This is a genomic window from Allobosea sp. 10N428 (assembly GCF_056394545.1).
Window position 1 is genome coordinate 1 of record NZ_JBFTIC010000016.1, and the last position, 45,584, is coordinate 45,584.

The 45,584-nt window shown below is 66.3% G+C and carries 38 protein-coding genes and 1 tRNA gene; 16 read left to right on the top strand and 23 right to left on the bottom strand.

Annotated features, from left to right (window positions below; genetic code table 11):
* The 10 genes from AC1DDA_RS25860 to AC1DDA_RS25905 form a co-directional block, all read right to left on the bottom strand.
* A partial coding sequence (locus tag AC1DDA_RS25860) for a DNA translocase FtsK (RefSeq protein ID WP_476797909.1) occupies positions 1-1,653 on the bottom strand: 1,653 nt, incomplete at its 3' end.
* A 262-nt stretch (positions 1,654-1,915) separates the two neighbouring features.
* Positions 1,916-2,065 (bottom strand): cbb3-type cytochrome oxidase assembly protein CcoS, encoded by a 150-nt coding sequence (ccoS, locus tag AC1DDA_RS25865; RefSeq protein WP_149130936.1) that lies wholly within the window; start codon positions 2,063-2,065, stop codon positions 1,916-1,918.
* Positions 2,062-4,260, bottom strand: a complete 2,199-nt coding sequence (locus tag AC1DDA_RS25870; RefSeq protein ID WP_476797910.1) for a heavy metal translocating P-type ATPase — start codon at positions 4,258-4,260, stop codon at positions 2,062-2,064. Before AC1DDA_RS25870 ends, ccoS begins: the two co-directional genes overlap by 4 nt.
* Position 4,261: 1 nt before the next feature.
* Positions 4,262-4,807 (bottom strand): FixH family protein, encoded by a 546-nt coding sequence (locus AC1DDA_RS25875; protein WP_476797911.1) that lies wholly within the window; start codon positions 4,805-4,807, stop codon positions 4,262-4,264.
* A complete protein-coding gene (ccoG, locus tag AC1DDA_RS25880; protein WP_441513560.1) occupies positions 4,804-6,258 on the bottom strand; it encodes a cytochrome c oxidase accessory protein CcoG in 1,455 nt (484 codons plus the stop codon). The genes AC1DDA_RS25875 and ccoG overlap by 4 nt, the downstream gene beginning before the upstream one ends.
* A gap of 1 nt (position 6,259) precedes the next feature.
* Complete coding sequence (gene ccoP, locus AC1DDA_RS25885) at positions 6,260-7,147, bottom strand: cytochrome-c oxidase, cbb3-type subunit III (RefSeq protein WP_476797912.1); 888 nt, start codon at positions 7,145-7,147, stop codon at positions 6,260-6,262.
* Positions 7,148-7,149: 2 nt separating this feature from the next.
* The gene (locus tag AC1DDA_RS25890; RefSeq protein WP_441513558.1) at positions 7,150-7,305 is read right to left on the bottom strand and encodes a cbb3-type cytochrome c oxidase subunit 3; all 156 of its coding nucleotides are present in this window, start codon (positions 7,303-7,305) and stop codon (positions 7,150-7,152) included.
* Between the two features lie 11 nt (positions 7,306-7,316).
* The gene (ccoO, locus tag AC1DDA_RS25895) at positions 7,317-8,081 is read right to left on the bottom strand and encodes a cytochrome-c oxidase, cbb3-type subunit II (RefSeq protein WP_476781172.1); all 765 of its coding nucleotides are present in this window, start codon (positions 8,079-8,081) and stop codon (positions 7,317-7,319) included.
* Positions 8,082-8,093: 12 nt separating this feature from the next.
* Positions 8,094-9,707 carry a cytochrome-c oxidase, cbb3-type subunit I gene (ccoN, locus tag AC1DDA_RS25900; protein ID WP_476797935.1) on the bottom strand — a complete coding sequence of 538 codons (1,614 nt, stop codon included), beginning with the start codon at positions 9,705-9,707 and terminating at the stop codon, positions 8,094-8,096.
* A 183-nt stretch (positions 9,708-9,890) separates the two neighbouring features.
* Positions 9,891-10,547, bottom strand: a complete 657-nt coding sequence (locus tag AC1DDA_RS25905; RefSeq protein WP_441513556.1) for a helix-turn-helix domain-containing protein — start codon at positions 10,545-10,547, stop codon at positions 9,891-9,893.
* Positions 10,548-10,764: 217 nt separating this feature from the next.
* On the opposite strand from AC1DDA_RS25905, the gene AC1DDA_RS25910 reads away from it, so the two are divergent.
* The gene (locus tag AC1DDA_RS25910) at positions 10,765-11,238 is read left to right on the top strand and encodes a hypothetical protein (protein ID WP_476781173.1); all 474 of its coding nucleotides are present in this window, start codon (positions 10,765-10,767) and stop codon (positions 11,236-11,238) included.
* Positions 11,239-11,288: 50 nt separating this feature from the next.
* Here the strand turns inward: AC1DDA_RS25910 and pcaF are convergent, their stop codons facing one another.
* From pcaF to AC1DDA_RS25940, 6 genes are all read right to left on the bottom strand, one after another.
* The gene (gene pcaF / locus AC1DDA_RS25915) at positions 11,289-12,497 is read right to left on the bottom strand and encodes a 3-oxoadipyl-CoA thiolase (RefSeq protein WP_441513554.1); all 1,209 of its coding nucleotides are present in this window, start codon (positions 12,495-12,497) and stop codon (positions 11,289-11,291) included.
* Positions 12,498-12,620: 123 nt separating this feature from the next.
* Positions 12,621-13,538 (bottom strand): dihydrodipicolinate synthase family protein, encoded by a 918-nt coding sequence (locus AC1DDA_RS25920; RefSeq protein ID WP_476797913.1) that lies wholly within the window; start codon positions 13,536-13,538, stop codon positions 12,621-12,623.
* A 54-nt stretch (positions 13,539-13,592) separates the two neighbouring features.
* A complete protein-coding gene (locus AC1DDA_RS25925) occupies positions 13,593-15,104 on the bottom strand; it encodes a tripartite tricarboxylate transporter permease (protein ID WP_476797914.1) in 1,512 nt (503 codons plus the stop codon).
* Between the two features lie 19 nt (positions 15,105-15,123).
* Positions 15,124-15,612: a tripartite tricarboxylate transporter TctB family protein gene (locus tag AC1DDA_RS25930; RefSeq protein WP_441513551.1), complete on the bottom strand. Its 489-nt coding sequence runs from the start codon at positions 15,610-15,612 to the stop codon at positions 15,124-15,126.
* A gap of 129 nt (positions 15,613-15,741) precedes the next feature.
* Positions 15,742-16,737 (bottom strand): Bug family tripartite tricarboxylate transporter substrate binding protein, encoded by a 996-nt coding sequence (locus AC1DDA_RS25935; RefSeq protein ID WP_441513550.1) that lies wholly within the window; start codon positions 16,735-16,737, stop codon positions 15,742-15,744.
* Between the two features lie 75 nt (positions 16,738-16,812).
* Entirely contained in the window at positions 16,813-17,847 is a 1,035-nt protein-coding gene (locus AC1DDA_RS25940) for a 4-hydroxythreonine-4-phosphate dehydrogenase PdxA (protein WP_476797915.1), read from the bottom strand.
* Positions 17,848-18,001: 154 nt separating this feature from the next.
* Between AC1DDA_RS25940 and AC1DDA_RS25945 the strand changes: the two genes are divergently transcribed.
* The 11 genes from AC1DDA_RS25945 (at position 18,002) to AC1DDA_RS25995 (ending at position 31,688) form a co-directional block, all read left to right on the top strand.
* Complete coding sequence (locus AC1DDA_RS25945; RefSeq protein ID WP_476797916.1) at positions 18,002-19,393, top strand: flagellar biosynthesis protein FlgA; 1,392 nt, start codon at positions 18,002-18,004, stop codon at positions 19,391-19,393.
* Between the two features lie 52 nt (positions 19,394-19,445).
* Positions 19,446-20,111, top strand: a complete 666-nt coding sequence (locus tag AC1DDA_RS25950; RefSeq protein WP_476797917.1) for a GntR family transcriptional regulator — start codon at positions 19,446-19,448, stop codon at positions 20,109-20,111.
* Positions 20,112-20,354: 243 nt separating this feature from the next.
* Positions 20,355-21,947: an ABC transporter substrate-binding protein gene (locus tag AC1DDA_RS25955; protein WP_441513546.1), complete on the top strand. Its 1,593-nt coding sequence runs from the start codon at positions 20,355-20,357 to the stop codon at positions 21,945-21,947.
* 148 nt (positions 21,948-22,095) lie between these two features.
* Complete coding sequence (locus AC1DDA_RS25960) at positions 22,096-23,712, top strand: ABC transporter substrate-binding protein (protein WP_476797918.1); 1,617 nt, start codon at positions 22,096-22,098, stop codon at positions 23,710-23,712.
* A 286-nt stretch (positions 23,713-23,998) separates the two neighbouring features.
* Positions 23,999-25,009, top strand: a complete 1,011-nt coding sequence (locus AC1DDA_RS25965; protein WP_476797919.1) for an ABC transporter permease subunit — start codon at positions 23,999-24,001, stop codon at positions 25,007-25,009.
* A gap of 40 nt (positions 25,010-25,049) precedes the next feature.
* Complete coding sequence (locus tag AC1DDA_RS25970) at positions 25,050-25,961, top strand: ABC transporter permease subunit (RefSeq protein ID WP_476797920.1); 912 nt, start codon at positions 25,050-25,052, stop codon at positions 25,959-25,961.
* A gap of 3 nt (positions 25,962-25,964) precedes the next feature.
* On the top strand, positions 25,965-26,987 hold the full coding sequence (locus AC1DDA_RS25975; protein WP_476797921.1) for an ABC transporter ATP-binding protein: 1,023 nt from the start codon (positions 25,965-25,967) through the stop codon (positions 26,985-26,987).
* On the top strand, positions 26,984-27,964 hold the full coding sequence (locus AC1DDA_RS25980) for a peptide ABC transporter ATP-binding protein (RefSeq protein ID WP_476797922.1): 981 nt from the start codon (positions 26,984-26,986) through the stop codon (positions 27,962-27,964). The genes AC1DDA_RS25975 and AC1DDA_RS25980 overlap by 4 nt, the downstream gene beginning before the upstream one ends.
* Positions 27,965-28,165: 201 nt before the next feature.
* A complete protein-coding gene (gene pepT, locus AC1DDA_RS25985; protein ID WP_476797923.1) occupies positions 28,166-29,395 on the top strand; it encodes a peptidase T in 1,230 nt (409 codons plus the stop codon).
* 137 nt (positions 29,396-29,532) lie between these two features.
* Entirely contained in the window at positions 29,533-30,528 is a 996-nt protein-coding gene (locus tag AC1DDA_RS25990; protein ID WP_476797924.1) for a sterol desaturase family protein, read from the top strand.
* The gene (locus AC1DDA_RS25995; protein WP_476797925.1) at positions 30,525-31,688 is read left to right on the top strand and encodes a GNAT family N-acetyltransferase; all 1,164 of its coding nucleotides are present in this window, start codon (positions 30,525-30,527) and stop codon (positions 31,686-31,688) included. Before AC1DDA_RS25990 ends, AC1DDA_RS25995 begins: the two co-directional genes overlap by 4 nt.
* On the opposite strand, the gene AC1DDA_RS26000 is transcribed toward AC1DDA_RS25995, so the two are convergent.
* Positions 31,612-33,108 carry a glucosamine inositolphosphorylceramide transferase family protein gene (locus tag AC1DDA_RS26000; RefSeq protein ID WP_476797926.1) on the bottom strand — a complete coding sequence of 499 codons (1,497 nt, stop codon included), beginning with the start codon at positions 33,106-33,108 and terminating at the stop codon, positions 31,612-31,614. The two genes, AC1DDA_RS25995 and AC1DDA_RS26000, sit on opposite strands and share 77 nt — an antisense overlap.
* A gap of 233 nt (positions 33,109-33,341) precedes the next feature.
* On the opposite strand from AC1DDA_RS26000, the gene AC1DDA_RS26005 reads away from it, so the two are divergent.
* Together AC1DDA_RS26005 and AC1DDA_RS26010 are read left to right on the top strand one after the other, a co-directional pair.
* Complete coding sequence (locus tag AC1DDA_RS26005) at positions 33,342-35,480, top strand: GumC family protein (protein WP_476797927.1); 2,139 nt, start codon at positions 33,342-33,344, stop codon at positions 35,478-35,480.
* Positions 35,480-36,823, top strand: coding sequence for a VpsF family polysaccharide biosynthesis protein (locus AC1DDA_RS26010; protein WP_476797928.1), 1,344 nt, complete (start codon positions 35,480-35,482; stop codon positions 36,821-36,823). Before AC1DDA_RS26005 ends, AC1DDA_RS26010 begins: the two co-directional genes overlap by 1 nt.
* On the opposite strand, the gene AC1DDA_RS26015 is transcribed toward AC1DDA_RS26010, so the two are convergent.
* Both AC1DDA_RS26015 and AC1DDA_RS26020 read right to left on the bottom strand, forming a co-directional pair.
* Positions 36,765-38,006: a glycoside hydrolase family 5 protein gene (locus AC1DDA_RS26015; RefSeq protein ID WP_476797929.1), complete on the bottom strand. Its 1,242-nt coding sequence runs from the start codon at positions 38,004-38,006 to the stop codon at positions 36,765-36,767. The genes AC1DDA_RS26010 and AC1DDA_RS26015 overlap by 59 nt on opposite strands.
* Entirely contained in the window at positions 38,003-39,175 is a 1,173-nt protein-coding gene (locus AC1DDA_RS26020) for a DUF1972 domain-containing protein (protein WP_476797930.1), read from the bottom strand. Before AC1DDA_RS26020 ends, AC1DDA_RS26015 begins: the two co-directional genes overlap by 4 nt.
* Before the next feature lie 396 nt (positions 39,176-39,571).
* Here AC1DDA_RS26020 and AC1DDA_RS26025 point away from each other — a divergent pair, with 396 nt between their 5' ends.
* Positions 39,572-40,483 (top strand): glycosyltransferase family 4 protein, encoded by a 912-nt coding sequence (locus AC1DDA_RS26025; protein WP_476797931.1) that lies wholly within the window; start codon positions 39,572-39,574, stop codon positions 40,481-40,483.
* Complete coding sequence (locus AC1DDA_RS26030) at positions 40,480-41,745, top strand: MATE family efflux transporter (RefSeq protein WP_476797932.1); 1,266 nt, start codon at positions 40,480-40,482, stop codon at positions 41,743-41,745. Before AC1DDA_RS26025 ends, AC1DDA_RS26030 begins: the two co-directional genes overlap by 4 nt.
* A gap of 13 nt (positions 41,746-41,758) precedes the next feature.
* Here AC1DDA_RS26030 and AC1DDA_RS26035 read toward each other — a convergent pair whose 3' ends face one another.
* From AC1DDA_RS26035 to AC1DDA_RS26050, 4 genes are all read right to left on the bottom strand, one after another.
* Positions 41,759-42,619: an HTD2 family dehydratase gene (locus AC1DDA_RS26035; RefSeq protein WP_476797933.1), complete on the bottom strand. Its 861-nt coding sequence runs from the start codon at positions 42,617-42,619 to the stop codon at positions 41,759-41,761.
* Entirely contained in the window at positions 42,619-43,776 is a 1,158-nt protein-coding gene (locus AC1DDA_RS26040; RefSeq protein WP_476797934.1) for an acyl-CoA dehydrogenase family protein, read from the bottom strand. Before AC1DDA_RS26040 ends, AC1DDA_RS26035 begins: the two co-directional genes overlap by 1 nt.
* A gap of 143 nt (positions 43,777-43,919) precedes the next feature.
* Positions 43,920-45,212 carry an alpha/beta hydrolase gene (locus AC1DDA_RS26045; protein WP_441513528.1) on the bottom strand — a complete coding sequence of 431 codons (1,293 nt, stop codon included), beginning with the start codon at positions 45,210-45,212 and terminating at the stop codon, positions 43,920-43,922.
* A gap of 273 nt (positions 45,213-45,485) precedes the next feature.
* A tRNA-Met gene (locus AC1DDA_RS26050) sits at positions 45,486-45,562 on the bottom strand.
* Positions 45,563-45,584: the final 22 nt, after the last annotated feature.

The window sequence follows — 45,584 nt, forward strand, 5'->3', positions numbered from 1 at the left end:
GGTCTGGACCGTGCGGGTGATGATCTCGCCGGCGGCCTTGGCCTCGCCGACCCTGGCATTGAAGCCGTCGATGTTGCGCACCGCGAGCTTCGACATCTTCTTGTAGCGCTCCTCCATCTCGCGCACCGCCCATTTGAGGGCGACGACCGCCTTCTTGGGATCGGTCACGACCGGAGTGAGCAGATGCGGGATGCCGTCATAGACGGAGAGCTCCAGCATCTTGGGATCGACCATGATCAGCCGGCATTCCTCGGGCTTCAGCCGGTAGAGGATCGACAGGATCATGGTGTTGATGGCGACCGACTTGCCCGAGCCGGTGGTGCCGGCGACGAGAAGGTGCGGCATGCGCGCCAAATCCGCGATCACCGGCTCGCCGCCGATGGTCTTGCCGAGGCAGAGCGCCAACTTGTGCTTGGTCGCCTCGAAATCCTGGCTGGCGAGGAGCTCGCGCAGGAAGACGGTCTCGCGCTTGCTGTTGGGCAATTCGATGCCGATGGCGTTCTTGCCCTGCACCACCGCGACACGGGCCGAGACCGCACTCATCGAACGCGCGATGTCGTCAGCCAGCGAGATCACCCGCGAGCTTTTGATGCCGGGGGCAGGTTCGAGCTCATAGAGCGTCACCACCGGGCCGGGGCAGGCCTGGACGATCTCGCCCCTGATATTGAAATCCTCGAGCACGCCTTCGAGCAGGCCGGCATTCTGCTGGAGGACCTCGACCGGCATCGCCTCGGCCTGCGCCACAGGCGGCTCGGTCAAAAACTCGATCGGCGGGAGCTGGAAGCCGGCATCCTGCATCACCGGCAGCTCGACGAGGCGATGCTTGGCCTTGAAGGGGGCGGCCTTGGTCGGCTGAACCATGACGGGCTCGGGCACAACGACCGGCTCGGGCGCGGGCTCGACCACAGGGCGCGTGCTGCGTGCCAGCGGCACTCCGGGCTTCACGGCGATCACGGGGTCGACCGGGACGGGAACGTCATTCTCGACCGGCTCGATCTCGGCGGCCGGCGCACACCAGGACGGCACGGAGATCTGGAAGCTCACCTGATAGCTCTGACCCCAGTTCAGACCCGACCAGGCGGGAACGATGAGCGGGGCCGAAACGGCGAGCGGCGCAGCCTCGGGCCGCTTGGCCTCGGGCTGTGGCCGCGCCTTGCCCTGAGCCCGTGGCGGCTCTTCGGAAACGGTGTCGGCCGCAGCCGGGGTGGTGGCGGCGGACCATCTCGCAGGGGGCGTGACGGTCTCGAACGAAAACTCGGCGTCGTCGCGCTCGGCCTCGGGCACGCATTCCCAGAAGGCGTGGTCGGAAATGAAGGCGAGCGGCGTCGTGGCCTCCTCGGCCTCGGCAACCGTCTCCGGCCAGACGACCTCGCCGGTCACCTCGAAGGGCTCCTCGATGATCGGGGCCATCGCCTCGTCAGGCGCGTCCAGCGGCTCGGCAAGCGATGCATCTTCGCTCTCCGGAGTGCCCCAGACCTTCTTGATGAGATGGTCCGGCGTCCGCCAGAAACGGACGCGATTCGTGCTGGCCGGCGGCTCGGCCGGCCGCGCTGGAACGGCTATCGCCCTGGATTCGGTCGAAGCGGGAACAGCCTGCTCTCGCTCGACTTGCGCCGCCTTGCGTAGCTTGTCGGGCGTGCGGCTGAAACGCACGTTCTCAGGCCGGACGCAAGGCTTCTCCTGCGGCTCCTCCACCGGGCGCCGGACAGCTCGCGGCGACACCGGAGCCTGGAAGGATTCGTCGGCTTGGTCGGCGCTATAAGCCTCGGAAACGATGACGTTCGCGCGGCGGTGACGGTCAAGTTTGTGCATGGGCTTGGGCGAACACGATAACTCGTTAACCAGTCACCCAGTGCTAGCCCGGCAGGGTTAAGGCCCCATGAATCCGAGCCGTTGTTAACAGGCGAGGCAGAACTCAGTCCCGCGTGTCGTCATCCTGCAGGACGCGCCAGGCCGCCCCCTCCAGATCGGCGAACTGGCCTGATCGCATGCACCAGAAGAAGGCGCCGAGCCCGATCAGACCGAGTCCGAGGGCGAGGGGAAACAGGATCACGATGATGTTCATGCATCTGCCTCCGAGGAAGCCCCGCGGCCGCGTGCGCGCAGGGCATTGAGCGTCACCACCAGCGACGAGCCGGACATGGCGACGGCGGCGACGAGCGGCGTCGCCAGCCCGGCAATCGCGATCGGCACCGCCACCGCGTTGTAGAGCACGGCGAACCAAAGGTTCTGCAGCATCAGCCCGCGCGCCTTCCGCGCGATCTCGATCGCTGCGGAGACCGGGGCAAGGCTGTCGCCGAGGAAAACGACATCGGCCGCCGCCTGCGCGAGATGAGTCGCGCTCACCGGCGAGATCGAGACATGGGCACCCGCGAGCGCCGGCGCATCGTTGAGGCCATCGCCGACCATCAGCACCTTGCGGCCATTCGCCGCCATGCTGTCGAGCAGGTTGAGCTTGTCGCCCGGAAGCAGGCCGGCCTGCACATGCGCGATGGCAAGCTCGGCCGCGATCGGCGCGACGGCCTCCGGGCGGTCGCCGGATAGGATCGCGATCTCCAGCCCCGCCGCGCGCAGCGCGTCGATCGTCGCGCGCGCCTCGGGACGCAGGCTCTGGCCGAGCGCCAGAACAGTGCAGCAGGAGCCGTGGCGATAGGCGATCAGTGAGGCGCCGGGATGAAGCGCCTTCACCGACTCAGCTTCGGCTTCAGCCCCGCAGAAGGCGATGCTGCCGAGCCGCTGTTCGTCGTTGCCTTCGCCTGCCGTCAGGCCTTGACCGCGTTCCTCGCGGACATCGGACCTTGCGGACGCGCCTCCGAGCGCCCGCGCCAGAGCCTGCGCCAGCGGGTGGTTGCTCGCCGCGGCGAGCGCGCCGATCTCGACGCGGCGCTCAAGCGGCAAAGCCTCGGGATTGAGGATGTCCGGCTCGGGCAGGGTCAGCGTTCCCGTCTTGTCGAAGACGACGATATCCGCTTCCGCGAGGCGCTCCAGCGCATCGCCCTCCTTCAGCATGATCTTGCGCTTGAACATGGCGGAAGCCGCGACGACCTGCACCGCCGGGATCGCCAAGCCGAGCGCGCAGGGGCAGGTGATGATCAGCACGGTGACGGCGATCATCAGCGCCTCGGGCCAGGCCAGCCCCCAGGCCAGCCAGCCGAGGAAGGTCGCGGCCGCCAGCGTGTGGACCACCGGCGCGTAGAGCCGCGCAGCCCGGTCCGAGAGGCGGACATAGCGCGAGCGGCTGCCGACGGCCTGGCTCATCAGCCGGTCGATCTCGTCGAGCAGCGTGCCCTGCCCGGCAGCCTCGACCCGCACCGTCAGCGCGCCGGTGAGGTTGAGCGTGCCGGCATGGACGCGCTCGCCATGGCCGATCGCAACAGGGGCAGTCTCCCCGGTAACGAGGCTCTGGTCGAGCTCGGAGCGGCCGGTCTCGACGATACCGTCGACCGAGACGCGCTCGCCTGGACGCACGAGAACGCGGTCGCCCGCCGCGATCGCCGCGATCGGCGTGATCGTCCAGCTGCCGTCATCGGCCAGCCGCGTCGCGGTTTCGGCCTTGAGCGCGGCGAGATTGCCGGCGAGGTCGCGGGTGCGCCGCCGCATCAGCTGGTCGAGATAGCGCCCGATCAGCAGGAAGAAGAGCAGCATCACCACGCCGTCGAAATAGGCGTGGCGACCATGGGTCCATGTCTCCGCCACCGACATAGCGAGCGCCAGCACGACGCCGATGGTGATCGGTACGTCCATGTTGACCGCGCCGGCCTTCAGCGCCCTGAGCGCGCTCTCGAAGAACGGCCGGCCGGCATAGGCCGCCGTCGGCAGGGCGATGAGTGCCGAAAGCCAATGGAAGAAGTCCCGCGTCGTCGGGTCGATGTCGCCACTGTTGCCGGACCAGACCGCGACCGAGAGCAGCATGATGTTCATCGATGCGAAACCGGCGACGCCCAGCCGGCGCAGCAGGCTGCGCTCCTCGGTGGCGGCGCCATCCTCCTGCCGCTCGGGCACGAAGGGATAGGCCTTGAAGCCGAGCGCCGCGAGCTTGTCGACGACCGCTTCCGGCCGCAGCAGCGCTTCGCGCCATTCGACCGAGACGCGCTTCAGGGCGAGATTGACGCGGGCGCCGAGAATGGCGGGCTCGCGGCCGAGGCCGCTCTCGATCGCCTGCATGCAGCCGGCGCAGCGGATGCCGTCGACCGCGAGCTCCATGCTGGCGACGCCGCCATCGCGATGGCGCACGAAGACGGAAAGATCCTGCGCCGCCATCTCACTTCTCCGGCAGGGTGATGCGGCTGCGCGAGACGAAGACGACCTCCTCGCCGCGACGTGCCTTCAGCTCGAGGATCCAGGCACCGGCGTCGATACGGTCGAAGCACGCCTCGTAGCGCCCCGGCTGGCGTTCGCTCAGCGCGACGCTGTGGTCGCGCGCGGAGGTAGCGGGGTGGCGAAGCCGCGCCGTCGCCGTGAAGCCGGAGAGCGGCTGGCCGAGCCGGTCGGCCAGCGTCACGTCGAGCGCCGCGCCCTCGCCCTGCCTTGCGAGCGTGGCCGCGGCATTCCAGCCGCGCGCGTCGCGCTCGTGCTGGCGCGCGATCTCCTGGTTGAAGTGCTGGCTGTCCTCATAGGCGCTGCGGGTCTCGACCCCCGGCATGGTCCGCAGCGCCACCGTCATGATCGTCGCATTGACCGAGATGATGACACCGAAGAACAGCACCAGCATCGCTGCAACCATGCGCCCGGTGAGCCGGAAAGGGCGGCGCGGGCGCGGGACGGCGGGGGTGTCGCAGGACATCAGGAAAACTCCGCAGCAGCTCATGGTTTGCCTCCGGGCGCCATGAAGTGGTCGGTTGCGCGCACGGTTTCCCCGGCGAAGAGATCCGAGGCGGTGATGGTGATGGGCTGAGACGCATCGAGCGGCACGCCTGCCGGCACGGTGACGAGGACACGCACTTCTCGCGAGGTGTCCGGATCGACGTTCACGACCGGTCGGAGATCGGCGGTGGGTGCGACGCCGACCGCGTCGATGCGGATGCCCGGCAGGCCATCCACGGTGAGCGCGAAGGGGCGGACATCCGGGCGCTTGTTGAGCAGGCGCACCGCATAGGCGTTGCGGATCGAGCCGTCGCTCAGCGTCACGAAGAGCGGCGCGCGCTCGTGCAGCACCGAGATATCGGCGGTGCGACGCGTCGCAAGCTGCCAGATCATGGCTCCGCCGACGACGAGGATCAGCGCCGCATAGATCAACGTGCGCGTCCGTAGCGGGCTGTAGACGGCTGGCTTTCCGGCAATGCGCCGCTTGACGTTGATCTCGGTGTCATAGGCGATCAGCCGCTTGGGACGGTCGATCTTGGCCATCACCGTATCGCAGGCGTCGATGCACAGGCCGCACTGGATGCAGTCGAGCTGGGCGCCCTCGCGGATATCGATGCCGACCGGGCAGACGGCGACGCATTGGTGGCAGTCGATGCAGTCGCCGGCCGGCGCGCCCTGCGCCTTGAGCCTCGAGGCCTGCTTGACCGAGACGCGCGGCTCGCCGCGGTCGTAGCGATAGGTGACGTTGAGCGCCTCGTCGTCGGTCAGGGCCGCCTGGATGCGCGGCCAGGGGCACATGAACTTGCAGACCTGCTCGCGCATGATGCCGGCGAGCGAATAGGTGGTGAAGGTCAGGATCGCGATCCAAACATAGGCCGAGATCGGCGCGGTGAAGGTCGCGAGCTCGCGCACCAGTGTCGGCGCATCGGCGAAATAGAGGACCCAGGCGCCGCCGGTCCACCAGGCGATGACGAGCCAGACGGCGTGTTTGGCGCTCTTGCGCCAGAGCTTGTCGAAACTCCAGGGCGCCTCGTCGCGGCGCATGCGCTCGCGCCGGTCGCCCTCGAAAAAGCGCTCGACGGCGAGGAAAAGGTCGGTCCAGACCGTCTGCGGGCAGAGATAGCCGCACCAGACCCGGCCCGCGACGGCGTTCATCAGGAAGAGGACGAACGCCGCCATGATCAGCAGGCCGGTGAAGTAGTAGACCTCCTGCGGCCAGATCTCGATGAAGAAGAAGTAGAAGCGATTGTTGGCGATGTCTGCCAGCACCGCCTGATCAGGCAGATGCGGGCCGCGATCCCAGCGCAGGAACGGCAGCAGGTAGTAGATGCCGAGGCACAGGAACAGGATGAGCCATTTCGCGCGCCGGAACGGGCCGGAAACGCTCTGCGGATAGACCTTCCGCGACGCCGCAAAAAGCGGGGTGTCGTCGGGATCGGCCTCGGCGGTGCTCACGCTACTGCCCTCCCCCCAGCGAGTGGACGTAGACGGTCAGCGCCTTCAGCGTGGGTTCGTCGAGGCGGCCGCCCCAGGCCGGCATCACGCCGCCCCGGCTGTTGGTGATGGTCTCGGTGAGCGAGGCCATGTCCATGCCGTAAAGGCTGATCGCGTCGGTCAGGTTGGGCGCGCCCAGCTCCTGGTTGCCCTTGCCGGCGGGGCCGTGACAGGCGGCGCAGTTGTCGTCGAAAAGCTTGCGCCCAAGCGCCAGGTTGGCCTTTGGCTCGGTCGACAGGCCGGCGAGCTCGCGGACATGGTTGGCGACAGCGTTGATCTCGTCGCGCTTGAGCATGCCGTCGCGGCCGAAGGCCGGCATCTGGCTCACACGCGTCTCGTCATTGCCGGCGACGCGGACGCCATGGCGCAGCGTCTGCATGATCGCGTCGAGCGAACCACCCCAGAGCCAGTCGTCGTCGTTCAGATTGGGATAGCCCTTGCCCCCGGCGCCGCCGACGCCGTGGCAGGCGGCGCAGTTGTCGCCGAAGGCCGCCTTTCCCTGCGCCATCGCGATCTGGAACAGCGCCGGATCGGCCTTGATCTGCGCGGGCGTGGCGTCGGCCATGCCCGCGGCCTGGACAGCACGCTGAGCCTTCAGTTGCGCCATGTCCGCGCTGATATCGGCCCGGCTGGCATAGCCGATCACGCCCTTGGTGGCGTCGGTCAGCAGCGGCCAGGCCGGGTAGACGATCCAGTAGCCGAAGGCCCAGACGATGGTGGCGTAGAAGATGCCAAGCCACCAGCGCGGCAGCGGGGTGTTGAGCTCGCGGATGCCGTCCCATTCATGACCGGTCGTGGCGATGCCGGTGTGAGGGTCGATATGCGGGGCGTCGTGCTTATTCTGGTCCATGGTCAGTCCTCGCGCAGCGGATTGAGCGCGGCTTGCTCGAAGCGGGCGCGGTTCTTCGGCCAGAAGGCGTAGAGGCAGACGCCGAGGAAGACGGCGACGAAGTAGATCAGGCCAGCGGACTGGGCGAAGCCGGCGAGCCAGTGATAGGTCGTTTGCATGGCAGCCTCGCTCAGCGGATGTTGGCCTTGTCGTCGTAAAGCTTGAAGTCGACGAGCGTGCCGAGCGCCTGGAGATAGGCGATCAGGGCGTCGGCTTCGGTGATGCGCTGGGGGTTGCCGTCAAAATCACGCGACTGCACCCGCGGATAGCGCTTCTCCAGATCGGACTGGCCGGGATGGTCCGGCGTCGCCTGCGCCTTCAGGTCGCTCTGCGCCTGCGCGATCATCTCGTCGGTGTAGGGCACGCCGCCGGCGCGGTTGGCGCGCAGCTCGTCGGCGATGTCGTTGTAGTTCAGCTCGGTCTTCGCCAGGAAGGGATAGCCCGGCATGATCGACTGCGGGACGACCGCGCGCGGCTCGGCGAGATGCGCCCGCTGCCACTCGTCGGAGTACTTGCCGCCGACGCGGGCGAGGTCAGGCCCCGTCCGCTTCGAGCCCCACTGGAAGGGCTTGTCGTACATGCTCTCGGCCGCGAGCGAGTAATGCCCGTAGCGCTCGACCTCGTCGCGCAGCGGCCGGATCATCTGGCTGTGGCAGTTGTAGCAGCCCTCGCGGACATAGATGGATCGGCCGGCCAGTTCGAGCGGGGTGTAGGGGCGCATGCCCTGCACGGTCTCGATCGTGTTCTTCAGGTAGAAGAGCGGGGCGATCTCAACCAGGCCGCCGACCGAGATCACCAGCAGCACGCCGATGACCAGGATGATCGAGTTGGTTTCGAATATCTTGTGCTTGGCCCAGAGCGACCGGCGCGCGGGCTTGTGTTCGATGCTCGTCATTCCGGAAGCTCCTCAGACGGCCATGGCCAGCGGCGCCGGCGCCTCGTCGGAGAGCGGCATCTCGGCCGCGCTCTCGGAGCGCACGGTCATCCAGAGGTTGAAGGACATGATCAGCGCGCCGATCAGGAACAGGGCGCCGCCCAATGCGCGGATCACATAGAAGGGGTGCATCGCGGCGACGGTCTCGATGAAGGAGTATTCGAGGAAGCCGAGCGAAGTGTAGGCGCGCCACATCAGGCCCTGGAGGATGCCGGAAACCCACATCGCCGAGATGTAGAAGACGATGCCGAGCGTCGAGATCCAGAAGTGCCAGCTCACCAGCTTGAGCGAGTAGAGCCCCTTGCGGTTCCACAGCCAGGGCACGAGGCAGTAGATCGCGCCGAAGGAAATGTAGGCGACCCAGCCGAGCGCGCCGGAATGGACGTGGCCGATGGTCCAGTCGGTGTAGTGCGACAGGCCGTTCACCGCCTTGATCGACATCAGCGGGCCTTCGAAGGTCGACATGCCGTAGAAGGCGAGCGAGACCACCATCATCCGCAGCACGGGGTCGGTGCGCAGCCGGTCCCAAGCGCCCGACAGGGTCATGATGCCGTTGATCATGCCGCCCCAGGAGGGCATCCACAGCATGATCGAGAAGGTCATGCCCAGGGTCTGCGCCCAGTCCGGCAGCGCGGTGTAGTGGAGGTGGTGCGGGCCGGCCCAGATGTAGATGAAGATCAGGGCCCAGAAGTGGATGATCGAGAGCCGGTAGCTGTAGATCGGCCGCTCCGCGCGCTTGGGCACGAAGTAGTACATGATCGCGAGGAAGCCGGCGGTGAGGAAGAAGCCGACCGCGTTATGGCCGTACCACCACTGGAACATCGCATCCTGCACGCCCGACCACAGGCCGTAGGATTTCGGCGACAGGATCGAGACCGGCATGGCGACGTTGTTGCCGATATGCAGGACCGCGATGGTCAGGATGAAGCCGAGATAGAACCAGTTCGCCACATAGATATGCGGCTCCTTGCGCTTCATCACCGTGCCGAGGAAGACCAAGAGGTAGACGACCCAGACGATGGTCAGCCAGAGGTCGGCATACCATTCGGGCTCGGCGTATTCCTTGCCCTGGGTGATCCCCAGCAGATAGCCCGTGCCGGCGATGACGATGAAGAGGTTGTAGCCGAGGACGACGAACCAGGGCGAAAGCGTGCCGGCCAGCCGCGCGCGGCAGGTGCGCTGCACGACGTAGAACGAGGTGCCGATCAGCACGTTGCCGCCGAAGGCGAAGATCACGGCCGAGGTGTGCAGCGGCCGCATCCGGCCGAAATTGATCCAGGGCAGATCGAAATTGAGATCGGGGAAGGCCAGCTGCGAGGCGATGAGCAGCCCAACCGTGAAGCCGGCGATGCCCCAGACCATCGCGGCGACGGTCGCGAACTTGACCGGCTCCATGTTGTAGTTCGGCTTGCCGTCGAGCTCCTGCGGCTCGGCCGCAGGCGTGCCGTCGAAACAGCGGTTGGCGATCAGGATCACGCTGGCCGCAGCCGCCACGACGCCTAGCATGGCATGGAAGGCGTAGCCGGAGTTTTCGGCCAGTGCCGAGATCACGATCAGCGGCAGCACGCAGGCCGCCGCGATCAGCATGCCTATCATTTCGCCGACAGTCGCCTGCCTGACTTGGCTTGCCGTTGCCGTCACATTCGACTCCCGCTTGGTCGCCGGCGCATGAGCGCGCCATGAACGGGAGGCTTAGCGGGCGGCCTGAGGCCGGGCGTTGATTCAGGTCAAGCGGAGCGGGCGGCGGATTGCGACGAGAGCGCGCAGGCCTCAGGCCGCGACTGCGTTCATCCGCTCGGGATTCATCACGCGCACACCGCCCGGCACGATCAGGATCGTCTTGTCCTTGGCGAGGCGGGTGAAGGTACGGCTGACCGTCTCTATGGTGAGGCCGAGAAAATCGGCGATGTCCTGCCGCGTCATCGGCAGCGGCACCGTGACCGAAGGCTTGCCCAGGCGCGCCCAGCGCTGCTGCATGCCGAGCAGGAAACAGATCAGCTTCTCTTCGGCGGTGCGCCGGCCGAGGAGCATCATCTGCTCGTGGGCAAGCGTCAGCTCGTGCGTGGCGAATTCGTGGAGGCGCTTCAGCAGATGCGGCTTGGCGTCGACCAGCGCGGTATAAGCGCCGCGCGAGAAGGCGCAGGCCGCGACGTCGCCGATAGCATCGGCGGAGAAGCCATAGGCATCGCGCATGGCGAGCCCGAGGAAATCCCCCGGCAGGGCGAAGCCGACGACCTGGCGACGACCGTCCGACAGTAGCTTGTAGAGGCGCACCACGCCGGCGGTGACATTGTAGACGGAGTGAGCCTCGCGCCCCTGCGTAAACAACGTCTCGCCAGAGGCGAAATGCGTGGGGTGCGCCAGGGATTCAAGCAGCGCCAGCTCGTCGTCGGAAAGCGACGCGCAGACGCTCACCAGGCGAACCATGCAACTGCCGCAATTGCCCTCGCCACGGTTCGCAGTGCTACAGGCCGAAGGGTGACAGTTCACGATCGCATCTTCCCGCTTGTCGAAACGACCATAGCCGAGGCGAGCAGGGTCACAAAGCACGCTCGGCACCCTAGTCGGCGAAATTGATCCAGATCAATGCGACAACATCGCCCCCGCAACCACCGTGCGCCGCAGAAAATCGGGAGAGCCGCACGTGACCGGCGATGACATCTTCGAGGTCGCGCGCATCGCGCCGGCCGGAGCCGACGCCGTCTATGGCCTCGTCGCCATGCTGCATCCGGAGGTAACGCCCGACGACTGGGCCGCCTTCGTGCGCGAGCATTCGCAGGACGGCGCAAGGCCGCGGGGCGTCTTTGCCCTGCGCGATGGCCGCGGCATGCCGCATGCCCTGTTCACCTTCCGCGTCGCACAGACCATCAGTGGCGGAACCACGCTCGAAATCTTCGAGCTGGCGATGCTGCGCTTACCGGGGACGCATCTGGTCGATGCGCTGCTGCGCTTTGCCAATCAGCTCGCTGTCGAGCTTGGCCTGCCCCGGATCTCGATCTCGCTGGAGCGCTCGGCCGCCTGGCCGCAGGACCACGACGCACTGCAGCGCTCGGGCTTCCAGGTCGATCGCGTGATGGTTCTGGGGCGGGCCCGGATGGAGCCCGCACCCTGGAATTGACCTGTCTCAATCCGGCCTGGCGCCGCTCACGGGCGGCGCAAACCCGGCGGTCAGACCCGCTCCAGCGCGATGGCGATGCCCTGGCCGACGCCGATGCACATGGTGGCCAGCGCACGCTGCTTGCCGGTCAGCGACAATTCGAGCGCGGCGGTGCCGGCGATGCGGGCACCGGACATGCCGAGCGGATGGCCGAGCGCGATCGCCCCGCCATTCGGGTTCACATGCGCGCCGTCCTCGGCGATGCCGAGATCGCGGAGAACCGCGATGCCCTGGGAGGCGAAGGCCTCGTTGAGCTCGACGATGTCGAAATCGGTCGGTTTCAACCCCAGACGCTCGCAGAGCCTGCGGGTCGCCGGGATCGGCCCCAGCCCCATCACGCGCGGCGCGACGCCACCGGCAGCGCCACCGACGACGCGCGCCAGCGGGGTCAGGCCGTATTTCGCCGCGGCCTTCTCCGAGGCGATGATCAGCGCCGCGGCGCCGTCGTTGACGCCGGAAGCATTACCGGCGGTGACGGTGCCGCCTTCCTTGCGGAAGGGCGTCGGCAGCTTGGCGAGCTTCTCCAGCGTGGTGTCGCCGCGCGGATGCTCGTCGCTCTCGACGCGGATGGCATCGCCCTTCCGCTGCGGGATCACGACCGGCACGATCTCCTTGCCGAGGCGGCCATTCTGCTGGGCGGCGACCGCCTTGAGCTGCGAGCGCAGGGCGAAGGCATCCTGATCGGCGCGGCTGATGTTGCAATCGGCGGCGACGTTCTCGCCGGTCTCAGGCATCGAATCGACGCCGTATTGCTGCTTCATCAGCGGATTAACGAAGCGCCAGCCGATCGTGGTGTCGTGGATCTCGGCATGGCGCGAGAAGGCACTATCGGCCTTCGGCAGCACGAAGGGCGCGCGCGACATGCTCTCGACGCCGCCCGCGATCATCAGTTCGGCCTCGCCCGCCTTGATCGCGCGGGCCGCGGTGATGACGGCGTCCATCCCCGAACCGCAGAGACGGTTCATCGTCGTGCCCGGCACCTCCTTGGGGAGGCCGGCGAGCAGCAGCGACATGCGCGCGACATTGCGGTTGTCCTCGCCCGCCTGATTGGCGCAGCCGAAGATCACATCGTCCACTGCAGCAAAATCGACGCCCGCGTAGCGCTCGACCAGGGCCTTCAGCGGCACAGCGCCGAGATCGTCCGCCCGCACAGAGGACAGGGAGCCGCCGAAACGGCCGATCGGCGTGCGGACATAGCCGCAGATGAAAGCGTCGCTCATCGTCGGGAACTTCCCCTCTGTCGCCGTGCTTCAGGCCCGGCCGTCAGTCGGGTGTTCTCGCTGCCCCTCCGCGCTTTGTAAAGACGAAGCGGCGCGCGGCTGCGCCCGCCGCTTCCCCCGGCCTCACTTGCCCCAGCGCAGCGCCAGAGGATCCAGCTCGCGCGCGAGTTCGATCAGGCCCTCGCGAGTCTTCGGGTGCAGCGGCGTCAGCGGGTGGCGCACGGCCTCCGACTTGATCACGCCGCCTTCCTTCATCACCGCCTTGGCCGAGCGCAGGCCGCACTGGCGGTTCTCGTAGTTGATGATCGGCAGCACGCGGGCATAGAGCGCCGCCGCCTGCTTGCGGTCCCCGGCCGCATGGGCGGCGAGGATCGGCTTGATCAAGTCCGGGATCATGGCCGATGTCATGGTGCCGGTCGCGCCGGCGTCGAGATCCGCCATCAACGTGATCGCCTCCTCGCCGTCGAAGGGGCCGACGACGGCGTCGCCGCCCGCCTCGATCAGGGCGCGCAGCTTGTTCGCCGTGCCGGGCACCTCGATCTTGAAATAGCGGACGAGCGGAACCTCCTTCGCCAGCCGGATCATGAAGGGCACGGTCATGGTCACGCCGGAGAGCGGCGCGTCCTGCAGAATGACGGGCAAGCCGCAGACGTCGGTGACAGCCTTGAAATGCTCGATCATGCCCTGATCGTCGGCCTTGAGCAGCGCGCCGTGATAGGGCGGCATCATCATCAGCATCTTCGCGCCGGCATCGGCCGCGGCCTTGGCGCGCTGAGCCGCGATGCGCGTCGAAAAATGCGAGGTGGTGACGATGACCGGCACGCGGCCGGCGACCTGCTCGAGAGAGAGCCGCATGACCTGATCGCGCTCCTCGTCGGTCAGCAGGAACTGCTCCGAGAAATTGGCGAGGATGCAGATGCCGTCGACGCCCTGATCGACCATCAGGTCCATGACGCGCCTGTTGCCGGCGATGTCGAGGTCGCCATTGTCGTGGAAGATGGTCGGCGCGATCGGCAGGATGCCCTTATAGGGTTCGGTCATGGCGTCATCTCGTCTCTGGCGGACAGGGCGGCATTCGAAGGGGCGATACGGCCGTCAGACGGTTCTGGCGGCCTTGGTGCCACGCAAGCGGCGAGCGATGCTGCCGACAACGGGCAGCACCAGAAGCGCGAGCCCGACCGACATCAGCGTCGAGACCAGCGGGTTCGACCAGAAGATCGAGAGCGAGCCCTGGCTGAAGATCATCGACTGGCGGAATGCGTCCTCGGCCTTGTCGCCGATGACCATGGCCAGCACCAGCGGCGCGATCGGATAATCGAGCTTCTTGAAGACATAGCCGACGAGCCCGAAGATCAGCGCGAGCCAGATGTCGAACTCCTTGCTCGCGGCGGTATAGGCGCCGATGAAGCAGATCACCACGATGATCGGCCCGATGATCGAGAAGGGGATGCGCAGGATCGAGGCGAAGAGCGGCACCGTCGCCAGCACGATCACCACCGCGACGACGTTGCCGAGATACATCGAGGCGATCAGGCCCCAGACGAAATCCGGCCGGTCGGTGAAGAGCGTGGGGCCGGGGTTGAGCCCCCAGATCATCAGGCCGCCCATCATCACCGCCGCCGTCGCCGAGCCGGGAATGCCGAGCGCCAGCATCGGCAGCATGGCGGCGGAGCCGGCGGCGTGGTCTGCCGTCTCCGGCGCGATCACGCCCTCGGGCTCGCCCTTGCCGAATTTCGCCGGGTTGCGTGAGGAGCGCTTGGCCATGGCGTAGCTCATGAAGGAGGCCGCGGTCGGCCCGCCCGGCGTAATGCCCATCCAGATGCCGATCAGCGAGGACCGGAGCAAGGCGAGCCAGTAGCGCGGCAGCTTCGCCGCGGTGCGCAGCACGTCGCCGATGCGGACCTTGGCGGCGACGCCGTCGAATTTGAGCCCCTCCTCCATGGTCAGCAGCAATTCGCCGATGCCGAACAGGCCGATCACCGCGATCAGGAAGCTGACGCCCGCGAGCAGAACGTCGAACTCGAAGGTGAGACGGACATTGCCGGACACGGAGTCCATGCCGATGGTCGCCAGCGCAAAGCCTATCGCCATCGACACGACCGTCTTGAACGGCGAGGAACCGCCGAGCCCGATGAAGCTCGCGAAGGTCATGAAGTAGACGGCGAAATATTCGGGCGAGGAAAAGCGCAGCGCGAATTTCGCGACCCAGCCGGAGAGCAGCGTGATCAGGATGACGCCGGCCATGGCGCCGAAGCCGGCCGAGAGGAAGGCGAAGGATAGCGCCTCGGTCGCCTTCCCCTGCTTGGCCATGGGGTGGCCGTCGAAGGTCGTCGCGACCGATGAGGGCTCACCGGGAATGTTGAACAGGATCGAGGTGGTCGAGCCGCCGAAGAGCGCGCCCCAATAGAGCGAGGTCAGCAGGATGATCGCCGAGACCGGCTCCATCGAAAAGGTCAGCGGCAGCAGCAGCGAGACGCCGTTGGGGGCGCCGAGCCCCGGCAGGACGCCGACGAGCACGCCGAGCAGCACGCCGGCCATCATCAGCAGGATATGATGCGTGGTGAGCGCGACCGAGAAGCCGTGCATCAGGTTGGCGACGTTGTCCATGCTGATATCCCCGCCGCTTTCAGAGGCCGATGAGCGGCTCGATCGGGCCTTTGAGCAGGCCGATCTGGAAGAATTTTTCGAGCGAGAAATAGAAGAACGCCGCCGTCGCAAAGGCCGTGACCAGGGTCGGCAGCCAGCCATAACCACCCTGGAAGCGCATCGCGAAGACGAGGTAGAGGATCGTCGCGACATACATGCCGAGCGTCGCGCTGATGACGACGAAGGCAATCAGCGGCAGGAGGAATGAAAGCACGCGCTTGCCGCGCTCGGCATCGAGGAAGGACTCGGCGAGTACCGCCTTGCCGGCGACGCGCTGGCCGACCGTCATGGCGAGCGTGCCGAGGCTCGCAAGCGCGATCAGCGCACCCGCATAGAAGGGGAAAGCGCCGGGTTGCGGGCCGGACGTATCCCAGCCGATGCCGAATTCGAGCGAGCCCTTCACGATGACGAGCCCGAAGACGAGCGTCAGGATCGCGGTCCCGATCTCGGCCCAAAAGCGGGTGATCATGCGGTGGGTTCTCCCTTTCAGGGCTTGCACGTCATGGCCGGGCTTGACCCGGCCATCTCGGAAACCGGCCTTCGCGTCATGAGATTCCCGGGTCGACGCGTCGCGCCGCCCGGGAATGACGATCGCACCTTACTTCGCGACCCAGCCTTCGTTTTCGAAGACCTTCTTGTTCGCGGCCTCGTCCTTGGCGACGAAGTCGGTGAGCTCCTTGCCCTTCATGAAGCGGGCGGTCTGGGCGGTGCGCTGCACGAACTCCTGCCATTCCGGCGTCTTGGAGACCTTCTCCAGAAGGTCTGCATAGTAGGCCACCGCATCGGCAGGAACCTCGGCCGGCAGCCAGACGGTGCGCGGCATCTGGAAGGTCTCGAGCGGCAGTCCAGCCTCCTTGCAGGTCGGGATATCGCCCCAGCCCTTGCCCTCGAAGACCGGATCGCTCTTGGCGAGGCGGACCGGCGAGAAGACGCAGAGCGGCTTCACCTGCCCGGCCTTCCACTGGCCGATGTTCTCGTTGGGATTGTTGACGTTGGAATCGATATGGCCGCCGGCGAGTTGCACGGCCGCCGCGCTGCCGCCCTGGAACGGGACGTAGATCCACTTCACGCCGGACGCGTCCTGGATCATCGAAGTCAGCGTCTGGTCAGTGTCCTTGGACTGGCTGCCGCCCATCTTGAAGCCCATCGGCTTGGCCTTGACCGCCTCGATATAGGATTTGGCGTCGGCATAGGGGGCGTCGCCCTTCACCCAGAGCAGGAACTCGTCAAGCGCCAGCGAGGCGACGGGCGTCAGATCCGTGAACTTGTAGCCGAGCTTGGCGACATAGGGCAGCAGATAGGCGTTGTTGGTGCCGAAGATGACGCGGTTCGGATCGCCCTTGCCGCCCTTGCCATAGACATAGCCCTCGGCGCCGGAGCCGCCGCCCTTGTTCACCACGACGATCGGCTGCTCGGTGAATTTGTGCTTGGTAATGATCGACTGGATCACGCGGGCGAAATTGTCGGTGCCCCCGCCGGCGCCCGAGGTCACGACGAACTCGATCGGCTTGGTCGGCTCCCAGGCCTGCGCCGCGCTGGCGCCGCCGAGCGCGATCGCGCCAGCGAATACAGCCGAGATGGCAATGGTCTTCATGATGATTTTTCTCCCTAGGAACTGGATTTTTGCGACGCCGCTCTTGTTGGCGGCTTCACTGAAAGCAGCGGGAACTCAGGCCGCAGCGCGCGCCCCGGCCTTTCCGTCCTGAGCCATCTTGATCGCGAGCGACAGTGCCGCGCGCGTCGCGCCGAGATTGGCGATGCCCTTGCCCGCAATCTCATAGGCCGTGCCATGAGCCGGCGTGCAGATCGGGAAGGGGAAGCCGCCGATCAGGGTGACACCGCGGTCGAAGCCGATCAGCTTCATCGCGATCTGGCCCTGGTCATGATACATCGTCAGCACGGCATCGAAATCGCCGTTCTTGGCGCGCAGGAAGACGGTGTCGGAGGGGAACGGCCCCTCGACGGTGAAGCCCTTGGCCTTCGCCGCAGCAACCGCCGGCTCGATCGTCTCGATCTCGTCGCGGCCGAAATTGCCGCCGTCGCCGGCATGCGGATTGATGCCCGCGACCGCGATGCGCGGCGGGTTGAAGCCGGCCGCGCGCAGATTGGCATCCGCCAGGGTCAGCGCCCGCAGGATGCGCTCCTGCGTGATGTTCTGCGCCACCTCCGAAAGCGGGATGTGCGAGGTCACGCGGGCGTTCCAGAGCTTGTCGAGGATGTTGAACTCGCTCGCAGCCCCTTCGAAGCCGATGGCGTCGCGCACGAAGCGGATCTCGTCGTCATAGCCGGGATAGGCGAAGCGCATCGCCGCCTTGTTGAACGGCGTGAAGAACACCGCATCGGCCTTGCCGGCGGCGGCGAATTGCAGCGCTCGGCGGAAATTCTCCGTCGCGGCATTGCCGCCAGCGAGCGTCGCGGTGCCACGCTTGAGATCGGCGGGATCATGGTTGGCGAGATCGACGAAGACAGGCTTGTCGCCGAGTGGCAACGCATCGCCATCCCCGACGACCTGAACCTGCGGATCGGCGCCGCCATCCTTGATGCCGAGGTCGAGCAGCCGCTTGTCGCCAAAGACGACATAGCGCGCGGCAGCCCTGAGATCGGCCTCCGAGAGAATGCGGGCCGTCAGCTCCGGGCTGATGCCCGAGGGATCGCCCATCGCCACGGCGATCACCGGCAGGGCTTCGTTCATCCGCTCGCTCATGGCCGCACTCCGCTGCCTGGAATTGTTTGTCGGCCCTTTCGCTAACACAGGCATCGCGTCGTCTCAAGTATGCTGTATGCAGCATAACGGGATTGCTGTAGTCATCGCCAAAAGCGCGGACCACGCCGTCATCGGCCGCGCCGGGAGGAGCCTGATGAATTTTCACGCGCACTACGCCGGGATCACCGAGCCGGTCGAAACCTGCCTCGTCGGCAGCGGCAGCTTCGGCCGCAGCTATCTGGCGCAGTCGCGCCGCACGCGGCTGGTCAATGCGCGCATCGCCGTCGACATGTCGGCGGAAGCCGCCGGGCGCGCCTTCGCCGCCGCCGGTTTCGCACCGTCCGAAATCGCCCTGTGCGAGACTGCAACGCAAGCACGCGCGGCTTGGGACAGCGGAAAATGCGTCGCCGCCGCCAGCCTCGACATCGTCCTCGACTTGCCCTTCCAGCTGCTCGTCGAGGCGACCGGCAGCCCGGAAGGCGCGACGCAATACAGCCTCGCCGCGATCGAGGCCGGCCGCCATGTCGCACTGGTCTCGAAGGAGGCCGACAGCGTCGCCGGTCCGGGGCTGGCGCGGCTGGCGCAGCAGAAGGGCGTGGTGGTGACGCCGGTCGACGGCGACCAGCCGAGCCTGCTGATCGCGCTGGCGAGCTGGGCCGAGGTGCTTGGTCTCGACATCATCGCCGCCGGCAAGTCGAGCGAATACGATTTCGTCCTCGACGCCGCCACCGGCGATGTCGCCTGCAACGGCGTGACCCGCCATCTCCCGGCATTGCGTGAGCACTGGCTGCCGGGCTCCCGCTCCATCGTCGCAAATGCGGCCGAGCGCGCCCGCGTTCTGGGCGAGGCCTTCCCGCTGCGGGCCGTGCCGGATCTCTGCGAGATGACGCTGGTCGCCAACGCGCTCGGCTTCTCTGCCGATACCGCCGGTTTCCATGCGCCGCCGGCGCGTATCCCGGAGCTTGCCGACCTCTTCGCGGAGCGCGGCGAGGGCGGCCTCATGTCGGGCACGCGGCGCATCGACGTCTTCCACCATCTGCGGTTGGCGGAAGAAGCCAGCTTCGCCGGCGGCGTCTTCATCGTCGTGCGCTGCGACAATGCCGAGACCTGGGAGATGCTCGCCGACAAGGGCCATGTTGTCAGCCGCAGCGGCCGGACTGGCGCGCTCTACCTGCCCCGCCATCTGCTGGGCGTTGAGGTCGCCACCTCCATCCTCGATGCCGCCGGCCTCGGCCGCTCCGGCTATGGCGGGGATTACAGGCCACGGCAGGATCTCGTCGCGGTGGCGCTGCGCGACCTCGCCGCCGGCACTGTGCTGAAGATGGGCGGGCATCATCACAGCATCGACGGCATCGGTGCCGAGGTGCGGCCCGCCGCCCCGCTCGCAGCCGACCGCCCTGCCCCGTTCTACCTCGTCGCCGACCGGCCGCTCGTCCGCTCCGTCAAGGCCGGCGAGGCGATCCGCCTCGGCGACGTCGAGATCGGCGGGGATTCCGGGCTGCTGGCGATGCGACACCGCCAGGACGCACTCTTCGCCGCGGTTTGACAGCACTGACGCCGCGTGCCGTAACGGAGCAGCCGAAGACAATGGAGCAGCGATGAGCGAGACGGCGGCCGACTTCCCCCGGATCACGCGGCGGACCTTGCATGACGAGGTCCTGGAGCGGGTGCGCGACATGATCATCGAGGGGCAGCTCGCTCCCGGTCAGCGCATCAACGAGGGTCTCGTCGGCGCGCAGCTCGGCGTCTCGCGGACGCCGCTGCGCGAAGCGATCAAGACGCTCGCCAGCGAGGGGCTCGTCGAGATCCTGCCGGCCAAGGGCGCCGTCGTCCGCAAGTTCTCGGCGCGCGACCTGGCCGACATCCTCGAAGTCATCAAGAGCCTGGAGCAGCTCGGAGGCCGGATCGCCTGCGCCCAGGCCAGCGACGCCACGATCGAAGCGATCCACAAGATGCACCGGGACATGCTGGCGCTCTACGCGACGCGCGACCGGCTCGACTATTTCAAGCTGAACCAGGCCATTCACAGCGCCATCGTCGCCGCTTCCGGCAACGCGGTGCTGCTGGAGATGCACACCACCCTGCAGTCGCGCATCAAGCGGCTGCGCTTCGTCGGCAATGAAGGCCCGGAGAAATGGGCCGGTGCGGTGGCCGAGCATGAGGAGATGATGGCGGCCCTGCTCAAGCGCGACGCCGACGCCCTGTCGGAGGCGATCGGCCGTCATATGGATGTGACCTTGCTGCGCGTGCGCGAGGTGCTCTAGCGGCTCCAGGGGCCGGTCTCGGGCTTCTGCGAGGTGGCCTCCGAGGCGATGCGGAACGCGCCGCGCAATCGTTTACCCTCCCTTCCGCCGGCAGAAAAACGCCTGTGGAAACGACTATTCGCGCCCCCCGACTTTCAATAAGCTGTTGACAAGGCGGCTCGGGGAATTCCGCCCACGAAGCTTCCGATACAACGGGGCCATCGTCCGCACACGGCGGTGGAAGAGGCGTTCAAGGAGACATCCATGAAGAAAATTCTGTTGGCGACGCTGTCGGCCTCCGCGCTGATGGCGGCGCAGCCCCTGATGGCGAAGACGCTGGTCTATTGCTCCGAGGGCAGCCCTGAGAACTTCGCGCCGAGCGTGAACACGACCGGCACCTCCTTCGACGCGAACACCCAGATCTACGACACCATCGTCCAGTTCGAGCGCGGCGGCACCAGGGTCCAGCCGGCGCTCGCCGAGAAATGGGACATCTCGCCGGATGGACTGACCTACACCTTCCACCTGCGCAAGGGCGTGAAGTGGCATTCGAACAAGACCTTCAAGCCGACGCGCGACTTCAACGCCGACGACGTGATGTTCATGATCGAGCGGCAGTGGAAGGAGGACCACCCGTTCTTCAAGGTGACGAGCTCGAACCACTCCTACTTCAACGACATGGGCATGCCCAAGCTGCTGAAGTCGGTCGAAAAGGTGGATGACTACACGGTCAAGATCACACTGAACCAGCCGGAGGCGCCGTTCCTCTCCGACCTCGCCATGCAATATGCCAGCGTGCAGTCGAAGGAATATGCCGATGCGATGCTGAAGGCGGGGACGCCCGAGAAGCTTGATCAGGACCCGCTCGGCACCGGCCCGTTCTATCTGGTGCAGTACCAGAAGGACGCGATCATCCGCTACAAGGCCTTCCCGGAATACTGGGCGGGCAAGGCGAAGATCGACGACCTCATCTTCGCGATCACGCCGGACGCCTCGGTGCGCTGGGCCAAGCTCCAGAAGGGCGAATGCCATGTCATGCCCTATCCGAACCCGGCCGATCTCGATGCGATCAGGAAGGACGCCAATGTCCAGATCCTCGAGCAGCCCGGCCTGAACATCGGCTATCTCGCCTACAACACGACCAAGAAGCCCTTCGACGACGTCAAGGTGCGCCGCGCCGTCAACAAGGCGATCAACAAGAAGGCGATCATCGACGCGGTCTATCTCTCCAGCGGCATCGCGGCGATCAACCCGATCCCGCCGTCCATGTGGTCCTACAACGAGACCATCAAGGACGACCCCTATGATCCGGAGGCGGCCAAGAAGGAGCTCGCCGAGGCCGGCTATCCGAACGGGATGGAGATCGACCTCTGGGCCATGCCGGTGCAGCGCCCCTACAACCCGAACGCCAAGCGCATCGCCGAGCTGATGCAGGCGGATCTCGCCAAGGTCGGCGTCAAGGCCGAGATCAAGAGCTTCGAATGGGGCGAGTACCGCAAGCGCATGCAGGCGGGCGAGCACCAGACGGGCATGCTGGGCTGGACCGGCGACAACGGTGACCCGGACAACTTCCTGCACACGCTGCTCGGCTGCGATTCGGCCAAGACCAACGGCTCGAACGTCGCCAAGTTCTGCTACAAGCCCTTCGAGGATCTGGTGGTGAAGGCGAAGACCGTGACCGACCAGGCGGAGCGCGAAAAGCTCTACCGGCAGGCGCAGGTGGTGTTCAAGGAGCAGTCGCCCTGGTTCACCATCGCCCATGCGGTGCAGCTGAAGCCCGTCCGCAAGGAAGTGAAGGACTTCAAGCTCTCGCCGTTCAGCCGCCACGTCTTCTACGGCGTCGACATCGCCAACTGAGGCGAGGAGCCAGCCGCGCCCCGACCCGGCGCGGCTGATGCACGCCAGATGACGCGGCCCCGGCGGGGCCGCGTTCCGGGAGGCGGAGACGATGGGGCACGACGCCCCGCGCCCGATCCCCCTCCCGCCTGTCCCGAGAGAAACGTCCATGTCCGTTCGTGCCCGCTCCTTCGCCCTGACGCTGGGGCTGAGCGCCCTTGCGCTACCCGCCGCCGCCAACGCCCAGGCGCTGGTCGTCTGCTCCGAAGCCAGTCCCGATTTCCTGAACCCGCAATTCAGCAGCCAGAACACGGCCTACGATGTGGCGGCGCAGATCTATGAGCGCCTGACGGCGACGGAACGCGGCGGCTCGCAGATCATCCCGAGCCTCGCCGAGTCCTGGACGATTTCCGAGGACGCGCTGACCTACACCTTCAAGCTGCGCAAGGGCGTGAAGTGGCACGCCAACAAGGCCTTCACGCCGACGCGCGAATTCAACGCCGACGACGTGGTCTTCTCCTTCGAGCGGATGTTCGATGCGAGCAACCCCTACAACAAGGTCGGCAGCGGCAATTACCAGTTCTTCAGCGAGATCGTGAAGCCGAGCCTGAAGTCGATCGAGAAGATCGACGACTACACGGTCAAGCTCACGCTGACCAAACCGAACTCGCCGATGCTGTCTGCTCTCACGGTCGAGCCGATGTCGATCCTCTCGGCCGAATACGCAGCCGCAATGCTGAAGGCCGGCACGCCCGAGCAGGTCGATTTCGCGCCGATCGGCACCGGCCCCTTCTCGCTTCTCTCCTATCAGAAGGATGCGATCATCCGCTTCAAGGCGGTGCCGGATCACTGGACCAAGGCCGTCGGCAACCGCGACCGCATGGCGCTGGTCAACGACCTGATTTTCGTGATCACCCCAGATGCCGCGGTGCGCTTCGCCAAGGTGCGCTCGGGCGAATGCCAGATCGCGCGCTACCCCAATCCCGGTGACCTGCCGGCGATGAAGACCGAGCCGACGATCAACCTGTTGCAGGGCAGCATCGCCGATCAGAGCTTCCTCGCCTTCAACCAGCAGAAAAAGCCCTTCGGCGACAAGCGGGTGCGCGAGGCGCTGGCCTACGCCACCAACATCCCCGCGATCATCGACGCGGTCTATCAGGGCACCGGCAAACCCACGGCGGCGGCGGTTCCGCCTTCGCTCTGGTCGCACAACACCGACCTCAAGCCGCGTCCCTATGATCCGGAGAAGGCCAAGGCATTGCTGGCCGAGGCCGGGTATCCGAACGGCTTCGAGACGACGCTCTGGGCCATCCCCGTCGTGCGCGCCTATATGCCGAACGGCCGGCGCGCGGCCGAATTGATCCAGGCCGACTGGGCAAAGATCGGCGTCAAGGCGACGATCCAGACCTTCGAATGGGGCGAATACCTCAAGCGCGGCCGGGCCGGCGACCACGAAGTCGGCATGTTCGGCTACACTTGGGACTATCCCGATCCGAGCCAGATCCTGCTCTCGGGCTGGACCTGCGAGGGGGTGAAGACCGGGGCCAATCGCGCACGCTGGTGCAACCAGGAGGCCTCGGATGCGCTCGCCAAGGCGAACACAATCACCGACCAGGGCGAACGGACCAAGCTCTACAAGCGTTTCCAGGAGCTGTTCCACGAGGATGTGGCGGGCCTGCTCTTCGCCAATGCGCAGGCTTTCACGCCGGTGCGCAAGGAAGCGAAGGACTACAAGATCCACTTCTTCGGAGGACAGCCGTTCTACGGCGTATCGATCGCGAAATAAGACCCGAACGCCCGATGATCACCGGCGCCGGCAGAGCATTCATTGCTTTTCCGGCGCCGAAAAATTTCGTATTGTTGCGCCAGAATTCCCGAACGTTCTCAAGTATTTCGTGATCAAATACGCGAGAACCGCGATACCCCGTTGCGATCCACGGTTTTTGTCGTGGCGTTCTTGATCTTTCGCGGATTCTGGTGTTTCCGCTGCGCCGGAATTCGAACTCGACTAAAGTGACAAGACAGGCCGCCGCGCAGGACGACATGCTCCGGCCGACAAGAATGGCAGAACCATGCTGCGCTTCATCTTCACCCGGCTGAGCCTGGTCATCCCGACCTTCATCGGCATCACGCTGCTGGCCTTCTTCCTGGTGCGGCTCGTGCCGGGCGACCCGATCGAGACCATGGCTGGCGAGCGCGGCATCGACGCCGCTCGCCATGCCCAGCTGCTCACGGAATACGGCCTCGACCGGCCGCTGCTCGTCCAATACGGCAAATATATCGAGCGTGTTGTGCAAGGCGATCTCGGCAAGTCGATCGTGACGCGCGAGAACGTCCTGACCGAGTTCGGACAGCTCTTCCCGGCGACCATCGAACTCGCGCTCTGCGCCATCCTGATCGCGCTGATCGTCGGGCTGCCGGCCGGCATCATCGCGGCGGTGAAGCGAAACTCGATCTTCGACCATGGCGTGATGGGCATCTCGCTGACCGGTTACTCCATGCCGATTTTTTGGTGGGGCCTGCTGCTGATCCTGCTGTTCTCGGTGCAGCTCGGCATCACGCCGGTCTCGGGCCGCATCGCGGTGCAGTACTTCATCGAACCCGTCACCGGCTTCCTGACCATCGACAGCCTGCTAGCCGGCGACGTCGACGCCTTCTGGTCGGCGCTGTCGCATCTCGTGCTGCCGGCGATCGTGCTCGGCACCGTGCCGCTCGCGGTCATCGCGCGCATGACGCGCTCGGCGATGCTCGAGGTGCTCGGCGAGGATTACATCCGCACGGCGCGGGCCAAGGGCATGGCGCCGATCCGGGTCGTCGCGCTGCATGCGCTGCGAAACGCGCTGATCCCGGTCGTCACCGTCATCGGCCTGCAGGTCGGCACGCTCTTCACCGGCGCGATCCTGACCGAGACGATCTTCTCCTGGCCCGGCGTCGGCAAATGGCTGATAGAGGCGATCAGCCGGCGCGACTACCCCGTGCTCCAGGGCGGCACGCTGCTGCTCGGCATTGTCGTGATGAGCGTCAACCTCTTCGTCGACCTGCTCTATGGCCTGATCAACCCGCGCATCAGGCACGCCAAATGAACCGCCCTTCGCATTTCAGCTCCCATTGGAGCCCTCGTCCATGAGCGCAGAAACCCTCGAAGCCCCAGCCGTCGCCGCACCGAGCGGCACGCCGCCCCATCCGGCGCGCGAGTTCTGGACCTATTTCAGCGCCAATCGCGGCGCAGTGGCCGGGCTCGTCGTCATCGTGCTGGTGCTGCTCTGCGCGCTGTTCGCGCCGATCATTGCACCGCATGATCCCAATCTGACCAATAATGCGGTCTTCCTGAAGCCGCCGTTCTGGCAGGAGGGCGGATCGCTCTCCTATCCGCTCGGCACCGACGCCATCGGCCGCGACATCCTCTCGCGCCTGCTCTACGGCGCGCGGCTCTCGCTGGTGATCGGCATCTTCGTCGTCGCGGTCGCCATCATCGTCGGCATCGTGCTCGGGCTGATCGCCGGCTACTTCAAGGGCATCGCCGATATCGCGATCATGCGGCTGATGGACATCCTGATGACGATGCCGAGTCTGCTGCTCGCCATCGTCATCGTCGCGATCCTCGGCCCCGGCCTGATGAACGCGATGCTCGCCGTCGCCATCGTCGTGCTGCCGCACTATGTCCGCATCACACGCGCCGCCGTGATCACCGAGGCGAGCAAGGATTACGTCATCGCCGCCCAGGTCAGCGGCGCGCAGACCGTCCGACTGATGTTCTCCGAGATCCTGCCGAACTGCGCCGCTCCCCTCATCGTGCAGGCGACGCTCGGCGTCTCCACCGCGATCCTCGACGCCGCGGCGCTGGGCTTCCTCGGCCTCGGCGCCCAGCCCCCGACCCCGGAATGGGGCACGATGCTCGCCGATGCGCGCGAGTTCGTGCTGCGCGCCTGGTGGGTCGTCACCTTCCCGGGCCTCGCCATCCTCATCACCGTGCTCGCCTTCAACCTCCTCGGTGACGGCCTGCGCGATGCGCTCGACCCCAAGCTGAAGCGCTGACCCATGCCCCTGCTCGAAATCGAAAACCTCAGCGTCGAATTCCCGACCTCACAGGGAACGCTGCGCGCCGTCGACCGCATCGACCTCACCCTGGAGGAGGGCGAGGTGCTCGGCGTGGTCGGTGAATCCGGCTCCGGCAAATCAGTAACCATGCTCGCGCTGATGGGCCTCGTCGGCTATCCCGGCCGCGTCCGCGCCGACAAGCTGCGCTTCGACGGCCGCGACCTCCTGACCATGTCCGCCCGCGAGCGCCGCCAGCTCACAGGCAAGGATGTGGCGATGATCTTCCAGGAGCCGAGCACCAGCCTGAACCCCTGCTTCACCATCGGCTTCCAGCTCGCCGAGACACTGAAGAAGCATGAGGGCATGGACGGCAAGGCCGCAAAGCGCCGCTCGATCGAGCTGCTCGAGCAGGTTGGCATTCCGGCACCTGAAAGCCGTCTCAAGGCCTTCCCGCATCAGATGTCCGGCGGCATGAACCAGCGCGTGATGATCGCGATGGCGATCGCCTGCAATCCGCGCCTGCTGATCGCCGACGAGCCGACGACCGCGCTCGACGTCACCATCCAGGCGCAGATCCTCGATCTCCTGATGTCGCTGCAGCGCGAGCGCGGCATGGCGCTCGTCCTCATCACCCACAATATGGGCGTCGTCGCCGAGACGGCACAGCGCATCATGGTGATGTATGCCGGGCAGATCATGGAAGAGCGCAAGGTCGATGCGCTGTTCGCCGATCCGCAGCATCCTTATTCCGCCGCGCTGCTCGCGGCGTTGCCGGAGCGGAGCGAAAACGCGACGCGGCTCGCCACGATCCCCGGCATGGTGCCTGGCCTCAACGACAGGCCGAAGGGCTGCCTGTTCAGCCCGCGCTGCGCCTATGCGACCGAACATTCCCGCAATGTCCAGCCGGAACTCAGGAACTGGGCTGACGGGCGCGTACGCTGTCACTATCCGCTCGGCGATCCCCAGCGCGACGCCGATCGCGCCCGCGACGAAGCCGGCCGGGCGAAGGAGGCCGTGCGATGAGCAGCCCCGTCATCGAGGCGCGTGAACTCACGCAGATCTATCCGGTCAAGCAGGGGCTCTTCCGCCCGCCGGCGCAGCTGCAGGCGGTAAACAAGGTGTCCTTCGCGGTCGATGCCGGCCGGACGCTCGCGGTCGTCGGCGAGTCCGGCTGCGGAAAATCGACACTTGCCCGCATGGCGACGCTGATCGAGACGCCGACCTCGGGCACGTTGACGCTCGACGGACTCGACGCCGTCAACCCGCCCGCCGGCGAGCGCAAGCGCCTGCGCCGCACGGTGCAGTTCGTCTTCCAGAACCCCTATGGCTCGCTCAATCCGCGCAAGAAGATCGGCACGATCCTGGAGGAGCCGCTCAAGATCAACACCGACCTCTCCAAGGCCGAGCGCACCGAGAAGGCGCGCGCGATCATGGCCAAGGTCGGCCTGCGGCCGGAGCATTATGCCCGCTATCCGCACATGTTCTCCGGCGGCCAACGCCAGCGCATCGCCATCGCCCGCGCGCTGATCCTCTCGCCGAAGCTCGTCGTGGCGGACGAGCCGGTCTCGGCCCTGGACATCTCGATTCAGGCGCAGGTGCTGAACCTGCTGGCCGATCTGCAGGAAGAGCTGAAGCTCGCCTATCTCTTCATCTCGCACGACCTCAGCGTCGTCCGGCACATCGCCCATGACGTGATGGTGATGTATCTCGGCAATGCCATCGAGCACGGTCCGAAGGAGCGCATCTACGCCCGGCCGCTGCACCCGTATACGCAGGCGCTGCTGGCTTCGACGCCGCGCGTCGATGCCGGCAAACGCGAGCGCATCGTGCTGCGCGGCGAATTGCCCTCCCCGCTCAACCCGCCGAAGGGCTGCGTGTTCTCGACCCGCTGCCCCTATGTCACCGACCGCTGCCGGGCCGAGCGCCCCGAGAAACGCGAAATCGACGGCCGGCAGGTCGCCTGTCACTATGCCGAGGACTTCCTCGCCAAGGCGGCGTGACCGCTAGATCGCCGGGCGTCCTATGGGACGCAAAGTGGCGATCTATCTCGTTGTTTGAGCACCGGATTTCTCCGAAAAGGGGATCCCACTTTTCGGCCCGGTGCTTTGGGCTTCGGCAGGTCTTGCCGAAGCGCCGGCCGACGCGATAGCTCTCGCTGCGCGCGCCATCTGGTATGGCGCTGCCTGACGAGCGGGGTCGAGATGTCCATTGCGGCGAAACTGACGGAGCGCTTCCTGCGCTATGTCGCGGTCGAGAGCCAGAGCGACGCGCAGGCGACGACCCTGCCCACGACGCCCGGACAGCAGCGCCTCGCCGCCCTTCTCGCCGAGGAACTCAAAGCCCTCGGCCTCGCCGATATCGTCATCGACGAGCACGCCACCGTCACCGCGCGCAAGTCCGGCACGCGCCCGGGCGCGCCGCGCATCGGCTTCATCGCCCATCTCGATACGGTCGATGTCGGGCTCTCGCCGGTGATCCGCCCGCAGATCCTGCGCTTCGAAGGGCAGGATCTATGCCTCAACCGCGAGCGGGACATCTGGCTGCGGGTCGCGGAGCACCCGCAGCTCGAACCATGGGCCGGCGCGGACGTCATCGTCGGCGACGGCACAAGCGTGCTCGGCGCCGACAACAAGGCGGCCATCGCCGCAGTCATGACACTGCTCGCCGAGCTCGGACCCGAGGATGCCCATGGCGACATCCTCGTCGCCTTCGTGCCGGACGAGGAGATCGGCCTGCGCGGTGCCAAGGCGCTCGATCTCACGCGCTTTGCCTGCGACTTCGCCTACACGATCGATGCCTGCGAGTTGGGCGAGGTCGTCATCGAGAACTTCAACGCGGCCCAGGGTGAGATCAGCTTCACCGGCGTCAGCGCCCATCCGATGTCGGCCAAGGGCGTGCTGGTCAATCCGCTGCTGATGGCGATGGATTTCATCGCGGAATTCGACCGGACCGAGACGCCTGAGAGCACCGAGGGGCGCGAAGGCTATTTCTGGTTCACCGAGATCGCCGCCGGCCAGAGCGAAGCCAGGCTGAAAGTGATGATCCGCGAGTTCGACAAGGCGCGGTTCGAACAGCGCAAGCGCCGCATCGGCGAGGTCACGGAACTGATCGCGCGGCGCTATCCGACGGGACGGGTCTCGTCTGACGTCAGCGACACCTACGGCAACATCCATGACAGCCTGGGTGACGACCGCCGCTCGGTCGATCTGCTCCTCGCGGCGCTGTACGAGCTGAAGATCGCGCCGAAACTGATCCCGATGCGCGGCGGCACGGACGGGGCGGCGCTTTCGGCACGCGGGCTGCCGACGCCGAATTTCTTCACCGGCGGCTGCAATTTTCACTCGCGCTTCGAGTTCCTGCCCGTGCCGGCTTTCGTGAAATCCTACGAAACCGCACGCATGATCTGCCGGCTTGCGGCGGAGCGTGGCTGAGGACAGCGCCTCGCCTTCAGAATCGCATCGCCCGCAACCGCGCTTAACCATAACGCGCGAGGTTTCCTGCAGTGCGCCGAATATTTAATAGCCTTGTGGCCTAAGGAGGCCACTCCCCAGCGCAGGTGCTAGACGGCATGACCGAGTTCATTGGCAAGATCCTCGACAAGATTTCGGCGACGAGCCTCTTGACGACGGGATTGCTGCTGCTGACGGCGCTGGTCAGCGCGCTGGTCGCCTATTGGCGGACGGCCGAGCAGAAGAACTTCCGGGAGTTCTTCGATTTCATCTTCCCCAACGAGATCATCACTCATCCTTCGGCGAAGGCGGATCTGCTGTTCTGGGTGACCCGCAAGGCGATCATGCCGTTCCTGATGCTGCCGGCGGGCGTCGCCTTCGTCGCGGCCGTCGGCTACGCGACCAACAAAATCCTCGCCACGATCTTCCAGATCGATCCGCCCCTCATTCCGGGGCCGGCCGGGCCGGTGACGACCGTGATCTTCACGGTCACAATGCTGCTGGCTTACGACATCTCCTATTACCTCTACCACGTTGCGCAGCACCGCTTTCCCATCCTCTGGGAGTTGCACAAGGTTCATCATTCGGCCGAGGTGATGGTGGGCATCACCAAGGACCGCGTCCATCCGCTGGACGAATTAATGAACCGGGCCTGGGACGGGGTGATCCCGGGCATCTGCTTCGGGATCTGGTCGCTGGTCTCGCTCAACCTCATCGAACTCACCGTCTTCGGCGTGAACGTCTACGTCATGCGCAACATCCTGATGATGGACTTCGTCAGGCATACGCATTTCAAGATATCGTTCGGGCCGCTGAACAACGTCGTCCTGTGCCCGCACTGGCACCAGCTGCATCACAGCGTCGATCCGCGCCATTACGACAAGAATTTCGGGCTGCTGTTCTCGTTCTGGGACCGGTTGTTCGGAACGCTGTGCGTGCCGAAGCCGGATGAGGACTTCAAGTTCGGGCTGATGGAACGTGGCGTCCGCGATTACCAGTCACTTTCGGGGCTCTACCTGCTGCCATTGAAGCGGATGTGGCACCAGATCCGGCGCCGGCTCGGCCTGCGCCCCACTCGCCGCACCGAAGCCGAGGCCGAGGGAGCACAGCAGTGAGCGCATCTGCCGAGTTCACCGCCGTCGATGGCCGAAAGCTGGAGATCGTGACCTCGGAGGAGCGGCTCACTGCGCTGGCTCCGGCCTGGGATGCGCTATGGCGGCAAGCCGACGGCCTTGTTTTCCAGAGCTATGGCTGGATCAGCGCCTGGTGGCGGACCACGCCGGGCCGCGACCAGCGCGGGCTGCTGATCGGCCTGGTCTGGAATGGCGAAAACCTGGAGGCCGTGCTGCCTTTCGCCACGATCAGGCGCCGCGGCATCCGCATCCTTGAATGGGCGGCGAAGGAACACAGCGACTATGGCGATATCCTCATGGCTCCCGGCTGGAGCCGCGAGGCCGCAGCCGCCTTGTGGCGGGCGATCGCCAAAGCCGGCCGCTTCGACATGGCCTATCTCAACCGGCTTGCGCCCGAGGCCCTCGCCCGCCAGATCCTGACGGGTGACAATGCAGCTCTCCGTCTGAGCCCGAACCACCGCACCGAGATCAACTATCGTGTGAGCGGCTCCTGGAATCGTGGCGCGCTCTGGTTCGACCAGCAGTCGAAGAAGACGCGGCAGAACTACCGGCGCGGGCGCAAATTCATGGAGGAATCCGGGGAAGTCCGCTTCCGGCTGATGTCTCCGGAAGAGCCACTTGAGCCCGTGCTGCTGCGCGTCGCCGCCCTCAAGCGCAAATGGCTCGAGCGCCATGGCCATGCCTCGGATCTGTTCGACGAAGGCTCTCCGGCCCTCACCGCGCTCGTCGGCGTGATGGCGAAGCTCGGCATCCTGCGTGTCTTCCTGCTCGAATGCGGCGATAGCGTCGTCGCCGTCTCGATCAATCTGGTGCAGCGCGACAGGATGATGGCCTTCGTCACCACCTATGATCCGGACCATGAGCGGGCGTCGCCGGGCATGGTGCTGATGATGGACTACATCCAGTGGTCGATCGACCAGGGCCTGTCGATGGTCGATTTCCTCTGCGGCGGCGAGGATTTCAAGCGGCGCTTCGCCACCCAGTCGGTGACATTGGATTCGGTTTCGGGAGGGCGCACGCTGCTCGGGCGGCTTGCCGTCCTCGCCGACGGCGCCCGGCATGCCATCAGGAGCCGGCGAGCGCCGGCACCGGCCGCAGACCCGCCAGAAGCGGCCGGCGAGCCATTGCCGAGCCGTCGATGAACTCGTAGCCGCCGGCTCGGTTGAGGCTGTGGATGCGGCGCCCGGGCCAGAGAGCACCTGCCTGGATGATGGTCTCGATCTCCTGATCGAAGCCCTCGGGGTCGAGCCGTGTGACGCGGGCAATGCCGAGCGCCTTGCCGTAGCCGAACCGGCAGTCCTGCACCGGACGCAGCAAAACGCCATCGCGGATGGTCATCTGCCCGGCCGGCCGGGCCGAGGCGATATCGATCAGCACGGGATTGCGGGGATGCGGTTTCCAGGGACCGCGGAAATCCGGCGCCGACCAGAGATGAAGCGTATCCGAATGGGAGCCGCCGCCGTCCCGCACCGTGGCAAACAGCCACCATAGACCGCCATGCTCGATCAGCGTCGCGTCGCTGGCGACGACGCCGTCGATCAGCGTCGCCTCCCTGACCCAGCCGCCGGGGAATGCTGTCGCGCGAAACAGATCCACCCGCGCGGCGCCGGAGCTTTCCGGGATCATCCAGACCTGCCCGTCCCGTTCGAAGACGAAGGGATAGGAGAGATGGCCGGGCTGTTCGAGCACTGGCTCGGGGCGGCCTATCGGACCATCCGGCCCGAACTCCACCGCCGAAATGATGCCCTTGCCGGTGGCGTGGGGGAAATCCTCGACGAAGAGCGTGAGACGCCCCCTATGCAGGATCGGAAACGGATCGGCATAGAAGCGGGTGCCGTCATCGGGCAGGTCGCACCAGCCCGCGTCGGGATGGCGCTTCAGATCGAAAAGATCCGGGCCGCCCAGCTTGCGCCAGCCCACCCGCCAATGGGGGGCGTGGAAGCAGCGCCGGTAAATGCGATCGACCGCATTCGAAGTCACCGCGCGGACCATGGTCCGCGCGAGGCCGGTATGGGGCGTGGGCGAAGGCTCGGCTTCGGCAGGCAGTTGCGGCACACGCATGCGGCTGCCTTCGACCGCGGCCACGATGAAGGTGATCACGCGGCTGAGGATATCGTCGAGCTTCGCCAGCAGAATGCGGCCGTGATCGCTGCCGGGCCGCGCTGCCGCGATCAGCGCCCCATTCTCCGTCAGCTCGACCAAGGGAACACCACCGGCGAGAAGAGCGGCGACAAGTGCAGCTTCTCCCGCCTGCCCTTCGAAGCGAAGGACCCAGCGGCGCGTTGGTCCGGCCGGCTCATCGCTGCCGAGATCGAGAAGCAAGTCGGCTTCGTCGTGCCCCGGCGCGGCGGCCACGGCAGCTGCCTCAGCCGGCCGGGCGAGCGTGAAAAGGCCATCGGGCTGAAGGCCGTGCAGATAGCCCTCGACGCGGAAGAGACCGTCGAGCCGATGTGGGTCGGCTGCGTTCACTGCCGGCGGAACGACCGAAAGCGCCAGGCCGGGGATCGCCCGGAGACGCTCGATGAGGACCAGATGCCACCGCCGCAAGGGCGAAGCACCCATGTACAATCTCAATCTCATATCCAAGCCCAGCCGCATTTCTTGCGGCAACTGCGCCAAAGCAGCCAGCATTCTCCAACATCCGCATTTCGATTTGGTTAGCCCCGCGTGCGAGCCCGCTCATGCGGGCGGCTCGACCGATCGGGGCACTTGTTAAGGAGTTCGTGGCAGTGTCGCGCCTGGAAGCTGCGGCTGGACGACACCGCGGCATCGCGTTGCGTTGTCCGAGTAGGGGAATGACGAGTCTGGCTGCGACCGCTCATCGGCAGGAGGAAACGGTACAGCCGCCTCCGCAGGAGACCTTTCGTCGCCGCCCGGATGGCGCCGTCGAAGTCTCCGAGCTCTGGCGCATCCTCTGGCATCGGCGCCTGATGATCCTGGCCGTCGCGGGCCTGCTGGCGGGGCTGGCCCTCGCTTACGGGCTGTTGACGCCTTCGCTCTATACCGCCTCGGCGCAGCTCCTGATCGATCCGCGCGACCGGAACGTCGTCAGCAACGACGTCAACCCCAATACGGTCTCGCCGGATGGCGGCTTGGCGCAGGTCGAGAGCCAGGCCAGCGTCGTCCAGTCCACGAACGTGCTGGCTCGGGCGATCAGGACGACGAAACTCACCGAGGACACGGAATTCAACGGCGCGGGGCTTCTCAGCCGCCTTCTCGGCCGGATTGCGACAGATGCCCCTGCCCCGGACGGCACCCTCACGCCCACCGAGGCGCGGACGCTCGCCAACCTCCGGCGGAAGATTTCCGTCAGGCGCGCGGACAAGGTCCTGGTGCTGGACGTGGTCGTGACGACGCGCGACGCCGACAAGTCGGCCAGGCTCGCCAACGCGATCGCCGAAGCCTATCTCGCCGACCAGGCCGATGCCAGAAGCCGCGCTGCGACGGAGGCGTCCGAGGGGCTGACAGCCCGGCTGGCGGAACAGCGCAAGCGGGTCGAGGCGGCTGAGAATGCCGTCGAGCGCTATCGCGCCGAAAACAATCTCGTCGCGGCGTCCGGGCGCCTGATCAGCGAGCAGCAACTCAGCGAGATCAGCAATCAGCTCTCGGCAGCCCAGGCGCGCACTTCCACCCTCCGATCGCAGGTGGAGCTGATCGCCCAGCAACGCCGGCGCGGCGCCCTGGCCGGCAGCTCCATGGAGGCACTGCAGTCTCCTGTCATCGGAAGACTGCGGGAGCAGGAGGCCGCCCTGGTTCAGCGCGAAGCCGATCTGCAGAGCCAGTTCGGCCCGCGCCACCCGTCGATCGGCGCGGTGCAAAACCAGCTCGTCCATGTCCGCCGCCTCATCGCGACCGAGATCGAGCGGGTCGAGCAGTCCGTGCGCACCGAATATGAGCGCGCGCTCGGCAATGAGAAGCTGCTCGCCAGCAAGCTTGAGACCCTGACGCGCCAGACGCAAGGTGCGGACCAGGCGTCGGTCCGGCTGCGCGAGCTCCAGCGCGATCTCGAAGCGGTCCGTGCGGTTTATGCGACGTTCCTGCTGCGCGCGCAGGAAACACGCGAGCAGGCAAATCTGGACACCACCAACGCCCGCATCATCAGCCGGGCTCAGCCGCCATTGCAGGCGAGCTGGCCGCCGACATTTCCGCTTGCAGCGGCGGCCGCCGTCCTCGGGCTGGGCCTCGGTGCCGGCCTCGCATTGCTTCGCGAGTATGCCGCGCCTCATCTGCTCTCCCGTTCGCAGGCCGAGGCTTTGATCGGCGCTCCCGTGGTCGGTGTCCTGCGCCCCCGAACCGCGCCCCCGCGCGGCTTCGGCCGATGGTTCCGGCGATCGGCAGGCCGGCAAGCGGAGGCGGACGGCGCGGCGCAACTCGCGCTGCTCCTGCTGTTCAAGCCCACGGATGTGCCGATCCCGGCCGCCCGCAGCGCCCTGCTCATTTCGGCCGAGGCCGATGGCGATGAGCGGGAGCATGCGGCCGACCTGCTCGCCAGCGCTGGAGTCCAGCACGGAGAGCGCGTCCTCCTGGTCGATACGACGACCGAACCGGTCCACGGCGGCCCGGCCGGGCTGATGGATATTCTGCGCGGCGAATGCAGCTTCGAGGACGCCATTCACTTCAGCGACGCCAAGGATGTCGCGCTGATGTCCGCCGGTCGTCCGAAAGCCGCAACGCAGAAGGCATTGGCACGCAGCTATGCGATGCGAATGCTGGGGGATGCCAGCCGTCACTTCGACATCGTGGTCATCGACGGCGGCCCGCTGGAGCGCAATGTGAAGATCGCCCCGTTGGTCGGCATGGTCGAGGAGATCGTGCTCGTCGCCCGTCTCTACACCACGCGCCAGCAGGAGATCATGCGGGCGGTCGAATCCGCGCGCGTCATGGGCCGCTCGGTGACGGCAACGATCCTGATCGACGCCGACGGGCGAGGCTGATGCCTGCCGCCGGGCTCACGGCCGAGGCCTCGGCCCGTGGGGTACCGGGCTGGGCCCACCTGGATGGGCTGACGCGCTACGGTCTTTTCGCCACCGTCCTGGTGCTGTTCTGCGTGTCGGGCGGCATGCTCTGGCTCGTCGGCTATAATTATGACGGCCTCACCGGCGCCGCCGCCACGAAGATCCATCCCTCGACCTATATGATCGTGCTCCTGTTCGGCTGGAGCCTGATCGCCTGCGGGGATCCGGTCAGCCGCGCCATTCATCTCGTCAGCGCTCGGCCGGCGACGCTGTTCATGCTGCTGGTGACGATGGCGACGATTGTCGTCACGGTGATGCGCGACGGGCCGGGCCTTGGCGGCATGGTCGACACCTATGTCGCCGTCTGCCTTCTGGTCCTGTTGCTCGTCGATGCCGACGACGAGACCATGACGACCCTCACGACGATGCTGCATGTCGTCATGACCCTCAACGCCCTGCTCGCGCTCTTCGAGTTCGTCACGCAGTTCCGGCTCTTTCCCTACCGCTTCGACGGCGCCGTCTTCGAAACCGACACCCGCTCCAGCGCGTTTCACGGCCATCCGCTGGCGAACGCCATGATCACCGCCTGCTATCTGATGGCTCTGATCAGCGGGTCACGCTCCCTGCCGCCGGCGGTCCGTGGCGTCCTCATCGCGCTGCAGAGCGCTGCCCTGGTGGTCTTCGGCGGCCGCACCGCGCTTCTGACGTCGCTGGCGTTCGGCCTCTGCTACGGCACGGTACAGCTGTTCGCCTTGCTGCGGAGCGGGCGGATATCGCTGATCGCGGCCGCCATCGGCTGCGTGCTCGTAGCCCTCCTGCCCGTCGCCATCGGCGGGCTGGTGGCGCTTGGTTTCTTCGACGACGTGGCCACGCGCTTCGTCTCCGACGGCGGCAGTGCCAATGCCCGCAAGGAAATGTTCGAGCTGCTGCAGATGTTTTCGATCGGCGACCTCGTCATCGGGCCCGATGTGCAGCTCGTCGACACCCTGCGCCGCGTCAACGGACTGGAATGGGGCATCGAGAACCCGTTCGTGCGTATGATCCTCTATCAAGGGGCGATCATCACCGCGCTCGTGACGCTGGCCTTCGGCCTCTTCATGTACGAATTGGGGCGCGGACGCCCCGGCGTCTGGCTCCCGATGATCGTCTGGATCATCCTGCTGAACGGCTCGGAGAGCATCGCGACGAAGACGACGATGCCGGCGAAATTCGTCATCGTCATTCTGTGCCTTTATCGACCGGAAAGGCGCGGTTCCGGCCGGCTCAATCCGGCATTCGCAGACCGAGGGCCGCGATCATGGCCGGGTCGAGCCGGCGGCTGACATCGTCCATCATCCCCATGCTGTCGAACAGGTTCCAGAATGCCCAGGGAAACCCGAGCGCCTCGGCGCCGAGCCTGACGTCACGCACATAGCGGGCGCGATCGTCCGGAGCGGAGGCGACGGTGCCGCCCCCGGACCGCAGCGCTCCGAACTCGCCCATCAGGATCCGGCCGGGCTGCACGCCCTCGCGCTCCGCCCAGGCACGGACCCGGCGCAGATAGCCGTCGATGAAGGGGCGATCCGGCTGGGCATCGAAATATTCCTTGAGGATGCGCTCGGTCTCGCGATAGGCGGCCGCTCCACTGCCCTGTGCCGGCGCACCCAGCGCGGCCATCCTGGCGCGCACCGCAGCGAGGGTGGCGTCGAGGCTTCCCCGCGCCGCTGGCCAGGGCACGGCGTTGAGCGCCCGATAGACCGGTTCGCTCATCCAGCGCGCGCCCTGATGCGAGAAGAGATAGGGCTCGTAGAAGTGGAAGGTGAAGAGCAGCGGCTCATAGAGCGAGAGCTCGCGGACCCGGAGGGGTTCGAGACCTGCGATCATGCTGCCGCAAGCGCCGGTCGCCAGCAATGTCAGCCCCGGCGCGGCCAGTCGGGCGGCGGCCAGAAGCCGCTTCTGCGTCTCCCCCCATTCAGCGGAGCCGCAGGCCTGGAGCGGCTCGTTGACGGGCTCGAATCCCGTCCGCTCCGGATCGCTCCGCCCCAGTCGCGACGCCAGCTCCACCACGAGATCGCGATAGGCCGGAAACGCCGGAGCATCCAAGGTTCCGAACAATCGCGACGGCGTCCAGTAATGCGTCGCGCCGTTGGCGTGAAGATTGACGATCACGGCAAGCCCCTCGCCCTGCGCCAGCGCCACCGCGGCCATCACCTGATCGAGCAATGACGCCCTGACGGCGGGAGCTGCGGCAAGGAACGGGCCGGGGTCCACGGGCAACCGGACGAAGTCGAGGCCCGCACGACGCAAGAGAGCGAGATCCGCCCGCGTCGGAACCGGCCGGTCGAGCTGGAACGGGGGCCAATCATAATCGGTTCGCGGCGCAGGGTGCTCCCGCGTCAGGGAGAACCATGGCCAGAGATTGACGCCGCGCCGGATGCCGAGGGGCCGCGCCGCATGAGCGCGACCGCCGCCGATCGCCGCCGTCCCGATCGCCCCCGCCAGCAGAGAACGGCGGCTGACCGTCATCCCCTGCGGCCGCCGGCCACCTCGGCCGGAGCGACGGCAGCTTCCGGCTCGAGACCGAGCAGGGCCAGCGCCTCGCGTTCGTAGTGTTCGAGGACCGCCTGCCATTCGAAGCTGGAGCGGGCGCGCCCGAGCGCAGCCTGTTTCAGGCGAGCCGCCAGTTCATCATCGGCCAGCAGCCGCCCGATCGCATTGGAGCAGCTCGCCTCGTCAGCAAAGAACAAGCCCGCCTCACCCGCGGTCCAGCGGTTATAGGGATTGTCATGGGCGATGACCGGGTTCCCTGCCCAGAGCGCCTCGACCAGCGAGGGGTTGGTCCCGCCGACGGTATGTCCGTGCAGATAGCCGCGCGCGTGGAAACGCAGGGCCCTCACGGTCTCGGCGTCGTAGATCGCGCCTGGCATGATCACTTCCGGCCCAGCGGCCGCCTTGACCTGGCGATGATAGGCGTTCTCGTCCGAGAAATTGCCGAGAACGACGAGGGGCATGCCGCGCGGCCTGGACGAGAAGGCCTCGACCAGCGTGAGGATCGAATTGTCGGGCTCGATCCGCGCGATCGAGATCAGGTAGCGGCCGCTCTCCAACCCGAATTTGGCGAGCGGCTTTGCCGGCGCCATCCTGATCGGCATGCCGCCATAGGGAATCATGACCGTGGCGCTGCGCGGACGCCGCGTCGCTAGATGGTCGGCGATGATCGGATGATCAGCCACGAGACGGTGCGAGGACCAGGCCGCGATCCACTCGTTCATCCAGAACCAACTGCGGACGGGCCATGACCATTTCGGCCGGCGCCACTCGATCCCGTCCATATTCGTCATGATCTTCCGCCCGGCGAGGCGCAGATAAGGCAGGAAGATCGCGCCGTTATATCCCAACACGAGGCTGAGCGCCGGACGCCGCGCCGCATGCCGCACGCAATGCCAGTCGAAGTCGATGGTCGCGCGCGGCCCCGATGTCGACACCTGCGTGCGAATGAGCTCGATGCCCCGCCAGGATTCGCTGTGGAACCGGCGCGTGACGGCCGGAACCTCGTCCTGGCAGTACACGCCGACCTGCCAGCCCCGCTCGACCAAAAACAAGGCGAGCTTCTCGGCGAAGGTCTCGAAACCACCATGCGCTGCCGGAATACCCCGTGTTCCGAGGATCAGCAACGAAGGAGCGGTATTTGCCATGATTTCATCCGGAGGGGCGCAAAGCTGCGCGAAGATAGCGCGTAGCTTCAAGAATACCTTGAATTTCTGGGACTTATCCCGCTTTTATCGAAGATGGTTAGGACGCGCTTTCCGGCCATACGGAATCGGTGGAAGCGCGATGGCGGCGTCCTCGAATGGAAACGGATTGTGACGCTGCGTATCGCCTGCATTCATCAGGGCTATGAACTCTACGGGTCGGATCGCGCTTTCGCCGAGAGCGTGGCCGCCTTGCGCCAGACCTACCCGGCCGCCGATATCGAGGTCGTGCTCCCGCGCGAAGGTCCGATCCTCAGCCTGCTCCAGCCGGTCGCCAGCCGGATCGTCATCGAGCCGCTATGGGTGCTGCGCCGCAGGAATCTGCCGAGATTAATGGCCATGGCGCCGATCGAACTGCCGCGCGCCATGCTGCGCGCGGCCCGGCGAATGCGCCGTTGCGACCTCGTCTACATCAATACCTCGGTCATCGTTGACCATGTGCTTGCCGCACGATTCTTTGCCGGCAAGGCAATCCAGCATATCCACGAAATCCCGGAAGGGATGACGCGCACGCTCCTGCGCCGGCTGATCCTCTGGGGCCGCGCGCGGCTGATCTTCAACTCTCAGGCGACGCGCTCTGCCTTCCCGCTCCCGGACGGCCATGAAGCGGATGTCATTTACAATGGCGTGGCCGGGCCGGCCGACTGGGCGCCCACTGATTATGATGGCAGGCGGCGGCTGCGTGTCCTCATGCTCGGCCGCATCAACCGCATCAAAGGCCAGGAAATCCTGCTCGCGGCGGTGAGTGCCCTGCCCCCGGATCTGCGAGACCGGCTCGAGGTCCGGATCGTCGGAAGCGCTTTCGAGGATCCCGCCCTCGAACAGGCGTTGCACGAGGCGGTGACGAGCGCGGGTCTCGACCCGCAGGTGAAGGTCGAGCCTTTCCGCGACGATCCCACGCCGCTCTATCGATGGGCCGACATCGTCGTGGTGCCGTCGCGCCGGCCGGAGTCGCTCGGCCGCGTCGCGATCGAAGCCATGGCGTTCGGCCGGCCGCCGCTGGCTTCGGCGATCGGAGGCCTGCAGGAGGTGGTCGTGGACGGTGTAACCGGCCGGCTGTTGCCGCCCGGCGACCCCGACGCCCTCGCAGAAGCGCTGAAGCAGGTGATCCTCGCGCCGGAGCTGCTCGCCCCCATGGCGCATGCGGGACGTGAACGCTTCTCGGCGCTGTTCAGCAATCAGGCTGTCGCCCGTGCCATCGGCGCAGTTGTCGAGGACATGCTCTCCCGCGGCCGGCTGGCGCAGCAATGAACTTCGAATCCCTGCGCCGTCTGATCCTGAAGCTCGTCGTCATGGTCGGCGGCGAGGCGATGCAGAGCGCGTTTCATCTGGGCCTCAACCTCGTCCTGCTGCACTCCGTATCCGCGTGGGATTACGGCGTCTTCGCGCTGGTCATGGTGGTCGGCGGCATCGGCCTCACCTATATCCGCGCGCTGACGGCTCTCCCGGCGAGCATCTTCATCGCCCGCAGCCATAGCGTCGGCGCGGCCGGGGCCTACGAGATCACCTTCGGCTCGGCAGCCGCGCTGCTGTCGGCACTGCTCGGCGTCTGCGTCGCCTTCGCCCTGAGCGGCTGGCTTCCGGAAGGGGCCTTCAGCGGCGGCGCCTTCGTCGCTCTGTGGACCGCACGCGCGCATATCCGCACTGTCTTCTTCGCCCGCAATCGGCAGATGCTGGTCAGCGCCAGCGATCTGACGTTCACGATCAGCGGCTCACTCGGCGCAGCATGGGTCGTGTGGAACGACACCCATATCCTGCAGCATACATTCCTCGTCATGATGACGGCCAACGCGCTTGGCATCGCCGTGATGCTCACGCTCGGCCGGCGGCCGGTGCGGTTGAGCTTCGGCACACATGTCTGGCGGCGCTATCGCAAGCTCTGGCGGGACTTGAAATGGTCGCTGCTGAGCGTGACGATCACCAACCTCCAAGGCCAGGGGATGGCGCTGCTGGTCGCCACGATCGCGGGGCCGGCAGCCTATGCGCCGATCGCGGCTGCGCTGGTCAATTTCGTGCCGCTGCGCATCGTCTCCACCGCCTTCGCCAATATGATGCATCCGGAGATGACGGCGCTCATGGCCCATCGCGACTCCGGGAAGGTCGGACGATTGCTGCGCTACTGGCCGATACCGCTGGCCGCGCTGGGCGTCGTCTACGGGATCGTCATTCTGCTCGCGCTCCCGCTCATCCTGCCGGAAAGCCTCGAGGACACCCGCTTCTTCAAGATATCGGTGCTGGCATGGGTCATGAGCGGCATGCCCTTGCTCTATGTCATGCCCCGCATCTGGCTCGAGATCGCCCAGGATTTCCGCTCGATCGCGATCCTCTCGGCGATTGCCGCCGCCATCGGCATGCTGGTGGTGCTGGTCCTGCTGCTGACGGCTGCGCCCTCCTGGGTGCTTCTCGGCGGAGCGCTGTCGGAAGTCATCGTCCTCATCGGCAGTTGGGCCGTGGTCTGGCCGAGGCAGCGCGCGACCGAGAAGGCGATGCCGTCGACCGCCAGATCCGGCTGACCGGCGGCCGCGCTTACGACCAGGAGGCTTCCGCCGTCATGCAGAGCGTGCCGTTCTGCTTCGCCGTCCAGAGCTTCAAGCCGGCCCCCTCCTCCGTCGCGTGCAATGCGAAGGCGTCATCGTCGAACAGCGGCGACAGGCCCCGGAAGCTGAAGCGCCGAGGCGGGGCGCCGCGCAGCTCGGCGGCGTAGTTGCAGAGCAGGGCGGCCTGCATCGGACCGTGGACGATGAGACCAGGATAGCCTTCGACCTCCGTGACATAGCGGCGGTCGTAATGGATGCGATGGCCGTTGAACGTCAGCGCGGAATAGCGAAACAGCAGCGGCGCCTCGGCGCGCATCGGCCGCTGATGAGCGCCTTGCTCGGCAGGGGGCGGCTGCTTTGTCGCGCCCGCGGCGCTCTCGAGGCCGCGATAGACGATGTCCTGCCGCTCCTCCAGCACGAGCGCTCCATTCGCTTCGACGTGGTGCTCTACGGTGACGAAGCAGAGCGGCCCGGTGCGCCCTTTCTTCAGCATGACATCCATGATGCGGGAGATGCGCCTGACGACATCGCCCACTCTGAGATCGCCGGAGAAGGCGAATGCGCCGCCGGCCCACATCCGGCGGGACAACGGCACGGGCGGCAGAAAGCCGCCCCGAGCGGGGTGCCCGTCCGGCCCGAGCGTGCCGGTCGGAGCAGCCGGCTGGGCCAGGCAGAAATGGATCAGCCTCGGAACGATTTCGCCGTGCTGCGGCGCCTCGCCGGGATAATCGAAGGTCGCGTGATACTTCCGCGCCAGATCCTCGCTGACGATGTCGACGCCGACATCCTCACGGCCGATCCAGCCGCGCAAGTGATCGATGTCGAGCTCGGAGATGCCGGACGCAGCCATCAGTAGGACCTCGGCATGCCCAGCACGTGCTCGGCGAGATAGGACAGGATCAGGTTCGTGGAGATCGGCGCGACCTGATAGAGCCGTGTCTCGCGGAACTTGCGCTCGACATCGTATTCTTCGGCGAAGCCGAAACCGCCATGCGTCTGGATGCAGGCATTGGCTGCCTCGAAGGAGGCATCCGCCGCAAGCATCTTCGCCATATTGGCCTCGGCACCGGGATTGGCGTCGGCCTCGTAGAGCCGGATCGCCTCGCGCACCATCAGTTCGGCGGCGCGCATATTGGCGTAGGCCTTGGCGATCGGGAACTGGATGCCCTGGTTCTGGCCGATGGGCCGGCCGAAGACATGCCGCTCCCTGGCGTAGTTCGAGGCCTTGTCGATGAACCACTTGGCGTCGCCGACGCACTCGGCCGCGATCAGGATACGCTCGGCATTCATGCCGGAGAGGATGTAGCGGAAGCCCTTGCCCTCCTCGCCGACGAGATTCGCGGCCGGCACCTTCACATTGTCGAAGAAGACCTCGGTAGTGGCGTGGTTCATCATCGTGCGGATCGGCCGGATGGTCAGGCCGTCCTTCAGCGCCTCGCGCATGTCGAGGATGAAGACCGAGAGCCCGTCGGTGCGCTTCTGCACCTGGTCGCGCGGCGTGGTGCGGGCGAGCAGCAGCATCAGGTCGGACTGAGCGGCGCGGCTCGTCCAGATCTTCTGGCCGTTGACGATGTAGTGGTCGCCCTCGCGCCGCGCCGTGGTGCGCAGCGCAGTCGTATCGGTGCCGCTGGACGGCTCGGTGACACCGAAGGCTTGCAGGCGCAATTCGCCGGAGGCGATCTTCGGCAGGTAGCGCCGCTTCTGGTCCTCGGTGCCGTGACGCAGCACCGTACCCATCACATACATCTGGGCGTGGCAGGCGGCGCCGTTGCAACCCTGCCGCTGGATTTCCTCCATGATCACGGCGGCGGCCGAAAGCGACAGGCCGGCGCCGCCATACTCCTCCGGGATCAGCGCCGAGAGGAAGCCGCTTTCAGTCAGCGCCGTGACGAACGCCGCGGGATAGGCCATCTCGCGGTCGAGCTTGCGCCAATACTCGCCCGGGAAGTCCGCGCAGAGCTTCGCAACCGCATCGCGAATGTCGTTGTGGTCGGAAGCATGCTGCATGGCGGCCTCGAAGCTGTCGGACGCTTGGGACCGCGTCCCGATACCTTCGTGGTTAGCCCTCCGCCGGCCGACGAGGAAGAGCCTCCGTGAAGGGGAAGCCCCGCGTCGACGCCAAGCGATGCCGATGCGCGCGGGCTTCATTCTCAACGGCCCGACTGCCCAGTCCCCTCGAACGGGGCGGCGACCGCATCCCCGGTCGCTTGACCGGCATCGGATACGGAGCGACCGACCTGCTGGATCGTGTCGTTGAAATTCCGGCGCGTGTGGGGATCGACGACGGCGATCGGCGCCGAGATCGCGAGGCCCGCTGCCGTGCCCACAGCCGCCGCGGTGCCGGCGGTCACCTCCATCAGGCGCTCGCCCAGGCCGACCCGCGAATCCGTGATCGGCTGCCCCTCGACCAGACGCGAGCCGATCAACTGCACGACTTCCGGGCTCTCGGCGAACTTGCCATGGTTCAGGCTGTCGCCGGAGCGCAGCTTGGTGAGGTTGAGGACGGTGATGCCGTATTCGGCGATCTCGCTCCGATAGGGCTCGACATCGGGATCGATGGCGCCGAGCCGTGCCGCGCTGCCCCAGACGCGCCGCGACACGGCCAATGCCCGGTCGTCCTGCGAGACGAACACGGTGAACCGAGGCCGCTTGCCATGGATATCGGCGATCTGGCTGCGGAAGACGTCGACATCGACATCCGGCGCAGCGAGCATGACATTGGCGATCTTCGGCGGGATGCTGCCGTTGCGGATCGCCATCTGGCGCAGCGCCTCCATCGTCACCCAGTTGCCCATCGAATGGGCGAGGATCGAGACTTCGCCAACCGCCGGATCGCGGGCCAGGCTTTGCAGGAGGTTCTCGAGCGCGGTGCGGGAGTAGTTGCCGCTTTCGCGGTCGTAGCCATAAGCGAAGATCGAGCCGCGCGACGGCCAGGTGAAGAGCACCGGCACGACCTTCGCATTCGAGTCGTGCACGATCTGCGCGAAGCGATAGACCGCATCCTCGAAGCGATTGTTGAAGCCGTGGATGAACACCATCACCCGGCGCTTCGGCACCTTCGTCACAGCCTTATGAAATAGCGAGATGGCCTGCGCCTGATCGAGCTTCTCGACGTTGAGCGTGACGAAGTCCGTCTCGGGATTGCCGGGCAGGCGGTTCGGCCATTGCACCTCACCGATTTTGCGATGGGATGCCGGCGGCAGCGAAACGGTAATTTCAGCGAAAGACGGCTTGCCGCGCTCGCCGGAGAACAGGATGCCGGCGTCCTCGTCGGGTGCGCGCGTCGTCGCCACCAGCATGGTGACCTTGCTCGTATCCGTAGCCGCCGAGCTCACGGGCAGGAGCACCCCCTTCACATCCCCGGCGCAGCCCGCGAGCAGCAGGGCCGCGGCTCCCGCCGAGAAAGACCGGAGCCCGGCCTTGTGAAGTAACGCAACACGCATGCCCGCCCCCGATCACCACGCCACTCTGTCCCGACATCGCGTTATCGTGCGGGAATGATGCTGAGCTGTGACAGTCAGTGCCAGACTAGGCAGCGTTCCTGCCGAACGGTCAAGCCGTTGGCCGGTCCCCTGATGTGGTCGGCGATCAAGTGTGGCTTTGAAGTGCTGGTGCGTGGGGTGTTCCGCTTTGGCGGATTGTAGGGGTGCTTTGCGCTGTTTTTTCTGGATTTTAGACGCAAAAACCCGTCGCTGCTTGCGACGGGTTTTTGTGTTTGGTTGCGGGGGCCAGATTTGAACTGACGACCTTCAGGTTATGAGCCTGACGAGCTACCGGGCTGCTCCACCCCGCGGTAAGGATATGGGACCTTTTGA

Coding starts and splice junctions, on each gene's coding strand:
- ccoS (WP_149130936.1), bottom strand. CDS start 2,065: ATGAACATCATCGTGATCCTGTTTCCCCTCGCCCTCGGACTCGGTCTG.
- AC1DDA_RS25870 (WP_476797910.1), bottom strand. CDS start 4,260: ATGGCGGCGCAGGATCTTTCCGTCTTCGTGCGCCATCGCGATGGCGGC.
- AC1DDA_RS25875 (WP_476797911.1), bottom strand. CDS start 4,807: ATGAGCTGCTGCGGAGTTTTCCTGATGTCCTGCGACACCCCCGCCGTC.
- ccoP (WP_476797912.1), bottom strand. CDS start 7,147: ATGGACCAGAATAAGCACGACGCCCCGCATATCGACCCTCACACCGGC.
- AC1DDA_RS25890 (WP_441513558.1), bottom strand. CDS start 7,305: ATGCAAACGACCTATCACTGGCTCGCCGGCTTCGCCCAGTCCGCTGGC.
- ccoO (WP_476781172.1), bottom strand. CDS start 8,081: ATGACGAGCATCGAACACAAGCCCGCGCGCCGGTCGCTCTGGGCCAAG.
- ccoN (WP_476797935.1), bottom strand. CDS start 9,707: ATGCTGATCGCGGCGGCCTGCGTGCTGCCGCTGATCGTGATCTCGGCA.
- AC1DDA_RS25905 (WP_441513556.1), bottom strand. CDS start 10,547: ATGGTTCGCCTGGTGAGCGTCTGCGCGTCGCTTTCCGACGACGAGCTG.
- pcaF (WP_441513554.1), bottom strand. CDS start 12,497: ATGAGCGACGCTTTCATCTGCGGCTATGTCCGCACGCCGATCGGCCGT.
- AC1DDA_RS25920 (WP_476797913.1), bottom strand. CDS start 13,538: ATGACCGAACCCTATAAGGGCATCCTGCCGATCGCGCCGACCATCTTC.
- AC1DDA_RS25925 (WP_476797914.1), bottom strand. CDS start 15,104: ATGGACAACGTCGCCAACCTGATGCACGGCTTCTCGGTCGCGCTCACC.
- AC1DDA_RS25930 (WP_441513551.1), bottom strand. CDS start 15,612: ATGATCACCCGCTTTTGGGCCGAGATCGGGACCGCGATCCTGACGCTC.
- AC1DDA_RS25935 (WP_441513550.1), bottom strand. CDS start 16,737: ATGAAGACCATTGCCATCTCGGCTGTATTCGCTGGCGCGATCGCGCTC.
- AC1DDA_RS25940 (WP_476797915.1), bottom strand. CDS start 17,847: ATGAGCGAGCGGATGAACGAAGCCCTGCCGGTGATCGCCGTGGCGATG.
- AC1DDA_RS25945 (WP_476797916.1), top strand. CDS start 18,002: ATGAATTTTCACGCGCACTACGCCGGGATCACCGAGCCGGTCGAAACC.
- AC1DDA_RS25950 (WP_476797917.1), top strand. CDS start 19,446: ATGAGCGAGACGGCGGCCGACTTCCCCCGGATCACGCGGCGGACCTTG.
- AC1DDA_RS25955 (WP_441513546.1), top strand. CDS start 20,355: ATGAAGAAAATTCTGTTGGCGACGCTGTCGGCCTCCGCGCTGATGGCG.
- AC1DDA_RS25960 (WP_476797918.1), top strand. CDS start 22,096: ATGTCCGTTCGTGCCCGCTCCTTCGCCCTGACGCTGGGGCTGAGCGCC.
- AC1DDA_RS25965 (WP_476797919.1), top strand. CDS start 23,999: ATGCTGCGCTTCATCTTCACCCGGCTGAGCCTGGTCATCCCGACCTTC.
- AC1DDA_RS25970 (WP_476797920.1), top strand. CDS start 25,050: ATGAGCGCAGAAACCCTCGAAGCCCCAGCCGTCGCCGCACCGAGCGGC.
- AC1DDA_RS25975 (WP_476797921.1), top strand. CDS start 25,965: ATGCCCCTGCTCGAAATCGAAAACCTCAGCGTCGAATTCCCGACCTCA.
- AC1DDA_RS25980 (WP_476797922.1), top strand. CDS start 26,984: ATGAGCAGCCCCGTCATCGAGGCGCGTGAACTCACGCAGATCTATCCG.
- pepT (WP_476797923.1), top strand. CDS start 28,166: ATGTCCATTGCGGCGAAACTGACGGAGCGCTTCCTGCGCTATGTCGCG.
- AC1DDA_RS25990 (WP_476797924.1), top strand. CDS start 29,533: ATGACCGAGTTCATTGGCAAGATCCTCGACAAGATTTCGGCGACGAGC.
- AC1DDA_RS26000 (WP_476797926.1), bottom strand. CDS start 33,108: ATGGGTGCTTCGCCCTTGCGGCGGTGGCATCTGGTCCTCATCGAGCGT.
- AC1DDA_RS26005 (WP_476797927.1), top strand. CDS start 33,342: ATGACGAGTCTGGCTGCGACCGCTCATCGGCAGGAGGAAACGGTACAG.
- AC1DDA_RS26010 (WP_476797928.1), top strand. CDS start 35,480: ATGCCTGCCGCCGGGCTCACGGCCGAGGCCTCGGCCCGTGGGGTACCG.
- AC1DDA_RS26015 (WP_476797929.1), bottom strand. CDS start 38,006: ATGACGGTCAGCCGCCGTTCTCTGCTGGCGGGGGCGATCGGGACGGCG.
- AC1DDA_RS26020 (WP_476797930.1), bottom strand. CDS start 39,175: ATGGCAAATACCGCTCCTTCGTTGCTGATCCTCGGAACACGGGGTATT.
- AC1DDA_RS26025 (WP_476797931.1), top strand. CDS start 39,572: ATGGCGCCGATCGAACTGCCGCGCGCCATGCTGCGCGCGGCCCGGCGA.
- AC1DDA_RS26030 (WP_476797932.1), top strand. CDS start 40,480: ATGAACTTCGAATCCCTGCGCCGTCTGATCCTGAAGCTCGTCGTCATG.
- AC1DDA_RS26035 (WP_476797933.1), bottom strand. CDS start 42,619: ATGGCTGCGTCCGGCATCTCCGAGCTCGACATCGATCACTTGCGCGGC.
- AC1DDA_RS26040 (WP_476797934.1), bottom strand. CDS start 43,776: ATGCAGCATGCTTCCGACCACAACGACATTCGCGATGCGGTTGCGAAG.
- AC1DDA_RS26045 (WP_441513528.1), bottom strand. CDS start 45,212: ATGCGTGTTGCGTTACTTCACAAGGCCGGGCTCCGGTCTTTCTCGGCG.